This is a genomic window from Sphingomonas sp. ID0503 (assembly GCF_048565625.1).
Lineage (GTDB): Bacteria > Pseudomonadota > Alphaproteobacteria > Sphingomonadales > Sphingomonadaceae > JBLZUR01.
Window position 1 is genome coordinate 1,863,598 of record NZ_JBLZUR010000002.1, and the last position, 54,638, is coordinate 1,918,235.

General features: G+C 65.0%; 59 protein-coding genes, 1 other RNA gene and 1 pseudogene (2 of these 61 only partly in view). 26 read left to right on the forward strand and 35 right to left on the reverse strand.

The genetic code is table 11. The annotated features are described in order from the left end of the window. The 10 genes from ACM608_RS10070 to ffh all read right to left on the reverse strand — a co-directional run. A protein-coding gene (locus tag ACM608_RS10070; protein WP_419683095.1) for a DPP IV N-terminal domain-containing protein crosses the window boundary here: on the reverse strand, window positions 1-2,097 show its 5' portion. 108 nt of this gene lie to the left of the window's left edge; the window shows 2,097 of its 2,205 coding nt (coding positions 1-2,097); its start codon is at window positions 2,095-2,097; the stop codon falls past the left edge of the window. Between the two features lie 69 nt (window positions 2,098-2,166). Next, window positions 2,167-3,768, reverse strand: coding sequence for a hypothetical protein (locus ACM608_RS10075; protein ID WP_419683096.1), 1,602 nt, complete (start codon window positions 3,766-3,768; stop codon window positions 2,167-2,169). A 115-nt stretch (window positions 3,769-3,883) separates the two neighbouring features. After that, complete coding sequence (rplS, locus tag ACM608_RS10080) at window positions 3,884-4,264, reverse strand: 50S ribosomal protein L19 (RefSeq protein WP_419683097.1); 381 nt, start codon at window positions 4,262-4,264, stop codon at window positions 3,884-3,886. After that, window positions 4,261-5,004 carry a tRNA (guanosine(37)-N1)-methyltransferase TrmD gene (trmD, locus tag ACM608_RS10085; protein WP_419683098.1) on the reverse strand — a complete coding sequence of 248 codons (744 nt, stop codon included), beginning with the start codon at window positions 5,002-5,004 and terminating at the stop codon, window positions 4,261-4,263. The genes rplS and trmD overlap by 4 nt, the downstream gene beginning before the upstream one ends. Then, entirely contained in the window at window positions 5,001-5,366 is a 366-nt protein-coding gene (locus tag ACM608_RS10090; RefSeq protein WP_419683099.1) for a type II toxin-antitoxin system VapC family toxin, read from the reverse strand. Before ACM608_RS10090 ends, trmD begins: the two co-directional genes overlap by 4 nt. 15 nt (window positions 5,367-5,381) lie before the next feature. After that, the gene (locus ACM608_RS10095; RefSeq protein WP_419683100.1) at window positions 5,382-5,717 is read right to left on the reverse strand and encodes a hypothetical protein; all 336 of its coding nucleotides are present in this window, start codon (window positions 5,715-5,717) and stop codon (window positions 5,382-5,384) included. Between the two features lie 49 nt (window positions 5,718-5,766). Then, window positions 5,767-6,936 (reverse strand): acyltransferase family protein, encoded by a 1,170-nt coding sequence (locus tag ACM608_RS10100; RefSeq protein WP_419683101.1) that lies wholly within the window; start codon window positions 6,934-6,936, stop codon window positions 5,767-5,769. Between the two features lie 57 nt (window positions 6,937-6,993). Beyond that, window positions 6,994-7,479: a ribosome maturation factor RimM gene (gene rimM / locus ACM608_RS10105; protein WP_419683102.1), complete on the reverse strand. Its 486-nt coding sequence runs from the start codon at window positions 7,477-7,479 to the stop codon at window positions 6,994-6,996. Window positions 7,480-7,529: 50 nt separating this feature from the next. Then, window positions 7,530-7,946, reverse strand: coding sequence for a 30S ribosomal protein S16 (gene rpsP, locus ACM608_RS10110; protein ID WP_419683103.1), 417 nt, complete (start codon window positions 7,944-7,946; stop codon window positions 7,530-7,532). A gap of 29 nt (window positions 7,947-7,975) precedes the next feature. Beyond that, the gene (ffh, locus tag ACM608_RS10115; protein WP_419683104.1) at window positions 7,976-9,454 is read right to left on the reverse strand and encodes a signal recognition particle protein; all 1,479 of its coding nucleotides are present in this window, start codon (window positions 9,452-9,454) and stop codon (window positions 7,976-7,978) included. A 240-nt stretch (window positions 9,455-9,694) separates the two neighbouring features. Here ffh and ACM608_RS10120 point away from each other — a divergent pair, with 240 nt between their 5' ends. After that, window positions 9,695-11,314 (forward strand): putative bifunctional diguanylate cyclase/phosphodiesterase, encoded by a 1,620-nt coding sequence (locus tag ACM608_RS10120; protein WP_419683105.1) that lies wholly within the window; start codon window positions 9,695-9,697, stop codon window positions 11,312-11,314. A 133-nt stretch (window positions 11,315-11,447) separates the two neighbouring features. Here the strand turns inward: ACM608_RS10120 and ACM608_RS10125 are convergent, their stop codons facing one another. Then, window positions 11,448-12,023 (reverse strand): DUF924 family protein, encoded by a 576-nt coding sequence (locus ACM608_RS10125; RefSeq protein WP_419683106.1) that lies wholly within the window; start codon window positions 12,021-12,023, stop codon window positions 11,448-11,450. Here ACM608_RS10125 and dapF point away from each other — a divergent pair. The 4 genes from dapF to ACM608_RS10145 all read left to right on the forward strand — a co-directional run bounded on the left by dapF (window position 12,022) and on the right by ACM608_RS10145 (window position 15,791). Further along, a complete protein-coding gene (gene dapF, locus ACM608_RS10130) occupies window positions 12,022-12,831 on the forward strand; it encodes a diaminopimelate epimerase (RefSeq protein ID WP_419683107.1) in 810 nt (269 codons plus the stop codon). The two genes, ACM608_RS10125 and dapF, sit on opposite strands and share 2 nt — an antisense overlap. Next, on the forward strand, window positions 12,828-14,141 hold the full coding sequence (gene mtaB / locus ACM608_RS10135) for a tRNA (N(6)-L-threonylcarbamoyladenosine(37)-C(2))-methylthiotransferase MtaB (RefSeq protein ID WP_419683108.1): 1,314 nt from the start codon (window positions 12,828-12,830) through the stop codon (window positions 14,139-14,141). The genes dapF and mtaB overlap by 4 nt, the downstream gene beginning before the upstream one ends. Then, window positions 14,138-15,058, forward strand: a complete 921-nt coding sequence (ftsY, locus tag ACM608_RS10140; protein WP_419683109.1) for a signal recognition particle-docking protein FtsY — start codon at window positions 14,138-14,140, stop codon at window positions 15,056-15,058. The genes mtaB and ftsY overlap by 4 nt, the downstream gene beginning before the upstream one ends. Before the next feature lie 109 nt (window positions 15,059-15,167). Beyond that, window positions 15,168-15,791 carry a septation protein A gene (locus ACM608_RS10145; protein ID WP_419683110.1) on the forward strand — a complete coding sequence of 208 codons (624 nt, stop codon included), beginning with the start codon at window positions 15,168-15,170 and terminating at the stop codon, window positions 15,789-15,791. Window positions 15,792-15,859: 68 nt separating this feature from the next. Here ACM608_RS10145 and ACM608_RS10150 read toward each other — a convergent pair whose 3' ends face one another. Together ACM608_RS10150 and pspF are read right to left on the reverse strand one after the other, a co-directional pair. Further along, window positions 15,860-16,483: a superoxide dismutase gene (locus ACM608_RS10150; RefSeq protein ID WP_419683111.1), complete on the reverse strand. Its 624-nt coding sequence runs from the start codon at window positions 16,481-16,483 to the stop codon at window positions 15,860-15,862. 150 nt (window positions 16,484-16,633) lie between these two features. Further along, window positions 16,634-17,744 (reverse strand): annotated as a pseudogene (gene pspF / locus ACM608_RS10155) (phage shock protein operon transcriptional activator). Between the two features lie 172 nt (window positions 17,745-17,916). On the opposite strand from pspF, the gene ACM608_RS10160 reads away from it, so the two are divergent. The 9 genes from ACM608_RS10160 (at window position 17,917) to ACM608_RS10200 (ending at window position 21,585) form a co-directional block, all read left to right on the forward strand. Further along, window positions 17,917-18,405 carry an energy transducer TonB gene (locus tag ACM608_RS10160; protein ID WP_419683112.1) on the forward strand — a complete coding sequence of 163 codons (489 nt, stop codon included), beginning with the start codon at window positions 17,917-17,919 and terminating at the stop codon, window positions 18,403-18,405. A 73-nt stretch (window positions 18,406-18,478) separates the two neighbouring features. Continuing rightward, complete coding sequence (gene pspA, locus ACM608_RS10165) at window positions 18,479-19,159, forward strand: phage shock protein PspA (protein WP_419683113.1); 681 nt, start codon at window positions 18,479-18,481, stop codon at window positions 19,157-19,159. A 4-nt stretch (window positions 19,160-19,163) separates the two neighbouring features. Beyond that, window positions 19,164-19,394, forward strand: a complete 231-nt coding sequence (gene pspB / locus ACM608_RS10170; RefSeq protein WP_419683114.1) for an envelope stress response membrane protein PspB — start codon at window positions 19,164-19,166, stop codon at window positions 19,392-19,394. Window positions 19,395-19,430: 36 nt separating this feature from the next. Beyond that, a complete protein-coding gene (gene pspC, locus ACM608_RS10175) occupies window positions 19,431-19,814 on the forward strand; it encodes an envelope stress response membrane protein PspC (protein ID WP_419683115.1) in 384 nt (127 codons plus the stop codon). Between the two features lie 26 nt (window positions 19,815-19,840). After that, the gene (locus tag ACM608_RS10180; protein WP_419683116.1) at window positions 19,841-20,137 is read left to right on the forward strand and encodes a hypothetical protein; all 297 of its coding nucleotides are present in this window, start codon (window positions 19,841-19,843) and stop codon (window positions 20,135-20,137) included. A gap of 27 nt (window positions 20,138-20,164) precedes the next feature. Next, window positions 20,165-20,491 (forward strand): hypothetical protein, encoded by a 327-nt coding sequence (locus ACM608_RS10185; RefSeq protein ID WP_419683117.1) that lies wholly within the window; start codon window positions 20,165-20,167, stop codon window positions 20,489-20,491. A gap of 26 nt (window positions 20,492-20,517) precedes the next feature. Further along, window positions 20,518-20,766, forward strand: a complete 249-nt coding sequence (locus ACM608_RS10190; protein WP_419683118.1) for a hypothetical protein — start codon at window positions 20,518-20,520, stop codon at window positions 20,764-20,766. A 15-nt stretch (window positions 20,767-20,781) separates the two neighbouring features. Next, window positions 20,782-21,018: a hypothetical protein gene (locus ACM608_RS10195; protein ID WP_419683119.1), complete on the forward strand. Its 237-nt coding sequence runs from the start codon at window positions 20,782-20,784 to the stop codon at window positions 21,016-21,018. Between the two features lie 156 nt (window positions 21,019-21,174). Further along, window positions 21,175-21,585, forward strand: coding sequence for a SufE family protein (locus tag ACM608_RS10200; RefSeq protein WP_419683120.1), 411 nt, complete (start codon window positions 21,175-21,177; stop codon window positions 21,583-21,585). A gap of 74 nt (window positions 21,586-21,659) precedes the next feature. On the opposite strand, the gene ACM608_RS10205 is transcribed toward ACM608_RS10200, so the two are convergent. From ACM608_RS10205 to ACM608_RS10260, 12 genes are all read right to left on the reverse strand, one after another. Next, window positions 21,660-21,953 (reverse strand): hypothetical protein, encoded by a 294-nt coding sequence (locus ACM608_RS10205; RefSeq protein WP_419683121.1) that lies wholly within the window; start codon window positions 21,951-21,953, stop codon window positions 21,660-21,662. Continuing rightward, the gene (locus ACM608_RS10210) at window positions 21,950-22,480 is read right to left on the reverse strand and encodes a J domain-containing protein (protein ID WP_419683122.1); all 531 of its coding nucleotides are present in this window, start codon (window positions 22,478-22,480) and stop codon (window positions 21,950-21,952) included. The genes ACM608_RS10205 and ACM608_RS10210 overlap by 4 nt, the downstream gene beginning before the upstream one ends. 42 nt (window positions 22,481-22,522) lie before the next feature. Beyond that, window positions 22,523-22,889, reverse strand: an RNA gene (gene rnpB, locus ACM608_RS10215) — RNase P RNA component class A. Window positions 22,890-22,920: 31 nt separating this feature from the next. Next, a complete protein-coding gene (locus ACM608_RS10220; protein WP_419683123.1) occupies window positions 22,921-23,631 on the reverse strand; it encodes an N-acetylmuramoyl-L-alanine amidase in 711 nt (236 codons plus the stop codon). Window positions 23,632-23,674: 43 nt separating this feature from the next. Next, window positions 23,675-24,520, reverse strand: a complete 846-nt coding sequence (locus tag ACM608_RS10225; RefSeq protein WP_419683124.1) for a CheR family methyltransferase — start codon at window positions 24,518-24,520, stop codon at window positions 23,675-23,677. Further along, window positions 24,520-25,632, reverse strand: a complete 1,113-nt coding sequence (gene cheB, locus ACM608_RS10230; protein WP_419683125.1) for a chemotaxis-specific protein-glutamate methyltransferase CheB — start codon at window positions 25,630-25,632, stop codon at window positions 24,520-24,522. Before cheB ends, ACM608_RS10225 begins: the two co-directional genes overlap by 1 nt. A 4-nt stretch (window positions 25,633-25,636) precedes the next feature. Continuing rightward, window positions 25,637-26,002, reverse strand: coding sequence for a response regulator (locus tag ACM608_RS10235; RefSeq protein ID WP_419683126.1), 366 nt, complete (start codon window positions 26,000-26,002; stop codon window positions 25,637-25,639). Window positions 26,003-26,076: 74 nt separating this feature from the next. Continuing rightward, complete coding sequence (locus ACM608_RS10240; RefSeq protein ID WP_419683127.1) at window positions 26,077-26,511, reverse strand: chemotaxis protein CheW; 435 nt, start codon at window positions 26,509-26,511, stop codon at window positions 26,077-26,079. 1 nt (window position 26,512) lies between these two features. Continuing rightward, window positions 26,513-28,831 (reverse strand): chemotaxis protein CheA, encoded by a 2,319-nt coding sequence (locus ACM608_RS10245; protein ID WP_419683128.1) that lies wholly within the window; start codon window positions 28,829-28,831, stop codon window positions 26,513-26,515. A gap of 76 nt (window positions 28,832-28,907) precedes the next feature. Continuing rightward, a protein-coding gene (locus tag ACM608_RS10250; RefSeq protein WP_419683129.1) for an IS5 family transposase occupies window positions 28,908-29,668 on the reverse strand; the annotation gives its coding sequence in 2 pieces (ribosomal slippage) (window positions 28,908-29,335 and window positions 29,335-29,668; 762 coding nt in all). A gap of 58 nt (window positions 29,669-29,726) precedes the next feature. Beyond that, window positions 29,727-30,359, reverse strand: coding sequence for a histidine phosphotransferase family protein (locus tag ACM608_RS10255; protein WP_419683130.1), 633 nt, complete (start codon window positions 30,357-30,359; stop codon window positions 29,727-29,729). A gap of 50 nt (window positions 30,360-30,409) precedes the next feature. After that, the gene (locus tag ACM608_RS10260) at window positions 30,410-30,805 is read right to left on the reverse strand and encodes a Mov34/MPN/PAD-1 family protein (RefSeq protein ID WP_419683131.1); all 396 of its coding nucleotides are present in this window, start codon (window positions 30,803-30,805) and stop codon (window positions 30,410-30,412) included. A gap of 14 nt (window positions 30,806-30,819) precedes the next feature. Here ACM608_RS10260 and ACM608_RS10265 point away from each other — a divergent pair, with 14 nt between their 5' ends. The 3 genes from ACM608_RS10265 to ACM608_RS10275 all read left to right on the forward strand — a co-directional run bounded on the left by ACM608_RS10265 (window position 30,820) and on the right by ACM608_RS10275 (window position 33,452). Continuing rightward, complete coding sequence (locus ACM608_RS10265) at window positions 30,820-31,773, forward strand: RluA family pseudouridine synthase (RefSeq protein WP_419683132.1); 954 nt, start codon at window positions 30,820-30,822, stop codon at window positions 31,771-31,773. Window positions 31,774-31,829: 56 nt separating this feature from the next. Continuing rightward, window positions 31,830-32,738, forward strand: a complete 909-nt coding sequence (rpoH, locus tag ACM608_RS10270; protein ID WP_419683133.1) for an RNA polymerase sigma factor RpoH — start codon at window positions 31,830-31,832, stop codon at window positions 32,736-32,738. A 78-nt stretch (window positions 32,739-32,816) separates the two neighbouring features. Beyond that, the gene (locus tag ACM608_RS10275; RefSeq protein ID WP_419685162.1) at window positions 32,817-33,452 is read left to right on the forward strand and encodes an NAD(P)H-dependent oxidoreductase; all 636 of its coding nucleotides are present in this window, start codon (window positions 32,817-32,819) and stop codon (window positions 33,450-33,452) included. Here ACM608_RS10275 and ACM608_RS10280 read toward each other — a convergent pair. Next, complete coding sequence (locus ACM608_RS10280; protein ID WP_419683134.1) at window positions 33,449-34,240, reverse strand: transporter; 792 nt, start codon at window positions 34,238-34,240, stop codon at window positions 33,449-33,451. The two genes, ACM608_RS10275 and ACM608_RS10280, sit on opposite strands and share 4 nt — an antisense overlap. Window positions 34,241-34,360: 120 nt before the next feature. Here ACM608_RS10280 and ACM608_RS10285 point away from each other — a divergent pair, with 120 nt between their 5' ends. The 3 genes from ACM608_RS10285 (at window position 34,361) to ACM608_RS10295 (ending at window position 36,655) form a co-directional block, all read left to right on the forward strand. Continuing rightward, window positions 34,361-34,777 (forward strand): hypothetical protein, encoded by a 417-nt coding sequence (locus tag ACM608_RS10285; RefSeq protein WP_419683135.1) that lies wholly within the window; start codon window positions 34,361-34,363, stop codon window positions 34,775-34,777. A 28-nt stretch (window positions 34,778-34,805) separates the two neighbouring features. After that, window positions 34,806-35,801, forward strand: a complete 996-nt coding sequence (locus tag ACM608_RS10290; RefSeq protein WP_419683136.1) for a S8 family peptidase — start codon at window positions 34,806-34,808, stop codon at window positions 35,799-35,801. Between the two features lie 77 nt (window positions 35,802-35,878). Next, window positions 35,879-36,655, forward strand: a complete 777-nt coding sequence (locus tag ACM608_RS10295; protein WP_419683137.1) for an alpha/beta hydrolase — start codon at window positions 35,879-35,881, stop codon at window positions 36,653-36,655. Here ACM608_RS10295 and ACM608_RS10300 read toward each other — a convergent pair whose 3' ends face one another. Continuing rightward, window positions 36,656-37,498, reverse strand: a complete 843-nt coding sequence (locus ACM608_RS10300) for an alpha/beta fold hydrolase (protein ID WP_419683138.1) — start codon at window positions 37,496-37,498, stop codon at window positions 36,656-36,658. A gap of 85 nt (window positions 37,499-37,583) precedes the next feature. Continuing rightward, the gene (locus ACM608_RS10305) at window positions 37,584-38,624 is read right to left on the reverse strand and encodes a TIGR03857 family LLM class F420-dependent oxidoreductase (protein ID WP_419683139.1); all 1,041 of its coding nucleotides are present in this window, start codon (window positions 38,622-38,624) and stop codon (window positions 37,584-37,586) included. Window positions 38,625-38,790: 166 nt separating this feature from the next. Here ACM608_RS10305 and ACM608_RS10310 point away from each other — a divergent pair, with 166 nt between their 5' ends. From ACM608_RS10310 to ACM608_RS10320, 3 genes are read left to right on the forward strand one after another with little or no spacing between them, the layout of a single operon-like run. Beyond that, window positions 38,791-39,657: an NmrA family NAD(P)-binding protein gene (locus ACM608_RS10310; protein WP_419683140.1), complete on the forward strand. Its 867-nt coding sequence runs from the start codon at window positions 38,791-38,793 to the stop codon at window positions 39,655-39,657. Window position 39,658: 1 nt separating this feature from the next. Then, entirely contained in the window at window positions 39,659-40,384 is a 726-nt protein-coding gene (locus tag ACM608_RS10315) for a glutathione S-transferase N-terminal domain-containing protein (protein WP_419683141.1), read from the forward strand. Between the two features lie 22 nt (window positions 40,385-40,406). Further along, window positions 40,407-41,408, forward strand: coding sequence for an NADP-dependent oxidoreductase (locus ACM608_RS10320; protein ID WP_419683142.1), 1,002 nt, complete (start codon window positions 40,407-40,409; stop codon window positions 41,406-41,408). A gap of 18 nt (window positions 41,409-41,426) precedes the next feature. On the opposite strand, the gene ACM608_RS10325 is transcribed toward ACM608_RS10320, so the two are convergent. The 5 genes from ACM608_RS10325 to ACM608_RS10345 all read right to left on the reverse strand — a co-directional run bounded on the left by ACM608_RS10325 (window position 41,427) and on the right by ACM608_RS10345 (window position 47,469). Further along, window positions 41,427-42,143, reverse strand: coding sequence for a glutathione S-transferase N-terminal domain-containing protein (locus ACM608_RS10325; protein ID WP_419683143.1), 717 nt, complete (start codon window positions 42,141-42,143; stop codon window positions 41,427-41,429). Between the two features lie 81 nt (window positions 42,144-42,224). After that, entirely contained in the window at window positions 42,225-44,759 is a 2,535-nt protein-coding gene (locus ACM608_RS10330; RefSeq protein ID WP_419683144.1) for a TonB-dependent receptor, read from the reverse strand. 211 nt (window positions 44,760-44,970) lie between these two features. Then, window positions 44,971-45,477 carry a hypothetical protein gene (locus ACM608_RS10335; RefSeq protein ID WP_419683145.1) on the reverse strand — a complete coding sequence of 169 codons (507 nt, stop codon included), beginning with the start codon at window positions 45,475-45,477 and terminating at the stop codon, window positions 44,971-44,973. Next, window positions 45,474-46,688, reverse strand: coding sequence for a phosphotransferase family protein (locus ACM608_RS10340; RefSeq protein WP_419683146.1), 1,215 nt, complete (start codon window positions 46,686-46,688; stop codon window positions 45,474-45,476). The genes ACM608_RS10335 and ACM608_RS10340 overlap by 4 nt, the downstream gene beginning before the upstream one ends. A 22-nt stretch (window positions 46,689-46,710) precedes the next feature. Next, window positions 46,711-47,469: an SDR family NAD(P)-dependent oxidoreductase gene (locus ACM608_RS10345; RefSeq protein WP_419683147.1), complete on the reverse strand. Its 759-nt coding sequence runs from the start codon at window positions 47,467-47,469 to the stop codon at window positions 46,711-46,713. Window positions 47,470-47,601: 132 nt separating this feature from the next. Here ACM608_RS10345 and ACM608_RS10350 point away from each other — a divergent pair, with 132 nt between their 5' ends. The 3 genes from ACM608_RS10350 (at window position 47,602) to ACM608_RS10360 (ending at window position 51,367) form a co-directional block, all read left to right on the forward strand. Then, window positions 47,602-48,459, forward strand: a complete 858-nt coding sequence (locus ACM608_RS10350) for a fumarylacetoacetate hydrolase family protein (protein WP_419683148.1) — start codon at window positions 47,602-47,604, stop codon at window positions 48,457-48,459. An 861-nt stretch (window positions 48,460-49,320) separates the two neighbouring features. After that, window positions 49,321-50,382 (forward strand): putative urea ABC transporter substrate-binding protein, encoded by a 1,062-nt coding sequence (locus ACM608_RS10355; RefSeq protein ID WP_419685163.1) that lies wholly within the window; start codon window positions 49,321-49,323, stop codon window positions 50,380-50,382. Between the two features lie 49 nt (window positions 50,383-50,431). Beyond that, on the forward strand, window positions 50,432-51,367 hold the full coding sequence (locus ACM608_RS10360) for a LysR family transcriptional regulator (protein ID WP_419685164.1): 936 nt from the start codon (window positions 50,432-50,434) through the stop codon (window positions 51,365-51,367). 38 nt (window positions 51,368-51,405) lie between these two features. Here ACM608_RS10360 and ACM608_RS10365 read toward each other — a convergent pair whose 3' ends face one another. Together ACM608_RS10365 and ACM608_RS10370 are read right to left on the reverse strand one after the other, a co-directional pair. Beyond that, complete coding sequence (locus ACM608_RS10365; protein ID WP_419683149.1) at window positions 51,406-53,853, reverse strand: TonB-dependent receptor; 2,448 nt, start codon at window positions 53,851-53,853, stop codon at window positions 51,406-51,408. Between the two features lie 226 nt (window positions 53,854-54,079). Beyond that, window positions 54,080-54,638, reverse strand: partial view of a sterol desaturase family protein gene (locus tag ACM608_RS10370; RefSeq protein ID WP_419683150.1) — the 3' portion only. The gene runs 407 nt beyond the window's last position; only the last 559 of its 966 coding nucleotides appear in the window; its start codon lies off the right edge, out of view; its stop codon occupies window positions 54,080-54,082.

Genomic DNA, 54,638 nt, shown 5'->3' on the forward strand with positions numbered 1-54,638 from the left:
CATCATCTCGAACGGCACGGCATGGTCCTGTAGCCGGGAGATGAAGGCGGTGGTGTTGTCGAAGGTGACGTTGTCGTCCGCCATGCCATGCAGGATCAGCAGAGGATCGGCGATCTTCTCCGCCTCCGGCAGGGCATCGGCCGATGCGTACGATTGCGGGTCCGTCTTCGGATTGCCCATGTACCGTTCGGTGTAATGCGTGTCGTACAGCTCCCAGCGGGTGACCGGCGCGCCGGAAATCCCGGCGGCATACTGGCCGGGCAATTTCTCCAGCAGCTTCAGCGTCATGTAGCCGCCATAGGACCAGCCATAGACCGCGATCTTCGCCGGATCGACGAAGGGCTGCGCCTTTAGCCAGTCCAAGCCCACCTTCTGATCCGCGATCTCGACAGTGCCGCCCGCCTTGAAGATCTGATCCTCGAAGGCGTTGCCGCGCCGGGGGGTGCCGCGATTGTCGATGGAGAAGACGATCCAGCCCTTGTCCACCAGGTACTGCTGTAGCGGCGTGCCCTTGCCCCATTGGCGGCTCACCTGCTGGCCGGCGGGGCCGCCATAGACCTGCACGAAGACGGGGTAGCGCCGCCCCGCCACGCGCTTGGGCGAGAGCAGCTTGTAGTGGAGGGTGGAGCCGTCGGCGGCGGTCAGCGTGCCGAACTGCGTCTCGGCATGGCTGGCGAGATAGGGCGTGTAGGGGTGCCTGGCGTCGAGGCGGTTCTCCTCGATCCACGTCACGCGGCGGCCGGTTGCGTCGGCGAGGTAGACCTGCGTCGGCTGGTCGGGGTTCGATCGGGTGATGAGTGCGCGGGTGGCACCCTTGTCCATCTTCGCCTCGTTCCACCAGCCTGCCTCGGTGACGCGCATGGGCTTTCCGGGCCTGGCGATGTCGACGGCGTAGAGGTGCTTTTCCAAGGGGCTGTCGAGCGTACCGAGGACATAAGCCTTGCCGCCCGCCTCGTCGACGCCGGCGACGTCGTCCACGATCCAGTCTCCGCTGGTCAGCTGCGTCAGGGTGCCGTCCTTCCAGCGGTAGAGATGGGCGTAGCCGCTCCGCTCCGACATCCACAGGAAGCCGCCGTCCTTCAGAGCATGGAAGCCGTTGTTGAGGTCGATCCAGGTCTTCGAGGTCTCCGTGAGAACGATGCCGGATTTGCCCGTGGAGGGATCGACCTGGAAGAGGTCGAGGCGCTGCTGATCGCGGCTCTCGCGCTGGACGTAAAGGACGCTGCCGTCCTTCGACCAGTCGACCCGCGCGAGGTAGACGTCGGGATTGGCGCCGAGATCAACCTTCACCCGCTTGCCCGTGGCGGGATCGATTACCCAGAGTTCGACCGCCGCATTGGCCGTCCCGGCGAGCGGGTAGCGTTGATCGAACACCTTCGTGCCATCCGCGCCGATCGCGGTGCGGGTGACGACCGCGACCTTGCTCTCATCGGTGCGCTGGACGGCGACATACGTGTCGTCCGGCGACCACCAGTGGCCCTCATGCCGGTCCATCTCCTCCTGAGCGACGAACTCGGCCGTGCCCCAAGCAAGGGTGCCGCCGCCATCGGTAGTCAGCGCCGTCTCGCGCCCGCTCGCCAGATCGATGACGAACAGGTTCTGATCGCGGACGAAGGAGACGTATTTGCCCGCGTCCGACACATGGGCATCGACCTCGGTCGCCTCCGTAGTGGTCAGGCGGCGGACCCGGCCGGCGAGGTCGGCGACGTAGAGGTCGCCGTCGATCGGCACGAGCAGCGACTTGCCGTCCGGTGCCCAATCGTAATCGACGATGCCTTTCTGATTGCCGATGCGCAGTCGCTCGCGCCGCATCTTCTCTTCTTCGGAAAGCGCCGCGCCGGTGCCGATCTTCGCGGAATCGACCAGCATCCGCGCCTTGCCGGTGGTCGTATCGATCGCCCACAGATCGTAGCGATCGGCATCCTCCGCCCGGTTGCGCAGCAGCGTCGCGAGCTTCCCGTCGGGCGAGAGCTTGGCAAGACGCGGGCTGGGCCCGGAGAGCGAGGGGCTGGCGAACACCCGTTCGAGGGTGAGGTCGGCGGCTGGTGCGGTGGTGCTGGTCATAAGGGCTGCGAGCATCAGGATCGAGAGCTTCATGCCCTCTTCTTAGGACCGCGCTTGCGGAACGGCCAGATGGTCATGGACCACTCCGCCTGCAGGGCCCAGTTACTCGGGCGCCATAGCCTCGCGCCGTCTCGTGCCACCCTTCTCGACAAGCGTCTGCGCCCAGCTTGCAGCCTCATCATGCGCATTCCACCACAGCGTCGTCAGCCAGTCCGCCTCCGCCCGTTCTACCTGCCACGGCTTCACATGCTGATTGTAGTGAACAATTCGAACTTCCGGCCGCAGCTTGGCGAAATGATTCGGTCCCATCTTGCGGAGCGGGTATTCAGTGACATTGAACCACATCGGTAGACGGCCAAAACGTAGACCGGGCATGTCCGACAAGGTGCGGCGCGTGATGTCCTGTTCGTACTCGTAAGCCTCCCGGCTGCCGGTCTCCACAAGCCGATCCACCATCTCCTGCCCGATGACCTTGCGCCCGCCGAACCATACGCCGGAGTTGATGCCGAGTTTGAGCGGGTGGGGGCGATCCGCCAGTTCGCGAAAGCGTTCAGCGATTTTTGCGCGCCGAACCTTACCGCTTTCGCCCGCCATCTTGGCGACCTGCAATCGCTTCGGCCCGACCCCGATGCTTGCGGCATAATCTGCATCCTGGATCAGCTGGTTGAAGCGGAAGCACGGATCGAGGCAGAGCATGTCCACATCCATGAAGATATGGTGATCGTAGCCGAAGTCGTTGAATGCCATCAGCTTTAGAAACGTATATTTGCCCAGTTCACTGTGCAGGTGTTTCGATCGAACGCGCTCCCGCCGTACCGACTTCACGCGCTCGATCTGCTCGTCGTCGATCAGGATGACCCGATCAGCGAGCATCCGCACGAACGGCTCCTCGGCCAAGGCCGGATCGTTGGTCATCACGACGATGTCGTGCGTGCCCGCTTCGATGGCGTTGCGGAGCGTGTAGGCGAAGGTCTTGAGTGCGGTAAGATAGTTGGAGTCGAGCAGGAAGATGACCGCGCCTCGGCCGGCGGAGAGCACGGCCGCATCGTTTGCTGTCGACGGCGCGCCCGCGTTCGCCGATGTGATCTCCGGCACAGACACCGACCAGAGCATCAGGCCCTCGGCATCACGCTTGCCGAGGCGTCGGATCCGCGGGACGCGCAACAACCACGGACTGCGCAGGCGGAAGAAGCGGTCGGTATAAGCCTCTTCCAGTGGACGCTCCGCGTCGTCGATGAAGACGTGGGTGCGCGGACCCGCGATCAGAGACGACCAGTAGATTGACAGGCTGCGGCCCGGCAGATCGGGTTTGAATCCGGCCGGAGCATCGACCAAAATGACGTCCCACTCGCGGCTACGCAGAACCTCCGGCACAGGATGGCGCGCAAGCTCGGCCTCATCGATCGGCAGGCTGCTGGATACGGTGCGGCCCGGATAGTCGATCGCCTCGATCCAGAGGTCAGGATGCGATCGGCGCACCTTGTCCAGCCAGCCAGCGTGGTTCTCGACGAACAGCGTCTCCCCATCCGCATTCATCGCCTGCCACATCGGGCTGTCGTTACCGCACCCGAAGACGAGGAACCTGGCACCAGATCCGACGCCCCTCAGGGCTGCGCCAATGACCGCCGCTTGGCCGGCAGAGATCTGCGATCCACGATCGTAATGCGTCTCGATGACGTCCCAGACCGGCTTGTTTTTCTCCATGCCGACGACCTTAGTGACCGGTCGATGACAATCCGGTGACAGGTCCCCAAACAGCAAAGGCCGGCGGCGATCGTCTCGCCACCGGCCCTGCCGTGTCCTGAATGACCCGAAAGCGTCAGGCTTCCTTGGTCTCGCGGTTGTCGCGGCGCTCGGCGATGCGGGCCGACTTGCCGCGGCGGCCGCGGAGGTAATAGAGCTTGGCGCGACGGACGACGCCCTTGCGGACGACCTCAATCGAATCGACGTTGGGCGAATAGAGCGGGAAGACGCGCTCGACGCCCTCACCGAACGAGATTTTGCGGACGGTGAACGACGAACCCATGCCGCGGTTCGCCCGCGCGATGCACACGCCCTCGTAGTTCTGGACGCGGGTGCGCTCGCCCTCGACCACCTTCACGCCGACCTTCAGCGTGTCGCCCGGACGGAACTCCGGAATCTTCTTCGTCGCCGTAAGTTTGGCGATCTGCTCGGCTTCGAGCGTCTGGATGAGGTTCATGTCCTCTGGTCCCTTTTCTTCGCATGCGCGCCAGAGGGCGACTGGACCCGAGCGCCCTCATGACGCTCCCAAAGATCCGGCCGCCTTAGCCGTGTATCGATCTCGGCCTGGTTCTTACGCCATGCCGCGATCTTCGCATGATCCCCCGATCGCAGCACCTCAGGGATCGTGCGCCCTTCCCATTCTACAGGTCGGGTATAATGCGGATATTCGAGAAGCCCCGTTTCGAAGCTCTCGTCCTCACCGCTATCGGGCGCGCCCATTACGCCGGGAAGCAGGCGGATGCAAGCGTCGAGGAGGACGATCGCGGCGGTCTCTCCACCGGACAGGATGTAGTCGCCGATCGAGACGGGTTCGATCTGCGGACGCCCTTCGTAGAGGCGTTCGTCGATCCCCTCGAACCGGCCGCAGAGGATGGTGACGCCAGGGCCGCTGGCGATCACGCGCACCCGTTCCTGGGTCAGCGGCTTGCCGCGCGGCGTCATGGCGAGAACCGGCGCGCCCGGCACGGCGGAGGCGTCCAGCGCGGCGGCGAGCACGTCCGCCCGCATCACCATTCCCACCCCACCGCCCGCCGGCGTATCGTCGACGGAGCGGTGCTTATCTGTCGCGAACTCCCGGATCTGGACGGGACGACAAGACCACTTGCCGTCCGAGAGCGCACGACCGGCCAGGCTGACGCCAAGCGGGCCAGGGAACATCTCCGGGTAGAGGGTCAGGATGGTGGCGGCGAACGTCATTGCGTCCAGTTCTCGACCTTGAGGCCGGGGACGTCGGCGAAATGCCGCTCGTTGTCGGTCACGACGACGAGTCCTTGTGAAAGCGCGTGCGCGGCGATCAGGCGATCGTAGCTCGCCCGGCGGAATGGCAATGTCGTATAGGCGAGCGCGGCCTTGTAGTCGAAAGCGAGTACGGGCACCTCCTCCACGAATGCCCGCAACTGCTCGATCGCCGGCGGGTCGCCGCGATGGGAGCCGAACGCCACCTCCGCGAAGGCGACCGCCGAGGTCACCATGTCGTCCTCGTCGCAGTCGGCCGCGCGACGAAGCACACCTTCGCTCCGGCTCATCGTCAATGCGATGATGATGTTACTGTCGAGCATGTACTTCACCCGGCGCTATGCCTCCCACCGGAGCGGGCGATCCTCAAACACGCGGTCCTCATCCCGGATAAAGTCGAGACTGGTCGCCGAACCGGCTACCTTGGCGATGTTGAACTTCCGCTTGGGCCGTTCGATCGGTTCCACAGAGAGGAACTCGCCGTCCTCGATCGTAAGGTCGACCTCCATTCCCGCAGACAGCTTCGTGCCGGCCGGAATGCGGAGTGCCAGTGAATTGCCTGATCTGAACAGCTTAGCCCGAACGCGACGAATATCCTTCGCCTTAAACCAGGGCATCGAGCCCCAGAGGCGATCCACATTGACTTTCCTCGCTTCAGATTCGCTCTCGGCCATCGCACTCTCCGTATATACGCCGCGTATATACGTCAGTGCGGCGCGATCCTCAAGCCGGCTGCTCGCGCGTCTCCGCCGCGTTGACCCGCCCGTCCGGCGCCCAGCTTTCGGTCTTCTTGCCGTGGTGCAGGCGTCCGCCGCTCAGTACCGCGACGAAATCGGGGAAGATCGCGCCGAGGCCGCGTCCGATCACAATGGCGAAGGCGAAGGCGACGATCGGCTGGAGCACGAAGAAGACTGCGTACCAGGCCGACGATCCGAGCGGACCGGTCAGCTGGCCCATCGCCGGGCCGAGCAACCAGAGCAGGATCAGGTGCGAGCAGAAGGTGAGGAAGACATAGGGTTCCAGCCTGCGCACCCTCTGCCCGAACCAGCGGTCCGCCAAGACCCAGCACAGCCGCCAGAAGAACACGGCGGCGGCGATGCGCAGGACCAGGTCGAACGCGGTCGCGGCCATCTGGTACGGCTTGGCCCAGCCGAAGATCTCGGCGGGGATGCGGAGCGAGACGAGCACCAGATACGGCAGCATGGCTGAGACCGCGTTCCACCCGCCGATCCGCGTCGCCAGCCCGTGACGACGGGCGAGGATGCCGATCGAGAAGAACACCATGATCTGCGGGCGCAGGAACAGCGGAAACTTGACGCCGTAGATGGCCCAGCCGGAGAAGAAGAGAGCGAGGAGGAGCAGCCAGCGATCCTTCCAGCGAACCAGCAACGGGGCCAGCGCCATGCACAGGAAGAGATCGCGCAGAAAATAGGTCTGCACGTTGATGTCGTTCGGCGTGACGAAGCAGAGCAGCTCGTCCAGAAACCACCAGGGATTGGTCGGGATCGGCGCCTGGATCCAGCCAAGATAGGCGGCACCCGACACGAACACGATCGAGAACAGGTTCCACAACAACATGGGGAGCAGGATCGTGCGCGCCTTGCCGTAGAGGAAAGCCCCGTACCCACGTTTCTCGGCCGAGGAGCCGACCAGCCAGCCGGAGATCATGCCGAGCAGCGGCACCGCGCTGCGTCCTACCCCTTCCATTAGGATGATGCGGAGGATGCCCTCCGGCGAGGTGGCCAGCCGTTCCAGCGCGCCCCCGTACTGCCCGGTCCAGGCGTGGACATAGACGATGCCGAAGACGCAGATCACGCGCGCCAGGGAGATGGTGTGCGAGGTATGGGTCGCCTTGGGCCGGCCAGCGGCGGGTGCGCCGGTCTCGGATGTCAACGGGCGCACTCCTCGAAACGAAAGCAGGCCGGACTTAGGGGGTGAAATGCCGCCGGTTCAAGCCATGAACGCGGGATCGGCGCGGATTATTCCATTCGCCAGTTCCGCGATGCCGGGGCGGAAGGCGATCATCACGGTCTTGCCGTCGGGCTTGCGGATGTCGAGCACGTCACCCGCGCCGAAGTTCTCGACGGCGGCGACAGTGCCGAGCGGGATGCCCGCCGCATCCTCCACGGGCAGGCCGATCAAATCGGCGTGATAATACTCGCCCTCGTCCAGCGCGGGCAGCTCATCGCGCGAGACGGTGAGTTCGGTGCCGCGCAGTGCCTCCGCAGCGGTGCGGTCGGCGATCTCGGCGAAGCGCGCGACCGCCCCGTTCGGACCGGGGCGTACCTTCTTAAGGGTCAGCGTGCGGCCGCCCGCGTCGAGCGTCTTGTAGGGCGAAAGGTCGTCGGTGAAGAGCTTCAGGCGCACTTCGCCCGCTATGCCATGCGCACCGATGACGGCGGCGAGAGTGACGCGCGTATTTAGGTCTTCAGCCACACACACCCCGTTGTGATGAGGCGCGTCCAGTCACGGACGCGCCCCGACGATCACGCCTCGGTGGTCTCTTCGGCGGCGGCCTCCTCGGCGGGTGCCTCCTCGACCGGCGGGTTGGCGGCGGCTTCGGCCTCGGCCAGCTTGGCGGCACGCTCCTCGGCGCGCTCCTTGGCCTTCTCGCCCGGCTCGCCCTTCTTCGGGTTGCTGCGGGCCGAACGCTCCTTCACGCCGGCCGCGTCGAGGAAGCGGGCGACGCGATCGGTCGGCTGCGCACCGACGGACAGCCAGTGCTTGGCGCGCTCGCCGTCGAGGATCACGCGCTTCTCGTCGTCCTTGGCGAGCAGCGGGTTGTAGGTGCCGATCTTCTCGATGAAGGCACCATCACGCGGGCTCCGCGAATTGGCGACGACAATGCGGTAATACGGGCGCTTCTTGGAGCCGCCACGCGACAGACGGATGGAAACGGACATGCGGTCTTCCTTCTACTTGATCTAAATATTCAACGCTTCTTCATGAACTTGTCGAAAGCGGGCGGGAGCCCGCCGGGGCCACCGCCGAGACCGGGCAGCGAGGGCATGCCCCCTGCCCCGCCGCCGAGACCGCCCGCACCGCCAAGGCCGCCTAGCATCTGATCCATGCCGCCCTTGCCGAACATGGCGGCGAGGCCCTTCATGCCGCCCATCTTCTTGATGCGCTTCATCGCGGTGGCCATGTCGGCGTGCATCTTCAGGATCTTGTTGACCTCCTGCACGGTGGTGCCGGAACCCTTGGCGACGCGGATCTTGCGCTTGGCGTTGATCAGCTCGGGCTTGCCCCGCTCCTTCGGCGTCATCGAGGAGATGATCGCATCCATGCGGATCAGGATCTTGTCGTCCATGCCGCCCTGCTGCATCGCGGCCTGCGCCTTCTTGAGGCCCGGCAGCATCGAGGCGAGCGCACCGAGACCGCCCATGCGGCGCATCTGGGCGAGCTGCGCGCGCATGTCGTTCAGGTCGAACTTGCCCTGATCCATGCGCTTGGCGAGCTTCTCGGCCTCCTCGACCTGGATGCTCTCCGCCGCGCGCTCGACGAGGCTGACCACGTCGCCCATGCCGAGTATGCGTCCAGCGACGCGGCTCGGGTGAAACGGCTCCAGCCCGTCCAGCTTCTCGCCGGTGCCGACGAACTTGATCGGCTTCTGCGTGACGGCGCGCATCGACAGCGCCGCACCGCCGCGCGCATCGCCGTCCATGCGGGTCAGCACCACGCCGGTCAGCGGCACCTGCTCGCTGAAATTGGTCGCGACGTTGACGGCATCCTGGCCGGTCAGCGAGTCGACGACGAGGAGGATTTCGTTCGGACGGGAAGCGTCGGCGACCGCCTTCATCTCCTCCATCAGCGCCTGATCGACGTGGAGGCGGCCGGCGGTGTCGAGGATGACGACGTCGAAGCCCTGCAGCTTCGCCGACTGCAGCGCGCGCCGGGCGATCTCGACGGGCTGCTGCCCCGCGACGATCGGCAGGGTCGCGACGTTCGTCTGCGTGCCGAGCACCGCCAGCTGCTCCTGCGCGGCGGGACGCTGCACGTCGAGCGACGCCATCAGGACCTTCTTGCGATCCTTCTCCGTCAGCCGCTTGGCGATCTTGGCGGAGGTGGTGGTCTTGCCCGAACCCTGCAGGCCGACCATCATCACGACGGCGGGAGGGGAGACGTTCAGTTCGAGATCGGCGGTTTCCGACCCCAGCATCTCGACCAGTGCATCGTTGACGATCTTGACGATCTGCTGGCCGGGCGTGACCGACTTGAGCACGGTCTGGCCGACCGCCTGTTCGGTGACCTTGTCGACGAAGGCGCGGGCGACGGGCAGCGCCACGTCCGCCTCAAGCAGGGCGACGCGCACCTCGCGCATCGCGGCGCGGACGTCATCCTCGTTGAGCGCACCGCGGCCGCGCAGACGGTCGAACACGCCGCCAAGCCGATCGCTGAGACTCTCGAACATCCACCAAACTCCAACCGCGAAGGCCCAAAACGCAAAGTACGCCGGCGGGCGAAACCTCGCCGGCCAGCGTGCATCCTCGGACGCGTATCGAACCATCGCTCATGCGAAAGCGGGGTGGCCATAGCCGGGTGCGACAGGAAAGACAAGGGAACCCTAAGCCTGCTCGGAGAGCGCACGGTTCACGCCGCGATAACCAATCCCGTTACGGCACCATAGAACATTCGCCGGCAAAGCGGCCTGATGGGATTGAGCATCATCGAGCGCGCGTCGAACTGGCAGCGTCGGCTTGGCGCGTCGCTAGCGTCCGCCGATGGCGACAAGCCTGCGGCGATCGTCGCGCTGGCGGCTCTCGTGCTGCTCGCGGTCAACCTAGGACAGATGGTGCGCGGTCTGGCAGGGAGCGGGCTGGTTCTGGACCAGCTCTTCGGCGTCGCGATCATCCTCAACGTCGCCCTGCTGCTGCTCGCCCGCATCCATCTGCGCGACATGCGTGCCGATCTTTACGACACGCGGCGCGAGGTGGTCCGCGCGACCGCCCTCGCCCATCAGGATTCGGTGACCGGCCTCCTCAACCGGCGCGGCCTCTTCGCCGCAGGTCAGAGCATGTTGGCGAACGCGACCCGTGACGGTGGGGCGATCGCGATGATCGCGATCGATCTCGACGGGTTCAAGGCCGTGAACGACACGCAGGGGCACGCCGCCGGCGATCGCCTCCTCCAACTTGTCGGCAAAGCGCTGCGCGAGGAGCTGCCGTCGCGTGGCGTCGCCGCGCGGATCGGCGGCGACGAGTTCACCTGCATTGTCCCTTGCGAGAAGGGCGAGGCCGCGGCGCTTGCCGAGAGGATCGTGCACCGGCTCGGCCACGGCTTTGCGGAGGCGGGTCCGGACGCCGCGATCTCGGCCTCCGTCGGCTATGTCTGCCGCATCGCGGAGCCAGCGGCGTCGATCGACCTCCTCCTCCGCCAGGCCGACCGTGCGCTCTACGCCGCCAAACGTGCCGGAGGGGATCGCGCGACCGCCCATGATGCGACGATGGAGCTTGCAGCCGCGATGGAGGCGGCGTTCGAAACCGACATGCGCGCCGGCCTCACCCGCGGCGAGTTCGTGCCCTTCTTCGAACAGCAGATCGATTTCGAGAACGGCACGCTCCTCGGCTTCGAGGTGCTGGCGCGCTGGTGCCATCCCGATCGTGGCGTCTTGTCACCGGACGCCTTCCTCCCGGCTGCCGAGAAGAGCGGCCTGATCGGCCCGATCTCCCTCGCCGTGATGCGCACTGCCTTCGAAGAGGCGCGGTACTGGAACTCGCTCCTCACGCTGACCGTCAACATCAGCCCGCGCCAGTTCCGCGATCCCTGGTTCGCGCAGAAGCTGCTGCACCTTCTGCACGAGGCCGGGTTCCCGCCGGAGCGGCTGGAGGTCGACATTCCCGAGGATGCGATCACCGGCAATCTGCAGCTCGCCCGATCGCTGGCCGAGGGCCTCCGCAAGGAGGGCGTCCGCCTCGCCTTCGACCGCTTCGGCACCGGCGCGTCCAGCCTTTCCAGCATCCGCGCGCTGCCCTTCCACCGCATCAAGCTGGACCGCAGCATCGTCGGTCGCATGCATGAGGACAGCGAATGCGCTGCGATCGTCGAGGCTGTGGCCGCGCTTGCCCCTAGCCTTGGCCTGCAGGTCGTCGTCGGCGGCATTTCCGATGCGGCGATCCAGCAGCGCGTGTCTCGACACGGCTTCCGCAAGGGTCAGGGCTTCCACCTCGGCAAGCCGATGACGGAGGAGCACGCCCGCGAGTTCCTGGCGAACCGCAGCCTGTTGACGGCGGGTCCTGCGGCACCGCTCGGCGGCCTCAGGCTGGCGGGATAGCTTCATCCTCCCTGAGCTTGCTCGGGGAGGTGGCACGCCGCAGGCGTGACGGAGGGGCCTTCTACGCAATAGCGCGCGTCCTCCCCTCCACCGCCTTCGGCGGTCCCCCTCCCCATCTTCAATGGGGAGGATGTTAGAAGTGGGAGCCGGGTTCTCTCAGGAACGCCTCTTCTTCCGCCGTACTCTGCCGCCCGAGCGCCTCGTTCCGCTGGGGGAAGCGGCCGAAGCGGGCGACCTGCGCGGCATGACGGCGTGCGAAATCGAGCGGATCGCCGGGTAAGCCGGCGAAGAGCACGAGCGCACGCGCCTGGGTCTGCATCGATTCCGCGTGCATATAGGGCATGTAGAGGAACTGACGTTCGGCGGCCGTCATCGCTTGATCCCAGCCCTTGAGCACCGCTTCTCCAGTCAGGGCGCGGGCCAGCGCATCGCCGGCAAAGGCTCGGGCCGAGCCGCGATGGATGTTGCGCGAGAACTGGTCGATCGCGATCACCGCCGCCAGCAGGCTCCTCGCATTCGCCCGCCAGAGCGCCGCGTGGTGGGCGATGATTTCGTCCACCGCGCGTCCGAAGCGCGCCGCGCATTCGGCATCCAGCGCATCGTCACGGGCGAAGCGCTTCTCCGGCGGCACCTCCTCCAGCCAGAAGCGAAGGATGTCCGCTGCCGTCGCATGGACTTCGGAGAGGTCCGGGCCTAGATCGCGCGCCATGTCCATCCGCTTCCACAAGATGCACGGCCTTGGCAACGACTTCGTCGTCATCGACGCGCGCGTTGCGGCGGTTGCTGTGGACAGCGCGGCAGCCCGTGCGATCGCGGACCGGCATACCGGCGTCGGGTGCGACCAGCTGATCCTGATCGGTGCGAGCGATGCCGCCGACGTGTCGATGCGGATCTGGAACGCGGACGGGTCGGAGGTCGATGCCTGCGGCAACGCAACGCGCTGCGTCGGCGCGCTGGTCGGGCGGGACTGCACGATCGAGACCAAGGCTGGCATCCTCCGCGCTTCGCCGGACGGTAACGGCGCGACCGTGGACATGGGTGCGCCGCGCTTCGACTGGGACGCGATCCCGCTGGCACAGCCGATGGACACGATGGCGCTGCCGGTCGGGTGGGAGGAGCTTGAGGCGCCCGCCGCCGCGAACATGGGCAATCCCCACGTCGTGTTCTTCGTGGAGAACGTGGACGCTATCGACCTCGAACGGCTCGGCCCGCTGATCGAGAACGATCCGCTGTTCCCGGAACGGACCAACGTCAACATCGCCACCATCCTCGCCCCCGACCACATCCGGATGCGGACCTGGGAGCGTGGCGCGGGGCTGACCCGCGCCTGCGGCACCGGCGCCTGTGCGGTCTTCGCGACGGCACGGCGGACGCGGCGCATCCCTGGCGGACGCACCCGGATTGACCTTCCCGGTGGACGGCTGGACATGGCGATGAGTGCCGAGGGTCATGTCATGATGAGCGGCCCCGCCACCCATGTCTTCACGGGCGAACTGGACGAGAGCCTGCTGACGTGAAGGGGCCGGAACTGATCACCCTCGGTTGTCGTCTCAACATCGCCGAAAGCGAGGCGATGGCGGCTGCGGCGGCGGGTGAGGACGACCTCGTCATCGTCAACAGCTGCGCGGTGACGGCCGAGGCCGTGCGACAGACCCGCGCTGCAATCCGCAAGGCCGCGCGCGAGCGGCCGGGAGCGCGGATCCTGGTGACCGGCTGCGCCTCGGAGATCGAGCCGGAGAGCTTCCGCGCCATGCCGGAGGTCGCTGGGGTGCTGCCGAACCAGCACAAGCTATCCGCACTTACCACGTTCGTGTTGAGCGAAGTCGAAGTACGAGCCGCGAATGAGCCACTTGTTCCCCGTGCTTCGACTACGCTCAGCACGAACGAGGGGTATTCAAGGGCCTTCGTCCCCGTGCAGAACGGCTGCGATCACGACTGCACCTTCTGCATCATCCCCAAGGGTCGGGGGGCCAGCCGCTCGGTTCCCGCCGGGCAGGTGATCGCCGACATCCAGCGCCTGGTCGATCGCGGCCATAACGAGGTGGTGCTGACCGGCGTCGACCTCACCTCCTACGGCGCGGACCTTCCCGGCACCCCGACGCTCGGCTCGTTGGTCGAGCGTATTCTGCGCCACGTTCCCGCCCTCCCCCGCCTGCGCCTCTCTTCGCTGGACTCGATCGAGATCGACGAGCGGCTGTTCGAGATCGTTACCGGCGAGCCTCGCGTCATGCCCCATCTCCACCTCTCGCTTCAGGCTGGCGACGACATGGTGCTGAAGCGGATGAAGCGCCGCCATCTCCGCCGCGACGCGACCGCGATGGTCGAACGGCTGAAGGGGAAGCGGCCGGAGATCGCCATCGGCGCGGACCTGATCGCGGGCTTCCCGACCGAGACCGAGGACATGGCCGCCAACACCCTGCGCCTGATCGAGGATTGCGACATCGTGCACCCCCATATCTTCCCCTTCTCCCCCCGGCCCGGCACCCCCGCCGCGCGGATGCCGCAGGTGGCGCCGGATCGCGTGAAGGCGCGCGCAAGGGCGCTGCGGGAGGCTGGTGAGGCAAGGCGCGCGGCGTGGCTCCACGGACTTGTCGGCACGGAGCAGCGGGTGCTGGTTGAGCGCGGCGGCAAAGGTCACACGGAGGGGTTCGCCGCCGTCACCCTCACGCCCCTCTCCAACCCCGTTCGCGCTGAGCTTGTCGAAGCGCCAGCGCAACCGCCTTCCCTGGCCCTTCGACAAGCTCAGGGCGAACGGCGGGTGGGCGAAATCCACTCTGTGAAGGTCACCGCCCTCTCCGGCTCCACCCTTCTGGCGGAGGCGGCATGAGCGAGTCCTGGCTCGATCGCCTGCGCGGCGGCTTCGCGAAGACCTCCGCCAAGATCGGGGACAACCTCTCCGGCCTGTTCGGGCAGGAGCAGCTGTCCGAATCCACGTTGGAAGAGATTGAGGAGGCGCTGATCGCCTCCGACCTTGGCCCCGAGACCGCCCGCCGCGTACGCGCGCGGATTGCGGAGGAAAGCTTCGACCGCCGCATCGACGAGGCGGGCGTCCGCCGCGTCATCGCGCAGGAGGTGGGCGCCATCCTCGGACCAGTGGCCAAGCCGCTGGAGATCGACGCCTTCCCGCGCCCGCAGGTGATCCTCGTCATCGGCGTCAACGGTTCGGGCAAGACCACCACCATCGCCAAGCTGACCCGCCTGCTGCAGGATCAGGATTACGAGGTGATGCTCGTCGCCGGCGACACCTTCCGCGCGGCCGCGATCGGCCAGCTCAAGGTCTGGGCCGAGCGGCTGAACGTGCCAATCATCTCGGGCGAAGAGGGTGCCGACGCCGCCGGCCTCGTCTGGGAGGGGGTGAAGCAGGGCACAGCGCGCGGCACGGACGTGCTGATCGTCGACACCGCCGGCCGCCTCCAGAACAAGGCGGGGTTGATGGACGAACTCGCCAAGATCCGCCGCGTTCTCGGCCGCCTGAACCCCGCCGCACCGCATGACGTGGTGCTGGTGCTGGACGCGACGACCGGCCAGAACGCGCTCAACCAGATCGAGGTGTTCCGCGAGGTGGCGGGCGTCACCGGCCTCGTCATGACCAAGCTGGACGGCACCGCGCGCGGCGGCGTGCTGGTCGCGGCGGCGGAGAAATACGGCCTCCCGATCCACGCGATTGGCGTGGGCGAGAAGATGGACGACCTGCGGCCGTTCGAGCCGGAGGAATTGGCGAAGTCGATCGCGGGGGTGCGCTGAAGACTGCCCTCGCCGTTCGCCCTGAGCCTGTCGAAGGGCCAGCGACAACCGGCCCACTGGGGCTTCGACAGGCTCAGCCCGAACGGCGTAGCATTCAATGAGGAAGAGGATGACCGAACCCACCCCCATACCCCGTGAACTCGGCCCCGTCACCCGCCTGGCGATCGACTTCGGCCCGCTGATCGTCTTCTTCGTGACCAACGCCTTCGCGCCGGTGCCGAAGATCACCAAGATCTTCGCCGCGACCGCCGCGTTCATGGTCGCGACCGCGATCGCGATGGGGGTGTCGCTGGCGAAGAGCGGCAAGATCTCGCCCATGCTGCTGTTTTCCGGCGCGATGGTGCTGGTGATGGGCGGCATCACCCTTTGGCTGCACGACGACACCTTCATCAAGATCAAGCCGACGATCTACTACGTCTTCGTCGCCGGCATCCTGTTCTTCGGCCTGTTCACCGGTCGTCCGACGCTGGAGCTGGTGCTGGGCAGCGCCTATCCGGGCCTGTCCGCCCCAGGCTGGCGGCTGCTCACCCGCAACTGGGCGTTCTTCTTCGTCGCGATGGCGATCGCCAACGAGGCCGTGTGGCGAAACACGAGCACCGACTTCTGGGTCGGCTACAAGCTATGGGGTGCGATCCCGGCCACGCTGATCTTCGCGGCCGCGAACATGCCTATGCTGACCCGCTACGGCCTCGGCGCTGAGAAGGTCCAGGAAACGCTACCGCCGCAGGGCTGACCTGGCCTCCAAACGAAAAGGGGCCCGGCGGTCGCCCGCCAGCCCCCTTCTCTGCGACGCAGACGTGCTTACTGCTGCTCGTCGGCGCGCGCGATGCCGTTGCCGTCGAGATTCTCCGAGATGAAGTCCCAGTTGATCACGTTGGCAAGCACCGTCTCCGCGAACTTCGGGCGGGCGTTGCGGTAGTCGATGTAATAGGCGTGCTCCCACACATCGAGGGTGAAGAGCGGGGTCAGGCCTGCCGCCACCGGCGAGTCACCGTCGTGGAGCGAGGTGACCTTGATCGCGTCGCCTTCCAGCACCAGCCAGGCCCAGCCGCTGGCGAAATGGCCGACCGCCTCGTCCGCCAGCTTCTTCAGGAGCGCCTCGGTCGAACCGAAGCCGCTGTCGATCGCTGCCTGCAGCTTGGCGGAAGGCTTGGTCGAGCCGGCCGGCGCGAGGCCCTTCCAGAAGAAGTTGTGGTTCCAGATCTGGCCGGAATTGTTGAACAGGCCGCGGTCGTTGGTGTCCTTCGCCTTCTTGATGACTTCGCTCAGCGCAAGGCCGGCGAGACCCTTCTCGTCGATCCAGCCATTGACCTTGTCGACATAGGCCTTGTGATGCTTTCCGTGATGATACTCGAAGGTCTCCGCCGACATCACCGGGTCAAGCGCGTCGGGGGCGAACGGAAGCGGGGGCAGCGAAAAGGCCATGCTCAATCTCCATCAATGGCTCGGTGAATTGGGCACCGAACGAAGGCGGCAAGCGGTTCGATCCTCCTGCGAACAGTTCGCAAAAACCGTGGAAAATCGTACCGTTACGCCGACGCTTTGGCGCTACCCGGCATCCAAGACAAGATCGTTTCACTTGAGGAGCGGATAGCCCGCGCCCACTCCGCCGCCCCGACGCGTCGGGACGGCGGTGCTACTCGGTAGAGACTTCGCAGTCTCCAGCCGGTTCTCCAGCAGACTATGCCGCCGCATCGCATGGCGCAGCTGGTCATAGGTCAGCGCCAGCGCCTTGGCGGTCGCCCGCTGGTTGAACCGGCATCGGGCGAGCGCCTCCTCCAGCACCTGCCGCTCATAGCGGTCGACCGCCGCGCGCAGGTCATCCACCGGCACCAGATCGGGCTGTCGGTTCACAGGCTCGACGGTAAGGGTCGGCGTCTCGGCGACGGCCCTCCCCTCCCCCTTCGGTGCCCAGGGCGAGGCAAAGGGATCGAAGATGATCTCGGCCACTGCCCGCTCCGGATCCTCCCAGCGATAGACCGCCCGCTCGATCACGTTGCGCAGCTCGCGGACATTGCCCGGCCAGTCATGGCCGATCAACTGATCCATCGCGCTCGCCGAAAAGCCCGGCCAATGCGTCCAGCCCAGCTCGCTTGCCATGCGCCGCCCAAAATGATCGGCCAGCACCTCGACATCACCCTCACGCGCCCGAAGCGGCGGCAGGGTGACGACCTCGAAGGACAAGCGGTCGAGCAAATCGGCGCGGAACTTCCCCCGTTCCGCCATCAGCGGCAGGTTTTCGTTGGTGGCGGCGACGATACGCACGTCCACCCGCATCGGCCGCGACGACCCGATCCGCGTCACCTCGCCATATTCCACCGCGCGCAACAGCCGTTCCTGCGCGCCCATCGACAAGGTTCCGAGTTCGTCGAGGAACAAGGTGCCGCCGTCCGCCTCCTCGAACCGCCCAGCCCGCGCCTTAGTCGCGCCGGTGAACGCGCCCTGCTCATGCCCGAACAGCTCGGCCTCGATCAGCGTCTCGGGCAAGGCCGCGCAGTTCATCGTGACGAGCGGCCCGTCCCAACGCTGGCTTAGACGATGCAGGCGCTCGGCCACCAGCTCCTTGCCGGTCCCCCGCTCGCCGATCACCAGCACCGGGCGGTTGAGCGACGCCGCACGGCTCGCCCGCTCGACGCTGTCGAGGAAGGCCATCGAACTGGCCGATGAACTGCGCCTCGCGCTCCATGCCAAGTGGTTAGTGTAATTTCCCAACACTTGGCAATGAAGAAGTTGGAGTGCAGACCGAACGCTACGCTAAGCTGTTCAGATCACACCATTTCACGATTTGGCACGGCGCTTGAAAAGAAGAGAGCAACAGCCGCTCAGGGGCGGCGAGGTTCAGATAGGGAGTAAGTGAGATGTTCAACTTCGACGTTATCGATTTCCAGCGTGTCGCGGCTTCCACTGTCGGTGCCCTGGTCGTGTCCACGGCCTGCCTTGCCGCCGCTGTCGCGCCGGCTCGCGCCGCCGAACTCAAGCCGGTCAGCGTCGCCGAATGGCAGGCGAATGTCAGCCACAAGATCGACGGCACCGTCCGCAGCTTCAATGTCGATCCGGAGAAGAAGGGCGTCGCCACGCTGCGCCTCTCCTTCGACAAGAGCGGCGAATTGGCGGATGCGAAGCTCGCCACCTCCACCGGCAACCGCGAGCTTGATCGTGTAGCGCTCCGCACCGCCCGTGCGATCGCCTATCCGGCGCTCCCGGCGACGGCGCAGGGTAAGCCGGTGCTGATGAAGGTCTTCTTCGGCTCCGAACCCTCGGTGGTCGAAAAGGCCAGCCGCGACGCCGCCGCCCAGGCGCTGGCGATGGATGCCAACGCCAACATGAACATCCGGCCGGGCGCTTGACCGGCAAACCACCGGAGCGGACAAGCGTATCTGATCCGCTCCGGCCCAACGGTATCTCAGGAGTATAGTAACGATGGGTATCTTCTCCCGCACCCGGGACATCATCGCCGCCAACGTGACCGACCTGCTCGACAAGGCGGAGGACCCGGCGAAGATGATCCGCATGATCATCCTCGAAATGGAGGAGACTCTGGTCGAGGTTCGCGCGTCCGCCGCGCGCACCATCGCCGATCAGAAGGAAATGCGCCGCTCGATCACCAAGCTCGAAGGGCTGAAGGACAGCTGGACCGAGAAGGCCGAGCTGGCTTTATCCAAGGGCCGCGAGGATCTCGCCAAGGCCGCGCTCGTGGAAAAGCAGAAGGCGGCGGACCTCGCTGACCAGCTGGCCCAGGAGATCGCGGTGCTGGACGAGGCGCTGCAGGCGTCGGAGGCCGACATCAACAAGCTGCAGGGCAAGCTCCGCGAGGCGCGCGCCCGTCAGAACTCGATCGTCGCCCGCATGGAGAGCGCGCACAACCGCGCCAAGATGCGCGAGATGTACGCCGGCACCAAGATCGACGAGGCGTTCAGCCGCTTCGATCTGATGGAACGCCGGGTCGATCTGGCCGAGGGCCGCGCGGAGGCAGCCGGCTTCGGCGCCGCGCCGAAGACTTTGGAGGAGGAGATCGCCGAGCTGCGCTCCTCCGACAAGATCGAGGCCGAGCTTGCCGCGCTGAAGGCCAAGGCCCAGGGCAATTCGGGTCAGGAGGGCTGATCCGATGGAGGACGTCTTCCTGCCGATCGTCATCGTCGGCATGCTCTTCATCGGCATGCCGTGGCTCATCTTCCACTACATCACCAAGTGGAAGCAGGGCGGCGGCGGCCTGACGCAGGAGGACGAGAACCTCCTGGACGAACTGCACGAGACCGCACGGCGGCTCGATGAGCGGCTCCACAGCATCGAGCGCATCATCGCCGCCGACCATCCGGGCTGGAAGCAGGGCCAGTAAGGCTCTCCCCGCCCGACAACAGGGAAGGATTTCAGAATGTCTGACCGTCGCACCAAATTCTACCTCGACAAGCGCAACGGCAAGGTCTTCGGCGTCTGCTCCGGCATCGCCGACTATAGCGGGCTCGACGTCACTCTGGTCCGCATCGGCGCGGTTCTTTTCACCGTACTCGGCGGATTCCCGTGGACCGTGATCGCCTATCTTGTCGCCGCCTGGGTGGCGAACGACAAGCCCTACCAGTTCCAGGACGAGACCCGCGAGGACGCCAAGTTCTGGCAGAAGGTCCGCGTGAAGCCGAGCACCAGCGTCCGTGACGTGCGCAGCCGCTTCCGCGACATCGACCGCCGCCTCGCCGACGTGGAACTCCACGTCACCTCGCACAATCGCCGCCTGGCGGACGAGATCGAGGCGCTGCGCTAAGCCGCCGATCGTAAGGGAGCAGACCGATGGACCATCAGATCTTCATCCTCATGATCATCGCGCTCAGCGTCGGCGGCTGGGTCGTCACCACCGCGATCCGCGCCAAGCATGGTTATCCGATCGATGGCTTTGGCTTCGGCTGCAAGTCGGACATGGTCTCCAAGGAAGCGCCGGACGCCGTTCGTCAGGTCGGCCTCCTTGCCGAGGAAAACGGCAAGCTGAAGGACATGATCCTGCGTCTGGAGGAGCGGATTTCCGTCCTCGAACGCATCACCACGGACAAGAGTAACCGCCTCTCCGCCGAAATCGACGCGCTACGCTGATCGGCTGGCAGGACAGGGAACAAGACTATGAACTCTCAGGATTTCCAGGCGCTGGTGCCGATCTTGGGGCTCGCCCTTCTGGTCGGACTGGCCGGGGTGTTCGGGTGGATCTTCACCACCTGGCTCCGCATCAAGAACGGCTATCCGCTGGAAAACAGCTGGGGCAAGGCGATGCACCCGCAGGTCGATCGCCAGTCGCAGGAACGGATCACCCTCCTGACGCAGGAGAACGCCCAGCTTCGCGCCGAACTCGGCTCGATCAAGGACCGGCTGGTCACCGTCGAGCGGATCGTCACCGACGGGGCCTTCCGCCTCGACCAGGAATTCGCCCGGCTCGACCGGCCGGCCAACTGAACAAGAATACTTAGGGAGCAGTTTCGATGAACCCGTTCGAGATGGTGGTGCTGATCGTCGCGATCGTCGCGATCGCCAACGTCTTCCGCGCCAAATACGGCGTCATCCGCCGTGGCAAGGGCGAGGAGTTCCGCAACCCCAGCACCGATGCCGAGAACCGGCAGCTGCGCGAGGAGCTTCGCACCCTCAAGGAGCGCGTCGCCACCCTCGAACGCATCGCCACCGACGACAGCACAGCGCTCGACCGCGAGATCGAGCGGCTGCGCGACCGCTAATCCGGAGAAGGACAGATGACCGATCCGACCCTCATCCTCGCCGCCGCCGGCTCCAGCCTCGCCGGGATCGGCATCCTCGCCGCCGCCACGCTGAAGGGCTGGCGCGGCTGGCTGGACCTGCAGCGCCTCGCTCTGGAGCGGCAGGGTGGCCCGAACGAAGGCGTGCCGCAGGCCGGTGCCCGCATCGAGATCGCCGACCTGAAGGAACGCATTCGAAAGCTGGAGGCGATCGCGGCGGGGGTGGATCTTTAAACCCATCCATTTCCGCACACCCAAGCCCGTTCGCGCTGAGCCTGTCGAAGCGCCAGCACCACCGTCTCACCGGCACTTCGACAAGCTCAGTGCGAACGGCGTGGGAAGAGTTCGGAGTGTGGTGACGGGACGCCGCGAAAGCGCTAGCAGCCGCCAATGACCGCCCCCGCCCTCACCGATATCCTCGAAGAATACGAGTTCCTCGACGCCGACGACCGCTACCGCCTGCTGATCGATCTCGGCCGCAAGCTGGAGGACATGCCGGACGCGCTGAAGACCGACGCCACTCTCGTCCGCGGCTGCTCCGCCTCGGTGTGGGTCTATCCGACCGTTCGCGACAACGGCACGCTCCACTTCCTTGCAGACTCGAACGCCGCAATCACCAAGGGCATCATCGCGCTGGTCCTGCTCACCGTGCAGGACAAAAGCGGGACCGAGATCGGCACGACGGACATCGAAGGCGCGTTGGCTCCCTTCGATCTGAAGAACCAGCTAAGCTCGAACCGCACGCAGGGCATCCCGAACATGATCGCGCTGATCCGGCAGACGGCAAGCCGGTACGCCTGACCCACTGTGCTCCTGCGAAAGCAGGAGCCTCAGCGCTACGGCTCTTGCTTTCGCAGGAGCACAGCCGAGGTAAGTCAAAGGCTCAGACGCTCTGCCACCTCACCCGCGCTCAGGCCCGTCTCCAGCACGATCCACGCGCCCGGCCGCCGCGTGTCCACCACGGTCACCGCGCGCTTCGGACAAATGTCGAGGCAACCCACCTCAACCACCCCGATCCGCGACTTGCGCTTGCGTCCGAGACCCATCGCCTTTTTCAGAAGCTTGGCGAGCGACAGCCCGCCGCCCTCGCCATAGCCGCCACCGACCTTCTTGGAGCATTTTCGGCAGACGAGGATCGCAGACTGCCAATCCGCACGAACCGCCTTCATTTCGCCTGCCGCCGCTCCTCGGCCGCCCGCAGCACCTCAAACGCCGCCTGAACCGACCGGAACCGCTCGGCAGCGTCCTTGTCGTTGGGTTTCACATCGGGATGATTGGCCTTCGCGAGACGCCGCCAACTCGCCTTGATCTCCTCGAAGCTCGCGTCGCTTTCCAGATCGAGCACCTCCAGCGCGCGCATCTCGTCGCGCGACCGGGTGCCGTCCCCCGGCCCGCCCCAGGCGTGATGCGCCGAGCTGGTGAACCCAGATGCCGTCCGCCGCTCGGATTGCTCGCGCGCCGCCGCCTCCTCGGCCGACAGACCTTCGAAGTAGTTCCAGCCCCGGTTGTACTCGGCGGCATGGGTCTCGCAGAAGTACCAGCGATCGGGGCTGTTCGGCGACTTGGGTGCGGGCCGATCGCCTGGCTCGTTGCACCCCTCCCGGTCGCAGAGGCGCACGGCCTTCGCCTCCCGCGTGGCACCATATTCGCGCCAGCGGGGAAAGCCCCAGTCGTTCGATCTCGTCTGCCGCGCCATGCCTTGCTTCTAACGCCTGCGGGTCCGGATGGACCCGATGAAAATGCCAGAGGGCCTGTAAGCCGGGTTCTGTCCACCGCCGAGGCGGATGGGCGACCATTCCTCTAGGCGGCGGATCGCTCCGCCGCTCCAGCAACCAACCCGGGCGACGGGCCGGAACCAGGCCCATGCGCCGCCCCTATTCGATCTTGCTCCCGGTGGGGTTTACCATGCCGTCCCGGTTACCCGCGACGCGGTGCGCTCTTACCGCACCCTTTCGCCCTGGCCCGGCCGAAGCGCGGGTGGTTTGCTTTCTGTGGCACTGTCCCTGGGGTCACCCCCGCCGGGCGTTACCCGGCACCGTGTTTCCGTGGAGCCCGGACTTTCCTCCCCTCCCCTTTTGAGAAGCGGCGGCCGCCCGGCCCTCTGGCAAAGCGGAGATAGCGCGGGTGACGCGAAAATCAAAGACCGGAGCGCCGCGCCTCCGCCCCCTTGTCGCCGCCGGTCAGCAGCGAGAGGAGAATCGCCCGCGTCTCTCCATCGATGACCCCGTCGATCGTCTCGGGCCGGAAGCGCCGCTGAAAGGCGCGCACCGCAGCCTCCGCATCGCTGACGTCATAACCGAAGCGCTCCAGCGCCAGCAGGAACCCGCCGTCCGTCCAATGCGGATCGGCCAAATGCTTGCGCGGCCGGGGCAGCGCCAGGCGAACGGCGGCAAGCCGCTCCCAGTCGAACAGCTCGCCCGGATCCTGTTTCCGCGCCGGCGCGATGTCCGAATGACCGACGATGTTCCCGCGGGTGACGTGATGCCGGTCGACGATCTCCGCCATCAGCGGCATCAGCGCCGCCATCTGCTCCTCCGGGAACGGGCGATATCCCCATTCATGTCCCGGATTGACGATCTCGATGCCGATGCTCGCGGAGTTCACGTCCTCGATGCCACGCCAGTAAGACTTGCCCGCATGCCATGCGCGCTTCGCCTCATCGACAAGCCGCACGACCTGCCCGTCCTCGGCGATGAGGTAATGCGCGGAGACCTTCGCCTCCGGATCGCACAGCCGGTGCAGGGCGGAGGCGGCGTCCTGCATCCCGGTGTAGTGCAGGACGATCATCGAGACAGGCAGCGCGCGCTCGTTGAAATTGGGCGACGGCGTCTCGATGAAGTCGATCATGCCAGATCAGGCATAGGTCGGATCGGGCACAGAAGGAAGGCCGTCAGCCGCGTGCGGCCCTGCCCCCGCCGTCAGACGCGTCGGGCACCGCCCGGTACAGTCCACGATAGCCGCGATCTGCGGCGAAGCGCTCGGTTGCGCCGATGACGGTTTCCCCGGCGCCGAGGAGCAGAAAGCCGTCTTCGCGCATCCCGTGGAAGAGCTGCTCGAACATCTGCCTGCGAACTTCATTCGAGAAGTAGAGCATGACGTTCCGGCACAGGATCACGTCGAAAGGACCGCCTGACGGCGGGCCTGCCGCGAGGGCCCGACGCTCGAACCGAACCATCCCGCGCAGGGCGGCCGAGGCTTCCCATGCCTCGCCGGAGTTCGCGAACCATTTGGCGAGTGCGCGGATCGGCAGGCCACGCTGTATCTCGAAGTGATTATACGCGCCCGCCTGCGCGCGTCGGATCGCTGCCGCGGAGATGTCGGTGGCGATGATCTCGGCGCGCGGATGACGGGTGTTCTCCCGCAGGTCGGCCAGCGTGATGGCGAGCGAATAGGCCTCCTGCCCGGTCGAACAGCCCGCGCACCAGATGCGCAGCGGCCGGCCCATATCGCCCGCTCGATCCGCGATCACCCGGCGCAGCACATCGAACACGGCCGGGTCGCGAAAGAAAGACGTCTCGTTGTTCAGCAGATGCTCGACGATCTCGTCGGCGATGCCGGGATCGCGGCCGGACAGCAGCAGCGCCGCCAGCGCATCGAGGTCGGGCAGGCCGCGGGCGCGGAGGAGCGGTTGCAATGCCGTATCGATTCGCCAATGCCGCGCGCTACCGATCTGCTGCCCGGTCCGGCTTTCCAGAAGGCCGCTCAGGATGCGGCCAAGGGCGCTGTTCAGTTCCATTATCGCCCCCCGCTTGCGGCGATGCGCGCTGCCACGCGATCGGCAAGCCGGGCGGGCGGCGCGATCAAGGATGCGGCACCGGCACGCGCGGTAGCACCGGGCATGCCCCAGACGACCGAGCTCTCGGCATCCTGGACGATCACCTCGCCGCCGGCCATCGCCAGCTTCAGCGCACCGAGTGCGCCGTCACGGCCCATGCCACTCAGAACCACGGCCAGACCGCGAGCACCATAAAGCGCGGCAACGGACTCGAGCATCGGATCGACCGATGGCATGCATCCCGATCGAGAGGGGCTCCGGTCGAAGAGGATGCGCGGCACGCCCCAGCCTTCCGTCACGACCAGATGGGCGTCGCCGGGCGCGACGATCAGCATGCCGGGCGCCACACGCATCCCCTCTTCCGCCACCCGCGCCTCCCGGCCTGTCATGTCTCGCAGCTGGCCAGCGAAATAGGGCATGAAGCTGCCGGGCAGATGCTGCGTGACGAGGATCGGCACGGTCAAGCTGCGCGGAAGCTGTGCGAAGAAGGCGGCGAGCGCATGGATACCGCCGGTCGACGCCCCGATCGCCAGGCAACCGACCTCACCCTCGACCGGCGCCCGTAAGGACAAGGGAGCCTGAAGGGCAGGAGCCAAGGCAGACCGTGCACTCTTCGGTGATGACTCGCGTCGCGCGCGTCCGATGCGGAGGAGGCGCGATGTCAGGGCGGTGACGAACTGCCCGCCGAAACTACCCGCATCCGGCTTCAGGAGGGTATCGGCCGCCCCTGCCGTCATCGCGCGCACGCTGGCCGACGCGCCATCGTCGCAGAAGGCCGAGACCATCACGACATGCGCCCCGGTCGATGCGGCAAGGAGCTCCGGCAGAGCATCGATCCCGTCGCGACCGGGCATCTGAACGTCGAGCAGGATGATATCGACTTCACGCTCGGCCAAGATGCGCAGCGCCTCGTCGGCGCGAGCGGCCGTCGCGACAACCTCGAAGGCGCCATGTTCGGCGAGGGTACGGCTCAGAATGGTGCGAGCGACCAGCGAGTCGTCCACGATCAGCAGCCGGATAGATGGTACGCTCGCTCGCCCGGCCGCGATGCGAGGCAGGGACTCGTGACGCATGGCGTCAGGCCATGCCGACGATCTGAAGCTTGCTCTGAAGGGTCTCGCGATCGAATGGCTTCATCACATATTCGTCGGCACCCGCTTCGATCGCGGTGCGAATATGAGCCACGCCGTTCTCCGTCGTGCAGAACACGATCTTCGGACGATGCTCCAGGTCCGCCATGCCGAGCGCGCGGAGGAACTCGATCCCGCTCATCACCGGCATGTTCCAGTCGAGAAGGACGACGTCCGGGGCCTTGGCTTCGCAATGCACCAGCGCCTCATGGCCGTCCTGCGCCTCGGATACCTCGAAGTCGAGCGTTTCGAGGATGTGACGGGCGACCTTCCGGATCACCTTGGAATCGTCGACGACAAGACACTTACGCATCGCGGTTCACAATCCCCAACTCATCTTCACAACAACCATAATCACGGAAACGTAAGTGTCCGGTTAATCGGCGTTCAGGCCGCAGCGGCGACGGGCCCGGATATCAGCGCGGCCGCGTTCACCACCAGAAGCGGCTGACCATCGTATTCGACATAGCTGCTGGCGACATGCGACCAGCCCTGCCCCATGCTCCCGCGCAAACGCTGCGGCTCTCCCGAAATCTCGGCAACGTCGTGGACGTCTTCGACCGCAAGTCCGTACAGATGGCCGTCGATGATGACGACGACCACCTGGCGGATGCCGCCGGCCCAGCTGCTCTCTAAGCCGAGCGCCGCATAGGTGTCGATCACCGTCAGCACACGGCTGCGCAGCGCGGAAAGCCCCGCGATATGCCGCGGGGCGATCGGAACCGGAGTCAGGGCGTCGATCTCGACGACCGACTGTACTGCGTCCGCCGAAATCGCGATCCGCTCCCCTGCGACGCGCGCGATGAGATATAGCGAGTTCATGTCAACCCCTTGCTACGCGCAAACGATCATCGATCGCTGACAACAGGCCCGCGCGGTCGTAACGATAGACGCTGCTCGCATCGCCCTCCGGGCATGTGCGTAAACGGATCACCCGCTCGTCGGAATCGGACGATGCGTCGCTTTCGCCCTCCCCTTCGATGACCAGGTCGGGCGCGGCAGTCGCCGCATCGAAGGTGACGGTGTAGCCCGACTGCCTGAGCAGCGGCTGCAGGATCTCGCGCATCCAGGCCTGATCGCCCCGCAGCAGGCAGACCGGTCCGGTCCGGCTCGCGCCCTTGGCCGCCCCGGCGAAGATCCAGAAAGGATCGATGACCTCGACCGGCTCGCCGTCCGCCAGGGTCACTCCAGCGACCAGCCCCGGCTTCGCCGCAGGCTGAATGGCACCGGGCAGTGCCGCGATGTCGATCACGCTGTCGATGACATAGGCGGCCTCCGCCTGTCCGTCGCTCAGCCGCAGGACGTGCAGCGACGAGCGGTCGGGCAGCGCGCCGCAAGCGATCACCGGGATGACGCGCTCCTCGTGAGCGAGACACAGGCGACCGGCCGCCATCGACACACTCGCGGCCGGAACATCCTCGATCCGCTCGACGAGCGACAGCCGCACGGCGCGCCTTACGCCGTCGATGTCGCGGTAGAGCAGCATCTGGACGAGGTCCTCCTCCTCTTCCGCCTCAGCATGCGTCTCTTCGGCAATATCGCTTTGCTCACCGATTGCGCCGGCGCGCGCGAGCCCGCCGGGATCGAGGAGGAGCATGGGCTGGCCGTTGTCGGGCAAGGTGGTGCCCGCGTAGATGCCGGTCGCCATCACGGCGGGAGCGGCGGGCTTCACCACCAGCTCCTCATGGTCGTGGACAGCGTCGACAGCCAAGGCGAACATGCAGCATCCCGCCGCCTTCAGGATCACCAGGGTACGCCCGGCGACATCCCCCGTCTCTTCGCCCAGGATCTGCGCGAGCGACACCACCGGCAGGCGTCGCCCGCGGCTGTTCGCGACAGTCCCGCCGCCGATCGCTTCCAGTCTGACGAGTTCCCCATCCGCCCTCACGATCTCCTCGATGGCCGAACGGGGAAGCGCGAAGCGGTGCCCGCCCGCTTCCAGCGTCAGGGCCGGGATGATCGTCAACGTGAGCGGAACCCTCAGCACGACGCGCAACCCCTGCCCCGGCCGGCTGTCGAGATCGACTACGCCGCCGATCCGCTCGACATTGGCGCGCACCACATCCATGCCGACACCACGGCCGGAGATCGCCGAGACAGCCTTTGCGGTCGAGAGTCCCGGTTCGAAGACCAGCGCGCACTTGGCCGACTGAGACAATGTAGCGGCCTTCTCCGCTGTCAGCAGTCCGGCTGCCAAGGCCTTGGCAACCAGCCGGTCGCCATCGATGCCGCGGCCGTCGTCCGCAATCTCGATCAGGATCTGATTGCCCGACTGTCGCGCGGACACATGCAGCGTTCCGTGCCGGCTCTTCCCAGCCGCCTGTCGCTCTTCCGGCGTTTCGAGTCCGTGATCGACCGAATTGCGGACGATGTGCGTGAGAGGATCGCGGATCATCTCGATCATCTCGCGATCGAGCTCGACATCGCCGCCGTCGATATCCAGCGTCACCGTCTTGCCAAGTTCGGCCGCCAGATCGCGCACCATGCGCGGCAGAGCGGTGAAGAGATGCTCGATCCGCTGCATACGGGTTCGCGTGATCGCATCGCGCATTTCTGCGACACATGCGGAGAGGCGCTCGAAGGCCGTATCGACCGAGGTTCCTCCCTCGACTTCGCGCAGACGCCGGAACAGCTCGTTCCTCGACAGCACCATGTCCGACACGCCGCTCATCATCCGATCGAGCAGTTCCAAGGGCACGCGGATGGACCGGATCGCGGCACGCTGCGGCGCCTTGGCCTCGCTCGCCTGGACCGCCACGACCTCCTCGACCTCACGCACCTCCGCCAAGGCGGCGATCAGCTGATCGTCGTCGGCATCGGATATCTGCGCGCCGGTCTCGATCGCATCGACCAGCTCCGCGAGCCGGTCGATAATCGCGAGGACAGCGCTCACCAGGCGGGCGTCCGGCACGCGCAGATCGGCCCGCACCGCGGCGAGCGCGTCCTCCGCCGCATGGCTCAGCCGTTCGAGACGCGGCAGATCGAGGAAGCCGCAGCTTCCCTTCACGGTGTGGACGAAGCGGAAGATCGAATCGAGACGCGCACGATCCGAAGGCTCGGCCTCCCAGGCGACGATCTCGCCCCCGATCGCCTCCAAGGTCTCGCGCGTTTCAGCGACGAAATCGTCGAGCAGGTCTTCCATTCGCGGTGTCGCCCCAGATGAGAGACACCGTTACTGAACCGGAACTGGTTAAAAGCCGGTTAGCTAGGGTCAGGACTCATTGTGGTAGCCAGAAGATGATGGTGGCGGCGATGCAGATGGCCGAGAAGAAGGTGTGCGCGCATCGGTCATAGCGTGTGTGGATGCGTCGCCAGTCTTTGAGGCGGGCGAACATGTTTTCGACGCGATGACGCTGGCGGTAGAGGGTGGTGTCGTGCGGGATCGGCACCTTGCGCGAGCGGGTGGACGGGATGCAGGGCGCGATCCCGCGTTGAGCGAGTGCGGCGCGGAAGCGGTTGCTGTCGTAGCCGCGGTCGCCGAGCAGTTCGCGGGCAGGCGGCAAGACCGGCAACAGCAGGGCAGCACCTTTGTGGTCGCTCATCTGCCCTTCGGTCAGCAGCATCGCGACGGGGCGCCCCTGTCCGTCGCAAACGGCGTGGAGCTTCGAGTTCAGCCCGCCTCTGGTCCGGCCGATGCAGCGGGGAGCAGCCCCTTTTTGGCAAGGCTCGCCGCCGTGCGGTGCGCCTTCAGGTGGGTGGCGTCGATCATTAGCCGTTCGGGCGGGGCACCCTCGGCCGCGAGCCCTGCGAATATGCGCTCGAACACGCCGAGCCGGCTCCACCGCACGAAGCGATTATACAGCGTCTTGTGCGGTCCGTAGCCAGCCGGCGCATCCTTCCACTGGAGGCCGTGGCGGATGACGTCGACGATCCCGCTCACCACCCGTCGATCATCAACCCGCCGCAGCCCGCGCGAGCGCGGGAAGAACGGCTCGATGCGCGCCATCTGTGCGCGCGACAACAGCATCAGGTCGGACATGGCTCACCTCCGACCCGATTGGAATCACATGCTCACGCCGTCGTAAAGGGTCCTGAGCCTAGGCCGCAGGCAGGCTGACGCCGAAGACAAGCACCGTCGGCTCGGGTTCGGAAAGCTGGATGGTGGCACCACGGCCTCGCGCCAGCTCGGCCGCCATGCCGGCCACGACGGCCCGCGCGCTCAACTCGCCCAGCGGCACCTCGGTCGTGAGCGTGGTGCGCAACTCCTCGTCCAAGACCAACCTCGGCCCCTCCGCCCGCACCGCGATCTCATTCTCTTCGGCGCCAATGTCGAGCCGCCCGCCACGGACCAACGCGTCGCCGGCGATGAGCGCCAGATTGAGGAGAATCTTGAGCGCCGCCTTGTCCATCGTTGCCTGGGAGACCATCCAGCCGATCTGCAACCGGCTGTTCTGCCCGAACAATCCCTCGATCGCCTGCTTCGCCTCGACCGTGTCAACCTGATCGCCGAAGCCGCCCGCGGCGCCGAAGGCGAGACGGAAGAACTTCAGCTTCGCGGCCGACACCTTCGCGCTCTCGGCGAGCAACTCGACGATCCGGCTCCGCATGTCCGGATCGTCCTCATCCGCCAGCAGCTCGATCCCGTTGTTGAGCGCACCGACCGGGCTCAAGAGGTCGTGGCACAACCGCGAGCAAAGCAGGTTGGCGAACTCGATTTCCGGGCTGGTCATGCACTCTCTCCAAGGACGAGGCGGACTTGTGGCGATTGCCCGCCCGGCTTTCAAGCGATCTGGATCAGGCCGACCGGATCGAACCCGTTCGCCCGCGCGCGCCACAGCGCCGCTTCGCTGCCGGCCAGGATGAGCCACAAGCCGCCTGCCGGATCGGCAGCCGCCGCGTCCCGAGACGAGGGTGTTGTCGACCCGCTCGGATGCGAGTGAAAACAGCCGACCACCTGCGGCCCTCCGGTACGCGCGTTGCGGTGCGCGGCAATCAAGGCAGCGGGGTCGATCTCGAAGCTGTCTGAGGGATCATCGGCAACATTGGCGGTGACTTTGAAGCCTTCGATCGCCCCCTCCCGGCCGAAAAGCAGACCGCAGACTTCGACGCTGACATCAGCCTCGGCTAACGCTGTCAGCTCGGCGAGCAGCCGGCTTGATATTTTCGTCTGCGCCACCATCTCGCTATGCGATGAACCGGGGGGTTTCGACAATGCGCGCCGAGGTGCCGGCGGAGGCAGCCGGCTGGCGGCTCGACCGCGCGCTGGCTGTCGCGATCCCGACGCTTTCGCGCGAGCGGTTGAAGGCGCTGGTATCGTCCGGTCAGGTGACGGCGGAAGATGGCCGCGCGATCCGCGATCCCGCGACCAAGCTGTTGGGCGCGGCCACCTTCCTGGTCGCGGTTCCCGATCCCACACCGGCGCACAACGTCGCGCAAGACTTGAACCTGGTGGTCGCGTTCGAAGATGAACATCTGATCGTCGTCGACAAGCCTGCGGGCATGGTCGTCCACCCGGCGGCCGGCAATCTCGACGGCACGATGGTCAACGCGCTTCTCCATCACTGCGCGGGGCAGCTGTCGGGCATCGGCGGGGTGGCCCGCCCCGGCATCGTCCATCGCATCGACAAGGACACTTCGGGGCTGATCGTCGCCGCCAAGACCGATCGCGCCCATGAAGGGCTGGCCCGCCAGTTCGCCGATCACTCGATCCAGCGGCGCTATAGGGCGATCGTCGGCGGCCGCCCCATTCCTGCGGCCGGCAAGGTCGATGCACCCCTCGCCCGATCGACCACGAACCGTCAGAAGATGGCCATCGTGGCGGATGGGCGCGGCAAGCGGGCGGTGACGCATTACCGGACGGACACGGTGTTGCGCGATGCGGCCCTGGTCGAGTGCCGGCTTGAGACAGGCCGCACGCATCAGGTCCGCGTGCACATGGCGTCGCTCGGCCACGCTCTGCTCGGCGATCCGGTCTACGGGCGATCGAAGGCGCATCGGGATCTGCTCGCGCGGCTGGGTTTCGCCCGTCAGGCCCTGCACGCGGCGCATCTCGGCTTCGTTCACCCGATCACAAGCAACGCTTTGGCGCTGGATAGCGAAATGCCTGCAGACATGCAGGAACTGTTCAGCGAGCTTTCGGTATAGATATTTCTGGTTCTCCCGCAGTGCGGCGAGACCGGAGGGAAGGGAGTTTTCAGGTTATGGCCAGCGGTAAGAACGTCCCTGCGACGATCCCGGCGCTTGGTGGCGAACAGGGTCTCAACCGCTATCTGTCGGAGATCCGGAAGTTTCCCCTTCTGGCGCCCGAGGAAGAGTATATGCTCGCCAAGCGGTTTCAGGAGCATCAGGATCCTGAGGCGGCGGCGCGACTCGTCACCTCGCATCTGCGCCTCGTGGCGAAGATCGCGATGGGTTATCGCGGCTACGGCCTGCCGGTCAGCGAGCTGATCTCCGAGGGCAATATCGGCCTGATGCAGGGCGTTAAGAAGTTCGAGCCGGATCGCGGCTTCCGCCTCGCCACCTATGCGATGTGGTGGATTCGGGCCTCGATCCAGGAATTCATCCTGCGCAGCTGGTCGCTCGTGAAGATGGGCACCACTGCCGCGCAGAAGAAGCTGTTCTTCAACCTGCGCCGCATGAAGTCGCAGCTCGATGCCTTCGAGGATGGCGACCTGAAGCCGGAGGATCTCACCAAGATCGCCACCGATCTCGGCGTGACAGAGGCGGAAGTCACCTCGATGAACCGCCGCATGTCGATGGGCGGCGACACCTCGCTCAACGCTTCGATGCGTGAGGATGGCGAGGGCGAGTGGCAGGACTGGCTGGTCGATACCGACCCGCTCCAGGATGAGCGGATCGCCGAAGCCGAGGAGAAGACCGTCCGCCACGACCTGCTGGTCGAGGCAATGGACAGCCTCAATGATCGCGAGAAGCACATCCTCGCCGAGCGCCGTTTGGCCGAGGATCCGAAGACGCTGGAGGAACTCAGTCAGGTCTACGGCGTCAGCCGCGAGCGCGTCCGACAGATCGAGGTTCGTGCGTTCGACAAGCTTCAGAAGGCGATGATGAAGATCGCCGGCGAGAAGCGCCTGATACCGGCACTGGCGTGAACCCCGTCGCCTTGGTCTCCGTGACTTGCTAAGGCCGCACACCGGTCCTGAAGCGAGTTGGAGAACCCAGAAGTGACGATGGATCTGCGGTCGCTGCATCACGTCGTTGTCCTCTGCCACCCGGAGCGCGGCGAAAGTTTCAATCGCTCCGTCGCGGAGACATACTGCGACACCGTCGAACAATGCGGTCAGCGTGCGACGCTGCGCGACTTGTACGGGATGAACTTCGACCCCGTCCTTCGCGGCTATGAACAGCCGGTCGCGAACGACTCCCGCATTTCCCCTCATGTTGAGGCAGAAATGAACATCATACGGGACTGCGCTGCGCTGACACTGGTCTATCCTATCTGGTTCGGTACGCCTCCAGCGATGATGAAGGGATATATGGAGCGTGTGCTAGGCGCCGGCATTACGCCTCGTGCAGTCGAGAACCGCGAACAATCGGGTCTCTCCTCCGCAACCCTCGTTAGCATCACCACGTCAGCGAACCGGGGAGCTTGGCTTGCCGAACAAGGGCAGCAGAGCGCCCTGGAGCGTCTGGTCGATGCCTATATTGCCCATGCCTTCAGCATGCGCGGACACGAGCATCTGCACTTCGGATCTATCGTCCCCGATCTCGGAAAGCGGTTCGTGGACGAACATCTTGCGGAGGTGCGTGCCCGTACACGCAAGATCTGCGCAGGCTTGGCGAGCACCGCACGGACGACCGGCTAGAATTTGCGGACCAGCCCCAGGGCGAGTTCTACGTCTGCGCTGTTGTGATTGAGGCCACCGACAACACCCGCATCTAGTTGCCAATCGTTCGCCGGCTGCCACGCGACAGAGAATGCGGCGTAGACCTCCGTGACGTGATGGGCCGGGTCGCGGTCCCTCATCGCCTCGGCCTCGATCGTCGCCGTGACCGCATTTGTCAGGTCCAGGGCTACCCCAAGGATATTGGCGTAGGCCAGATGATGTCCGTTTCGGTGTTCATCCGCCGCGGCGTCGAGCTCAGGGCTAAGCGACAAGGTCATGCCTCTACCGATTTCGACGTCCACCGGCATGATCAGGCTCGCCTCCCAAGTTCCCGCGCCGATCGCCTTTCCGCCGACCGGCAACGTCACGGAAGGCTGGACGGCCAGCGAGAACCCCCTTCCATCCGGATTGCAAAGATTGCGTCTCAGCCCGAGTGTCAGCTCGCCTACCCCATCCTCACGCGCGATCGTGCGGTGCAAAGCGCGATCACGCTCCCGTACATCCCCATAGCCAGTCCACTCGATCCGCGCTTCGGTTCTTCCATCAAGGCCGATCCGGACGAGCGAGTCTCCGGCCAGCAGCGTATCGGTCCGCTCGGTTCCCTCGTCCTCACGCGTCCAGTCAGCGAGCCCAAGCTCAAGCTGAAACGTGCCGGGCTCGACCGTGCAGGCAGGCGTGCCGAGCCCCGGCCGATCGGCACAAAGCTCCCGATCGGCGGCTTGTGCGGAGCTTGCAACGAGGAGGAGCGGAAGGATCAGATAGCGCATATCGGGCGACAACCGTCACGCCACCACATGTTTCCGCACGACCTGCGACCTCTTGCAGGGCGACCTCTCGACATTATCTATTAGCTATTCAATTCAGCTACTTAACGGATGTTAGTCGATATGCTCACGCGTTCCCTCGCTGCGTTGGCTGCCGCTGGCGCGCTGCTCGCCTCTCCGGCCATCGCAGCCACGAATTCGCAGGTGATTGCAAAGGGCGAGGCGAAACTCGCGCACACGCTTGAAGGTTACACCGCCGGAGAGCCGGTCCGTTGCCTTCCCTTCTCCCGCATCTATTCCACCCAGATCATCGACGGCACGGCGATCCTCTACAAGAGCGGGCGCCGCATCTACGTCAATCGTCCGGAGATCGGTGCATCCTCGCTGCGCAACGATCAGATCCTGGTGACAAAGATGTTCGGATCCCAACTCTGTGACATCGACACAGTCAACTTGGTCGACCGGAACTCCCGCTTCTGGAATGGCTTCGTCGGATTGGGCGAGTTCGTGCCTTACACCAAAGCCGAAAAGCACGATTAAGTTTCTCGCGATTGTACGTAGGACGTAGATGAAGACGACACTGCTGAGGCTCAGCCTCGCCCTGCTGGCCTGTACCGCGTCTGCGCCCACGCTTGCTGCCGGTGAAGCACATTCTGCCGCTCCGAACGCACGGCTCGAACGGGCGTTGAGTTGGGGTCTAGATCGCATCGACGCTGATCGGGCCTACCGGCAGGTCGGCGCCGGGAGCGGTGTCACCGTGGCCTTGATCGATACGGGGATCGCGAGCGGCGCGCACGCCTTCTTCGCCAACATCTCGCCTGCTTCCATCGACCTGCTGCCGCACCGGGCGTTCGGCGACGCGGGTGCCGGACATGGTGGACAGACAGCCGGCCTGCTTGCGGCTGCAAGGGACGGTCGCGGGACCATGGGCGTTGCCTATGACGCGACACTCCTCATGGTGCGGGCAGACCTCGACGGGTCCTGCCAGACGATTTGCCGGATGCATGGTGGCGATGTCGCACGCGGGATCGACTATGCCGTCGCACAGGGCGCGCGTGTCATCGGCCTCCCGATCGCCTCGGTCAGGCCGTTGCGATCGATTGAGCCGGCGTTGGAGAGAGCGGTCGCTGCCGGCGTGCTTATCGTGGCGGCGGCGGGCAATGATGGTGCGGAAGAACCGGTATGGCCGGCGCGCTATGCGGCCGATCCCCGCTTTAAAGGATCGATCATCGTCGCCGGCGCGGGCACGCTGCGGGGCGATCTCGCCAGATGGTCGAACCGCGCCGGAAGCACGGCGTCCCACTTCATCGTCGCACCCGGCGAGTTCCTGCCGATCGACTGCGGACAGGAGACGTGCAGCCTTGGCTCAGGCACATCCTACTCCGTCAGTTTCGTGGAGGGGGCTGCTGCGCTCCTGCTCGGCCGCTATCCGGATCTGACCGGCAGCGAGGTGGCCGAGCTGCTTCTTGATGCAGCCTCCGAGCGGCGCGTGCGTGCGGATCGCGGGCGCGGTTTGCTGGACGTGCGCGCCGCCGTTCGACGCTTGGAGCAGGCGAAGGGCTAAGCGGCGCTGCTATGCTGAACCGCTGTTTACGTCACGGCCTCCTCGCGGCCTCCGGCCTGATCGCCGGGTGTTCCGCCATGATGCGGAGCAACCTCTACAAGGCGAGCACCGATCCGGTCGACTTGGCCGATTGGACGACAGCCCTGCCGGCGGAGGTTCACGCGCAGACGACGGATGGTCTCGCCCTCACCGGCTACTTCTGGCGCGGCGATCGCGAGGACCGTGACGTCATCATCTTCTTCCACGGACGCGGCGCCCATCAGGGCGTCGGCGCGAAATATGCGGAGTACATGACGGGCCATGGCGATCATGTGCTGGTCGCCTCCTATCGCGGCTTCGGCGGCAATCCCGGCGAACCGAACCAGGAAGCGCTGCTCCGGGACGGACAAGCCTTCGTCAGACTGGCCCGCCAGATCGTCGGCCGGAACGCCGCCATCTACCTGACCGGTCACTCGCTCGGCGGAGCCGTCGCCCTTCACGTCGCGGCGATCGAAGATGTCGCGGGCGTGATCAGCCTGTCGACGTTCGACAAACTGGAAGACGCCGCCCCCGCCTATCTCCGGCGGCTGTTACCTGACGCCTGGGACAATCTCGCCGCGATCCGCAAGGTGGACGAACCCGTGCTGGTCGTTCACGGCGGCGCCGACGAGCAGGTCGATGCAGGCCAAGCGGTCCGCCTGTTCGATCGCGCCAATACGCCGGCTGCCCTGCTGCTGATCGAACAGGCAGCGCACAAGCCGTCGATGGGCAAGCTCGCGCCCATCATCACCGAGGCTGTCGAGGCGATCGACGGCGCAGGCCTGAACACCTTCCCGGCCCACCTCCCTCCTGGCTGGTCGGTACGGACGAAGTAGTCAGCGCGGGTGGGACGCGCAGAGATGGCCTATGATCAGCCCGCTCACCCGCTCCGGTTCTTCAAGATGAAGCCAGTGAGTGGCGTCATCCAAGACATGCAACCGGCAGTCCTCGCATCTTTCGACACTCGCCTCCGCGACATGTTGTCCAAGCAAGCTATCCTTGCCGCCCCAGAGTACCAGGGTCGGCACCCTCACCACCGCTGACTTGCCGGGGCGACGCCTACGAAGCGCGCGATAGTAGTTCAGCATGGCCGTAAGGTGCCCGGGACGTCGCCAGGCTTCCACATACCTGTCGACCGCGCCCGTCTCGAATGCGTCCGGGCGCGCCGAACCTGTAAGCGTCCTCCGAAGGGCTTCATATCGGAAGGCGCCAAGAGCGATCTCCGGAAGCCAAGGAAGTTGAAAAAAGATCGCGTAGCTGCTGCGGATCGCCTGACGTGGATGCTTGACCGCCTGCACCGCCCAGACATCGGGATGCGGAGCGTCCAGGATGACCATCCGTCTCGACCGCTCGGGATAGCGTGCAGCGACCTGCCAGGCGATCACGCCACCCCAGTCGTGCCCGACAAGGTGGAAACGCTCCATGCCGAGAACGTCTGCCAGCCCGATAACGTCAGCCGCCAGAAGATCGATGTGGTAAGCGGCGAGGCCCCGCGGCGCGTCGCTGAGATTGTATCCTCGCAGGTCAGGCGCGATGACGCGAAAGCCGGCCTGCGCCAGGGGGGTCAGTTGGTGGCGCCAGGCCCACCAGAACTCGGGAAAGCCGTGGAGCAAGAACACCGGCACGCCGTCGCTCGGGCCTGCCTCCACGAGATGAAACGAGATCTCGTTCGCGGTCACCCGGCGGCTGCACCAACCCGGACGAAGAAGGTCTGCGTGGCCCATTCCGGCTAAGCACGCGTGATGGGACGCGGTTCCTTGAGGTTCAGGCCGCAGCCAGTTCGTCGAACAGCACCGCCTGCTGCGCCGGTGTGGAGCCATGCAGGATTATCGCGTGGGCACCCGCATCGCGATACGCTTCGAGCCGCGCGACGCAACTCTCGACCGTGCCGACCGCCGCGCCGTCCGTAATCCAATGCTCCGGCAAGAGGCTTGCCATGGCCGCCATCCGGCTCCGCTTGTCCGAGATCGCGCCCTTCTCGTACTCCAGCTTGGCGATATCCGCCTCGACAAGGCGGCGAACCGGCGCCTCATCCCAGCCATTTGCCTTGACCAGCGCGCCCCCGATACCGCCATGCATGAAGTAGGAGACGGCGCGTGCCTCCACCATGTCGATGCGCTGGCCTTGATCGATGGTGTTCTGCGCGACGATTACCGTGGAGTAGATGACGATACTCTCGGGGTCCCTCCCTGCTCCCCGCGCGGCTTCCTTGACGATCTCGATCGAGCGTGCGGTTCCTTCCACGGTCAGGAACGGGTGGAGCGCCACGCCGTCGAAATGCGCGCCCCCGAGCTTCAGGGACTCAGGGGTGATCGCGCCGATGATAATCGGCGGTGGACGATCATAGCTCATCGCGAGCTGCATTTCCGGATAGCTTCCCGCCGGGCCGTCGTAGCGCACGGTCTCGCCCGCCCATAGCTTCCGCATGATCGCGACGTGATCGGCCATGCCTTCGTAATCGAGGACCCTGATGCCGAGCTTGGGGAAGTGGGCCGGCACGCCTCGCCCGTAGCCGAGTATGAGGCGGTCGCCGCTCAGCATTTGAAGCGTCTGCGCCATACCGGCCTGAACGAGGGGGTGACGGGTGGTGTAGTGGGTCATACCCGCCATCAACATCACCCGCTCGGTCGTTGCCGCCAATGCGCCGAGTACCGACGCGGTCTCCTTGCTCTCCCAGCGTTCGGACAGGACGATACCGCGATGACCGATCCGCTCGGCATCGGCCGCCTGCCCGATTGCGTCACGCGGGCTAGCGACTTGGCCCGGAAGCACGAAGCTGAAAAGATTATCGCGGAGACCTTCCATTTCTCACCCTCGCCGTAAAGCTGACCGTTTGGTTTACAGATGCACGCCGAAGCCGCAACTACCGACCGATGACTGACACTACGGTCAGGATGGTTGACCGATGATCAGGAAGCTGCAACCCTGACTGTTCATCGGCAAGGCGTGTCCGATGAGGAGGATAATTTCGATGAGCAAGTCCGTGACCGTCTTCGGTGCAACCGGAACTTCGGGCGGCGGTGCGATGCGCCATCTGCTGAAAGCGGGTTGGAAAGTGCGCGCCGTTACGCGGGACCTGAACACGGACAAAGCACGAAGCGCAGCCGCCGCGGGCGCCGAGCCCGTCGCCGCAGACCTGGACGACCTTACCAGCGTACGCAAGGCCATCGAAGGTGCGGACGCGGTTTATCTCGCCACGCCCTCGCTCGGCAACCGCTGGGACACGGGCCAGGCGCGACAAGGCATCGGCGTAGTCGATGCCGCGGCCGAGGTGGGTGTCGGTCATCTCGTCTATCAGTCGGCCCTTGTCGAAGGTGCGCGCGGCGTGCTCAGCGTCGGCTCCAAGCGCGCGATCGAAGAGAGAATTGCCGAACTCGAACTCCCCTGGACAGTGACCCGCCCCGGCCTCTTCATGGACAATTTCCTCACCTACTTCCCGGTGCAGGAGCAGGACGGCAACCTCGTGATCGCGATGGCTCTCCCGCCCGAAAAGCCGCAAGGCCTTGTCTCGGCTGAGGATATCGGGCGGGCAGCGGTGGCCGTGCTCGCCGATCCGGCTGCCCATGCCGGTAAGGCTTACGACCTCGTCGCCGATCTTGTCAAATTTGGCGCCATGGCCGAAATCATCGGCGACGAGGTGGGCCGCCCCGTTACGGCGTCCCCTGTGCCGCTCGATGCGCTGAAGGAAGGCTGGCCGCAGGGCGTCGGCCTTTACACTTGGCTCAGCACGCGAACGGAGCAGGACAGCACCGACACGCTCACGCGGCTCGTCGGCGAACCGATCGATTTCAGGCGCTGGGTTCGCGAAAACCTCACCCCGACACTCCGCAAGAACTGACATGATCACGCTTCATTACGTCGCCACGGCGAACGGTATGAAGATCGCCATCGCGCTCGAGGAAATGGGCCTCGACTATGAGGTGATCGACTATCCCTTGTTCGAGGGACGTCACCTCACCGCCGAGTTCCGCCGACTGAACCCCAATTGCAAGCTGCCGGTCATTGTCGACAATGCACCGGCGGGCGGTGGAGAGCCGGTCACCGTGTTCGAAACCGGCGCCATCCTCCTCTACCTTGCCGAAAAGACCGGCCGCTTCCTGCCGGCAGGCGGATCTGCGCGGTGGCAAACGATCGAATGGCTGGTCTGGCAGGTCGCCGGCCATGGGCCGATGAACGGCCAGGCCCATCATTTCGTCCGATACGCGCCCGAGGGTCAGGACTATGGTGTCGAGCGCTATCGACGGGAGGTGGTGCGCCTGCTCAATGTGCTGGAATACCGGCTGAATGAAAGCGCGTGGCTTGGCGGCACCGAGTACACGATCGCCGATATGGCAACTTGGCACTGGACTTGGGCGAGTCCCCTCCTCGGCATCGACATGGCCGACTTCCCCGCCGTCGCGCGCTGGATCGAAGCGGTTGGCCGGCGTCCGGCCGTTATCCGCGCCACCACCAACCCCGCGACCGCTCTACCCGTCGGCAACACGCAGCTCCGAGCCAAGCTTTCCGTCGAGCAATGGTCCAACATGTTCGGCGACAACATGCATCGCGCCGCAACGCTCTCGTGATTCGGCAACAAGAAGGTCACCGATGTCGAACCGCCGTGTCCTGCTCCGTTCCCGTCCCACCGGCGTCGCCCAGGCCGAAGACTTCGAGATCGATGAACAGCCCGTTCCTGTACCGGGGGACGGCGAGATCCTGATCCGCAATCACGTCCTCTCGGTCGAGCCGGCGATGCGCGGATGGATCGCGGATGCTGGCAATTACGCGCAGCCGGTGCCGATCGGGTCGGTGATGCGCGCGCTTGCCACCGGAGAGGTCGTGTCCTCGAACGACCCGGTCTACGCGGTCGGCGATCTCGTGACCGGCTGGTTCGGCTGGCAGGACTACGCACTCGTCTCGGCGGGAGCGATCGTCCGCAAGATCGCGGAACGGGACCTGCCTTCCTCGCTCTCGCTCGGCGTTCTCGGCATCAACGGCGTCACGGCCTATCTGGCGCTCACTGGCATCGGCCAACCTCGCGCCGGTGAGACGGTGGTCGTCTCGACCGCCGCCGGCGCGGTGGGGTCGGCGGCTGGGCAGATCGCCCGCATCTTGGGCTGTCGCGCGATCGGCATCACCAAGGGGGAGGCGAAAAGACGCCTTTGCACCGAGACCTTCGGCTTCGAAGCGGCGATCGACTATGCCGAAGACGACATCGGCGGGCGCCTGGCAGAGCTTTGCCCGTCCGGCATCGACATCTATTACGACAACACCGCCGGCGCGATCAGCGACGCGGTCTACCGCCATCTCGCAAACCGCGCGCGGGTGGTGGTCTGCGGAACCGCCGCCATCCAGAGCTGGGCGGACTGGCCCACCGGCCCGCGCGTCGAACGCCACCTCCTGGTGAAGCGCGCGCGCATGGAAGGCTTCGTCATTTTCGATCACATGGATCGATACGAAGAGGCGGTGGCGCAATTGGCGACCTGGGTACGCGAGCGAAAGCTCAGCTATCGCGAGGAGATACTCGACGGCATCGAGGCGTGCCCGGACGCCCTGGCCGGCCTTTATCGCGGCGAGAATCTGGGCAAGCGCCTGATCCGTCTCGTCTGACCTGCAAGTTGCGGCGGATCAGGTTGCGATGACGTGCTGCATCAGCCCTTCCCAGGGGAAGAGCGACACACCTTTTTCGTTGCGCTCATATCCGGTGTCGATCGCCTCACCCTTCGCATAAGCGGCGCGCACTGCCGGCCGCGCGGCGATCGCATCTCGCCAGCGGCGCACGTTCGGATAAGCATCGATGCCGTCCTGCGGCTCGAGATAAGCCACCCAGGGGAACGTCGCCATGTCGGCGATCGAGTAATCACCGCAGAGATAAGCGCGATCGGCCAGACGATCGTCCATCGTCCGCCACAGCTTTGCGAACATCGTGTCGTATCGGCTCATCGCATAGCTGTTGTCGAAGTGCGGGGCGATCTTCGGCGCGAACATGCGGAAATGCCAGGTCTGCCCGCCGATCGGCCCGATGCCGCCAACTTGCCAGAACAGCCATTGCATTACGTCTGAGCGCTGTCGCATCGTGCTGGGCAGGAACCTCCCGGTTTTCTCGCCCAGATACTGCAGGATCGCACCGGATTCGACGACCGTATATGGTCCCTGACCGTCCGCTGGACTGTGGTCGACAATGACCGGCACCTTACCCGTCACGCCGCCGCCCAGCTTGGCGGGATCGTGGTGCTGGCCTTGGCTCAGGTCGACCGGAACAAGCCGATGAGGCAGTTCCATCTCTTCCAGAGCGATCGATACCTTGTAGACGTTGGGGCTGGTCGCGAAGAACAGGTCGATCATCTTCTACCTCATTGTTCGAAAACGATGCGGGCGCGGCAGCCCTCGCCACCGCGCCCGCATTTTCTTCTTTGGAGATCCGCCTTAGAACTGAAGGCCGAGGGTCACGCCGTATTCCGAAGGCCGGCCACTGTAGCGGACAACCGTGTCATACGCCTGGACTGCATTGGTCCAGTAGTACTTGTTGAAGATGTTCTTGCCCCACACAGAGACACGCCAGGACTCATCCGCCGCTCCGAAGCCGAGATTGGCGTTGACCAAGGCGCGCGCGTTGATCCGGAACAGGTCCGGATCCACCCCGAAGGTGGTCAGAACACCCGCGGACTTGGTCTGTCCGTTCACGCCGGCACCCACAAAACCCTTCAGGTCGTCGCTGAGCGGGAAGCCATAATCCGCACGCAGCGTGTACTGCAGCTTCGGCGAGAACGGCAGGCGAACGCCCTTGAACGATTCCGTGACCGCGACGCGGAGACCCGTAGCCGGGTCCACCGCGGCGCCCACGACGCCGTCATATTTGCTGACCTTGGCGTCGAGATAGGTCGCGGCACCCGTGAGCACCAGACCACGCACCGGACGCGCCGTGATCTCGATCTCGGCCCCCTTGATCTTCGACTTCGGCACATTGACCAGCCTGTCGAGCGCACCGAAGATCGGATCGACGAACTTCGCACGAAGCTGTTTGTCGCGATAGTCGTAGTAGAAAGCGGCACCGTTGATCGACAGCTTGCGGTCCATCAGCTGCAGCTTGAACCCGGCCTCGTAGTCGAGGATCGATTCCTGCGTCACCGCTTCATAGGCGTCGTAGATCGCGCCGGAGAGATGCGGGAAGCTCCCCGCCTTGTAGCCCTTGGAGACGTTGACGTAGAGCAATGCCTCTGGAACCGGCTCATAGTCGATGCCGACGCTCCACGACGTGCTGTCCTCGTTCAGCTTGCCGTTGAAAAGACCGGGCTTCAGGTAAGTGCTGGAGTCGACAGGTGTGCCGTCGGCGTTGACGCGGTTATCGATGATGATCGAACCGAACTGCGGAATGACCGGCACGTTGCCTGCGCCATAGATCGCCGGATAGGTCAGGTTGAAGAACTGAGCGTAGGTGAGGCTCTGCTGCCCGCCGAACGTGATCTGATCTGAGATATCGAAGCGCCGATTGTCGCCATTGAACGCCGTGAAATCGCGCTTCGCCTTCGTCTGGCGGATACCACCCTTGAGCTTGATCTGCTCGGTCACGTCATACTCGATATTGGCGAACGCGGCGTAGTTCCGCATCTTGCTGTCGGTCTCGTAAGCCGCTCCAGTGAAGCCGTTCACGTAGGTCGACGACGTGTCCGTGAAACGAAGGAAGGTAAGCTCGTTGACCGTCGTCCGCTCGTAATTGGCGCCGACAACCCAACGCAGCGGCTTCGACACGTCGCCGGCGATGCGAAGTTCCTGGGTGAACGACTTGATGTGACCCTCGTCCAACGGAAGATCGAGGTCGCGCAGAGCGGTGCCGCCGCCCTCGGTCGCATTCTCGAACTTCATGTCCGAATAGCCGGAGATCGACGTGATCGTCGCGAAATCGAGATCATAGTCGGCGCGCAGGCTCGCCTGCTTGAAGCGATTGTTGGAATAGGGCCGATCGCCCGGCGTCCAGTCCGCAGCGCGGGCATTGCTGGGCGCGTTGGGGTACGTCGCCTGCGGGAACGGAACCGGCGCGGTGCCACCGGCCGGGATGCCCGACACGTCGTTCTGTGGCGTATAGCCGATACGCTGCGGTGCCTGCGGGTCGTTCTGGTCACGCCAGGCATTGAGGTTCAGCTCGAAGCTCAGCCTGTCCGTCGGCTTCCAGTCGAGGAGGAAGCGGCCTGCGATATTGTCCTGCTTGCCCAGCTTGTCGTCGCGCGTGTAGCTCCGCTGCCATTCGTCGCCGTTCACCGCCTTCACGGCCAGACGCGCGCTCAGCGTATCGGTGATCGGCCCGCTGATGAAAGCCGCGACGTCAAAGGTGTTGAACCGGCCGTAGCTCAGCTCCGCGCCTGCCTTGAATTCCTTGGTCGGCTTGGCAGCAACAAAGTTGATGGCGCCGCCGGTGGCGTTGTTGCCGAACAGGGTGCCCTGCGGTCCCTTCAGCACCTCGACGCGCTCAAGATCGAACGCCGTCATGGCGGACATGATCGGCAGCGAGAGTGGCACCTGGTCCAAATAGAGGCTGACGTCAGGATAGGCGTTCAGCGAGCTTTCGTAGAAGCCGACGCCACGGATGGTGTAGACGGGGGTCGCGTTCGGCGTCGGCGCGAAGGTCATGCCCGGCGTCACCTGGGCGAGGTCCGCGACCGTCACGATGCGCTGCGTGGCGAGCTGCTCCGCGCCGACAGCGGTGATCGACAGGCCGACCTTGCTGAGATTCTGTTCGCGCTTGTTCGCGGTGACGACGATGTCGCCTTCGGAGAACGTGTCTGCCGCCGGCGCGCCGCTCGCGCCCGCCACTCCGGCGGACACGGCTTCGGGCTCACCGCCGCCTGCCGGGGTTCCGGCCGGTGCGCCGGTACCCGACCCGCCACTCGTCTGCGCACCCGCCGCAGACGCGATGAGCAGCGCCGCGAGCGAGGTTCCGAGCGTGAACGTAAGACGTGACGTCATCATGCAATCCCCTCCTGGTAAGACGGCGTGAAGCCGTTTCTTATCTCAGGAGCTACTTCAGACTGACCGGTTGGACAATAGCAGATCGGCTTCCTCTAGAAAGAAAAGCGCAGCACTCCATCGATTAGCTGATCGTGTGGCCAGTTTGCCACGTTGGACGACCCGATGATGATCGGGCGGGTGGCGGCTTCAACAGCGCCGCCGGATCGCTTCAAACAGCTGCACTCGCTGGTTTGGCGAGCAGACTCTCAAGCTCCGGCACTTCCGCCGGATCCGGCTCGAAGCCGGCCACCTTGCTCCACGCGCGCGCCAGATCGGTCGATGGCTTCGACTTCTCGATCACGATCCGCATCAACGCCTCGGCGCGATCGCCTTGAGCGTCGTTCACCTCCGCGCTCACCTCCGTCAGAATTGCCTGGCGAGCTGCAGTCAGCGCCCGCGGCTCCGGACAAACCTTGGCGAGCAGCGCCTCGCCGTGCGTGATCGATCTCGCCAGCCGGTCGGAAGCAACCGCCTTCGCAAGCGCCACGGCGTCGGAAAGATCCTGCCACTCTCGGGCAGCGGCGTAAGGCAGCCTCGCGCGCACCATTGCCAAGGTAGCAATGGACAGGCCGAGCTGTTCGACAGCCATGCGCTGCGCCGGCTCGATCGCTGGCATCACCGTGTCGCGCAAGGCCTTCAGGACCACCTGAAGCTGAAGGTCGAGGTCGGGGATCATCGTACCACCTCCGCCAGCGAGTCGCGCAGCTTGCCGGCGATCACATTGCCGATCATCGACAGCCAGCCGACGACCACGTCCTGATGCGTCTTGCCGCCGCGTGCCACGCGCGCGGCAGTGGCGAGCATGTGGACGCAGGACACGAAATCGTTGAAGATCCGGTAGTACCGCAGTCGCACCGGATCGACCGGCAGCCCCGATGCGGCCTCATACCGGCGATAGAACTCGTCCACGGGCACGAGACCCGAAGCGAGGAAGGTGCGGCCGTCCTCGTGGTAGTGACCGAAATGCGCGCCCGTTGTCCAGGTCAGGTCCTGATGCCGGTCGCCCAGTACCGCCAGTTCCCAGTCGAGCCACGCCGTGATCTTCTGGCTCGCCTCGTCGTACAGGAAATTGCCCGCGCGATAGTCTCCGTGGACCAGCGAGACATGGTCGAGCGGCGGCGCATTGGCGATCAGCCAGCGCGCGGCGACGTCCACCAACGGCACGTCCTCCGGCCGGTCCTCATCCCAGACGCGGCGCCACCATGCGATCTGCCGCAACACGCTTTCGTTCGATCCGACGACGGCGGGCGCGAAGCTCTTCAGTTCCGCCAAACGGTCCGCCGACACCGTATGGATCGCGGCAAGATCATCGATGAACTGGGTGGCGAGCACCTGCCGCAGCTCGGGACCGAAGTTGGTGCCGATGCCGGTCACCTGCGTCGACGGACGCGTCGAGGGCTTGGTCGTTCCCTGGGCGAAGCCGTAGACGAGTGCCGGATGCGGCAGATGTTTGCCTTCTTCATCCACCCAGTGACAGGGCGGCACCGGCACCACTCCGGTCATCAGCTGGATCGCCTCGAACTCGCGCAGGCGGCTTGTTTCCACAATCGCCTCGGGCGGTTCCATACGCAGGACCATCGGCTCGGTCCGCTCCGGGCCTGAACCGTCCGGCCCGCGCCAGTTGAGATCGAACGCCATCTGAAGCTTCGAAGCACCGCCGGAGAGCCATCGGGCATTGGCGATGGTGAAGTCCGCGCCGCTCTCCGCCGCGATAAGGCTCGATACACCGTCGACCAGACGCTCCAGCGGGACCGGCACGTATTCAGGTCCGGCGCGCCCCTTCAGCTTGCGGGTCAGGACGCGATCGATTTCCGGCTCGACCTGATAGGTGGATCGCACGCGTTCGATGAACGCTGCATCCGGTGCACCGCGTGGATCGGTGAGCATCGGCAGTACTCCGGTGAGAGGATCAGATCGCGTAGCCGCCGTCGACCAACAGGGGCGATCCCGTCACGAAGGACGAGTAGTCGGACAGCAGCCACATGACCGCATGGGCCACCTCGATCGTCTCGCCGAAGCGCCCGATGTGATGGCGTGAGAGGATGTAGTCGAGCGCCTTGGAGAAAACCGGATCGTTCATCAGCCGGTCCTTCGCCATGGGTGTCATGATCAGGCCGGGATTGACGGAATTGACGCGGATCTTGGTCGCGCCGCCTTCGCTCGCCGCCGCCTTGGTCAGGCCCTGCACGCCATGCTTTGCCGCAACGTAATCGGCGGCGTTCACCTGCCCGCGAATACCCGCCCCGGATGAGGTGTTGACGATCGATCCGCCGCCCGTCTCCTTCATAGCCAGCACTTCGTGCTTCATGCAGTAGAACACGCCGGTCAGGTCCACGTCGATGACGCGCTTCCATTCCTCGGCGGTGATCTCGTGGATGGGCTTGTTGACCATCTCGACACCCGCGTTGTTGTGCGCGCCGTCGAGGCGGCCGTAGGTATCGACCGCAAACTTCACCATCGCGGCGACGCTCGCCTCGTCGGTGACATCGACCTGTACGGGCGCCGCATCATGGCCGCCGGCCTTGATATCGTCTGCGACCTTGGTCGCATTGTCGCCGTTGATGTCGGCCACCACCACCTTGGCGCCGTTGGTCGCAAGCAATGCGGCCGTGGTCAGACCGATGCCGGACCCCGCGCCCGTTACGATGACGACTTTGCCCTCGACCATCCGACACTCTCCTGCTTACCGTCACCTTCGGCGGCTTATGCTGATTTAAGTTGAGGCTATGCGGAACTGACCGTTTGCGCAAGACGGCTGCACCACCTAGTATCGATTTCGACATGAACGGAGGAGAGGCCTGTGAAAATCGCATCGTTTTCGGTCAATGGCGGCGTACGCGCCATCGGGATCGTCGAAGGGGACGGGATCATCAACCTGTCCAGCCACCTTCCCGAAGCACCGACGGCCATGATCGCCCTGATCGAAGGCTGGGATGACCTGAAGCCGAAGGTCGAGGCGCTTCGCGGCACGACACCCGATCACAAGCTGGCCGACGTCACGCTCCATGCCCCGATCGAGCGGCCCGGCAAGATCCTCGCCATCGGCCTGAACTACGCCGACCATGCCGACGAGGCGAAGGGCCTGATGGAGATCCCGACCGAGCAGCTCTGGTTCTCCAAGCCGCAGACCAGCGTCAACGATCCCTACGCGCCGATCCAGCTGCCCAAGGTCTCCTCAGCCCTCGACTATGAGGCGGAGCTGGTCTTCGTGATCGGCAAGCGCGGCCGTCACGTCGGCAAGGAGGACGCGGCCGGGGTGATCTTCGGCTATTGTGTCGGCAACGACGTTTCCGTTCGCGACTGGCAGTTCAAGACCAGCCAGGTAATGATGGGCAAGTCGTTCGACACCCACGCACCCTTCGGCCCCTGGATCGTCACCGCCGACGAGGTCGACCCCCACACCCTCGACATCCGCTGCCTCGTCAACGGCGAGGAGCGCCAGCATTCCAACACTCGCCACTTCATCTTCGACTGCTACGACCAGATCGCCTTCCTGTCGCAGGCGATGACGCTGGAGCCGGGGGACATCTTCTTCACAGGCACGCCGGCCGGGGTCGCGGCGGTGATGAAGCCGCCCAAGTGGCTCAAGGAGGGCGACGTCGTCCGCGTCGAAGTCGAAGGGATCGGCGCGATCGAGAACATCGTTCAGGCGGAATGAACCGGTTTAAGTGCCGGGACGGGCGGATGGCGACCATCCTTCCGCCCGCCCGACCTGCCCGGCAGACTTCCCGCGCTTCGACCCAGCCGCCTCTACAACACCTATCCGCGTAATCGCGCGTCGGTGTGGCTGCGGCTGGAGAGCGCGATTGCGAGTCTCGAAGATTGCTGGCGGCATCAAAAGGCCGCCCCGCGTGATTCCGGAGTGCCCACGACACCAGCAAGCGTGGCGCGACTGGCGGAGCGGCTGTCAAATCAACTCTAATCCCAGCTCATCGAAAATAAGGCATCTGTTCTCTTCGCCACTGCAAGCCGGTCCCGCTGGGCACGCGTCCCCTCGCCTGTTCTTTGATGCGGCCGCAGCGATGATCATCCGTTCACCCTAACCCGGCCCCGACATGCGCCCTCTAGCGAAGAGCCATACGGCAGCTCCGAACTTCGCCTCGCCGCCGGAAGCCGATTGCTCACACGCTAGCGTGCAGTGCAGCAGGCGCAAGACCCTACCAGCTCAACCTTCTTCTGGACTCTCCTTCGGCTATCGACGGGCAGTTCAAACGCCGCGACGATCCCTTGCCAGACGTCGAATCCAGACCGTCCGCTCCCGAGGCGAAGGCTCGTTTAGCTGACAGCGGTGCCCGAGCGCTCCATATCAGCAGTGAAACGACTTCGAGCCGGTCCTGGAGCAACATGACGCGCGCTGGTCGCCGGCTCGGCTAACGCTATAATCCATAGATCAAGATTATGCCCTTCATTAAATTTGCGAAACTTCCATCATGGCCTCCATCTGGTACCGTGCGGTCATGATCGGAAATCGGGGCGTAAGGTGATCCAGAAAGACCTAGTAAGCCGTCGCGACGCTCTGATGCGGGCGGGGGCACTCCTCCTCATGCCTCTCACGGGTTGCGGAGAAGGCGGGAAGCAGAATGCTTCGGGCGGTAAGAAGACCCAATTCCTGATCGGCTGGTCCATCTACACCGGTTTCATGCCATGGTACTATGCCGAGAAATCCGGTCTTGTGAAGAAATGGTCTGAAAGATATGGAATCAAGGTTAGTCTTGTTCAGGTCAACGACTATGTTGAGTCAATAAACCAGTACACGGCCGGGAAACTCGACGGCGTTCTGGCAACCACGATGGACGCATTGACCATCCCCGCCGCAGGGGGACGAGATACAAGCGTCGTCATCATCGGGGATTACTCCAACGGGAACGACGGCGTCGTCTTGAAAAATGGACGGTCAGTGCGCGACATCGCAGGGCGAACCGTCAACCTGGTTGAACTGTCGGTCTCGCACTACCTGCTCGCGCGGGCGCTCGAGAAGGCAGGCATGAAGCTGACCGACGTTAAGACGATCAACACCGGCGATGCGGACATGATCTCCGCCTTCGCGACCCCCGAGGTGACCGCCGTCGCTGCCTGGAATCCGCAGCTTGCGCAGATCCGAAAGGAGCGCGGCGCGGTGGAGGTCTTCGACAGTTCGATGATCCCAAATGAGATTCTTGATGTGATGAACGTCAGCACCGATGTGCTGAACGCCAATCCCGATCTCGGCAAGGCGCTGGCGGGTATCTGGTACGAAACCATGGCGGTCATTGCCAAGGGAGACGCCAGCTCGGACTTCGCCCTTGCGCAAATGGCAAGGGGTGCGGGCACGACGGCCGACAGCCTGCAGGGGCAGATCAAGACAACCTACTTCTATACCAGTGCCCGGGAGGCGGCGACTTACGCGGAAAGCGCGGATTTGATGACCGTCACCGATCGCGTACGGCAGTTCAGCTTCTCGAAGGGGTTGTTCGGTCCCGCCGCCAGATCCGTGGATGCGATTGGCATCGAATTTCCCAGCGGAAAGGTTCTGGGCGATAAGGCGAACATCAAGCTACGCTTCGATCCCACCTACATGAAGCTTGCGGCGACCGGCCTTTGATGGCGTGGCGGGTGAGGTACAGGCTGTCCGTTGCCCCAGAAGATTGGAGATGACCCAACCCCTCCGATTCAACGCGAACTTCGCCGCACATGTCGACTGGAACCTACTGCGGCTGTTCGTCGACATAGTGAAGGCGGGCGGGATCGGCGCGGCGGCACGGCGGCTCAACCGGCAGCAGCCGACGATCAGCGCCGCGCTGAAGCGGCTGGAGGACCATGCCGGTGCCCGGCTGCTCAATCGTGGCGCCACGGGAATCGAACTGACTGCCGCCGGCCGAGCACTCCTGCTGATCTGCGAGGATATGTTCGAGGCCGCCCGCATGGCGCCTCACCAGATCGCGCAGGCCGTCAAGCAGGTCGAGGGGTTGGCGCGAATACAGGTCGTCTCGTCCGTTATCTCGGCTGAATTCGACGAGGCAATCGCCAGTCTGCATCGACGCCATCCTTCGATCCGGATCGAGATACGTGTCTCTCCCTGGCGGGAGGTGCTCGACGCGCTAGAACGTGGCGAGGCGGAACTCGGCGTGGGTTATGACAGCGCGGTGCGAAGTACTCTGACGTACGAGCCCCTCTTCGTCGAAACTCAGCAATTATACTGCGCACGATCCCACCCGCTTTTCCGGCACAAGATAGAGAAGATCGTCGACTTGGGGCAGGAGGGATTCATCCTGACGGGCGCGGATGAAGTCGAAACGATCACGCGTCTGCGTCAACGATACCGGCTGGGCACGGTGGTGAACGGCCTGGCCGAGGACATCCACGAGGCGATGCGCCTGATCACGCTTGGAGTAGGCATCGGGTTCCTGCCGACCATGGCGGCGATCGAGGGGGTCAGGAGCGGCCGACTGTGGCCGCTGCTCTCCGATGACATCGCACCGTCCTACGAGATGTACCTTCTCGCTCGCTTGTCACCGTCTCGGGACACGGCCGCGCAGCTTTTCCTGGACGAGATCATCCGGCGCCTGCGCGCGAACCCCCGACGTTAAGGGGTTCCGCGACCCGTCCGGTCGCGGAACCAAGCCGATCAATGATATTTGACGGCGAAACGTAAGCCAAAGGTGCGCGGCCGGGAAAGGCGATTGTTGATGCCGCGCACGTCGGTCGATTGCGTGCTGATCGCCGACAGGACGCCCCGGACGTCGCCCAGGTTCTCGCCATACAGGCTGACGCGCCAGGCCTCCTTGCTCAGGCCGATCGACGCACCGACCATGGTGAAGCCCGGCAGGTCGACATTCGCGCGCGGGGTGAGGGAGGTGGAGATCCCGCTGCGGTAGCTGACGTTCACCTGACCGTTCAGCACCAGATCGTCACCCAAGGGCTGGTCGTAGTTCGCGGACACGCTTGCGACATGATGCGGCGTGCCGGGCAGCTTCGCATCATCGCCGCCATAGCTGCGCCCCCCGACCGTGATCGGGCCGGTCAGCTTGGATTCGTTATAGCCGTAATTGGCGGTCAGGCTGATCTGGTCGGTGACGAGCAGATGCGCCTCGACATCGACGCCGATCGAGCGGGCGGTCGACCCGTTCACGCCGGCCGGGAACCCGCCGACGGGTGTGCTCACGTTGACCTGCGGATCCTTCCAGTCCACCCAATAAGCGGCCACCGAGTACTCAAAACGGCGCGCGACGCGTCCCTTCAGGCCGACCTCGTAATTGTCGACGGAATCCGGCTGGTAGAACTGGAAGGCCGGGTCTTCGCCGAATGGTCCGGTGGTCGGAATGCCGCTGGCCCCGCCGCGCCGCACACCCTGCGAAAACGTGAAGTACGCCAGCGTGTCGTTGGCGAAGGTATAGGACGTGTTGACCTTGAACAGGGCCTTGGTCTTCTTCTGCTGGTCAGATGCCAGGACGACACCCATCGGATCGACGCCGTCTGACGAGCAGTAGAAGCCGCAGATCGGGAGAGCGTTCATCGCCGTGATGTCCAGCTTCTGCTTGAAGACGCGGACGCCGCCGGTCAGCTGGAGAGCCGGGGTGATATGGTAGGTCAGCTCACCGAATGCGGCGAGATCGGTGAAGTCCATCTTCCGTTCGTAGATGTAGCCGACGTCCGTCCCAGTGTTCCAATCACCCCAGGCGTTCAAATAATCTGTGTAGCCGAGATTGTAGTCCGTGCTGACCAGATGGCTCTTCTGCTTCATGAAGAAAGCGCCGAGGCTCCAGGTCAGCGGCGCGTCGCCCGCCGAGACCAGCCGAACCTCCTGGATAAACGCCTTCTCGTTATAGTCGCGAACACTGGGCACGAAGATGCGCGGATAGCCGGCGTAGAAATATCCGAGTGTCTTCTGATAGCCGGCCGTGCTGTCGTTGGTGGCGGTGCTGTCGGTGCGATAGCCCGACGAAACGCTGGTCAGTGTGGCAAAGCCAAAGTCGTAGGACGACTCCAGCGAGCCGAGATCGACCTTCCGCTTCAGCGGCTGGAGCATGAAGCTGCCGGTCTCGTACTCATCGAATTCCGGGTTGAAGACGCTGTCGAAGTTGTCGTTCTGGAACGGATGGGTCGCGCCGTAGTCGACCGCGTTGGAGAACGCTGTCGGCGCCGCGCCGCCGGGATAGCTGTCCTGATCGGGACCATCTGAATGCTCGTACTGATGCTGATAGGTCGCGAGCAGCTTCAGCGGCCCGTCCTCGTACTTCAGCATGCCGCGCACATAGGCGAGTTCGCTGTCATCGACGTTTTTCTTCGACGTCCGCACCGGAAGACTGTGGATCACATCGGAGGGGTCGGCGAGGAGCGGCTTTCCGGCCCCGTCGAGGGCATAGAGCGCCGGCGCGTTGATGAAGCCGTGAACGAACGTGTACCCGCCCGCTACGCGGAGAGCGAGGTTCGGCGCCAACGGCTGGTTCACCACGCCGTCGATCGTATAGTTCGGTCCGCCCGCATGCTGCGTCCACCCGGCATCACCGGAGACGTCGGCGGTGAATTTCGTCGCGTCGGGTTCGTTGAACAGGACGCGCAGGGTGCCCGCGATGGACGCATTGCCGTACAGAGTCGCCTGTGGCCCGCGCAGAACCTCGATCCGCTTGATATCGGCCAGATGAACGTTGACGAAGGCCGGCGTCTCGCCAAGGTAGACCGATACGGGCGCGACCGTCGCCTGTGGCCGTTCACCGCCCGAGCTCACCGCGTCGAGGTTGAGACCGTGGATGATGAAGCTGCTGGCGCCGCCGTCCCGGATGCTGGCGCTGTTGTAGACGAGGCCCGCGACCGCGCGGCTCAGATCCTGGAAATCGGAAACGCCACGCTTCTCCAGGTCCTCGCCACCCAGCGCGGAGATGTTGATCGGCGTCGACAGCGTGGTCGTCTGACGGCGCGACGCCGTTACGACGATGTCGCCGAGGCCCTCGTCGGCCGGTGCGGCGGGGGCGGCGGCCTCCTCCGCACTCGCCTGTCCGGCACCGAGCAGGGCGGCAGAGGTGAGGATTGCGAGGGCGCTGGCGCGCGCCATCAAACGGAACTTGTTTGCAGCCATCGGTAGACCCCCTTTTCGAGTTATCTGATCTCCTCTCCTGATTTTCTTCCCGGTCGGGCTGTATCCGTTCTCTAATCGGAAATCAGACCGCCTGCGTTCTTGTGAGTTCTTGTCGGCACCTGCCTCGGTCGTGCCGGGACACTTCACCGCCGGGCAGCGGTGAGATCGGTCTTAATATTCCGGGCCCGGTGCATGCGATCCCGGGCATTCAGTTCACGGCTGCAGGTCAGCCCCAGCGTGCCCGTGCGCGCGCCATGTAGGGCAGGAAGGGCCAGATCGTCTGCTGCCAGATCGACAGCCGCCGCTGATTGTCCTGCCCGACATGCACGGCCTCCCCCTCGCGATACGTGCCGAACATGCGATCCAGCAGGATCAGTTCGTTCGCGTAGTTGCAGCGCGTCTCATCGTAATCCAGCGAATGATGAAGGCTGTGATGCTCGATGGTCGTGAAGAAGAACGAGTACCAGCGCGGCGGATCGAAGCGGATGTTGGAATGGGCGAAATAGGCGACCGCGCCACCAATATTTCCGGCGCAGAGGATCGCGGTCTTCGGCATCTCGAAGAATATCCCCAGCGTCAGGCCGAGGAAGATGATCTCGGCCCAGTTTCCGACCGCTGCATTCATTGTGTTCATCTGCGTGATGTAATGATGCGGGACATGAACCTCCCACAGGACGCCATTGTTGTGGAGCAGCCGGTGGAACCAGTACTGCACGAATTCGTGCATGAAGATCAGCATCAGGACCTGCACGGCCAATGGAAGTCCTTTGGCGAGCTCGGTGCTG

Excerpts from the sequence above, each read along its gene's own strand:
- ACM608_RS10305 (WP_419683139.1), bottom strand. The coding sequence starts at position 38,624 with ATGGAAGGTCTCCGCGATAATCTTTTCAGCTTCGTGCTTCCGGGCCAA.
- ACM608_RS10255 (WP_419683130.1), bottom strand. The coding sequence starts at position 30,359 with ATGACCAGCCCGGAAATCGAGTTCGCCAACCTGCTTTGCTCGCGGTTG.
- ACM608_RS10315 (WP_419683141.1), top strand. The coding sequence starts at position 39,659 with ATGATCACGCTTCATTACGTCGCCACGGCGAACGGTATGAAGATCGCC.
- ftsY (WP_419683109.1), top strand. The coding sequence starts at position 14,138 with ATGAGCGAGTCCTGGCTCGATCGCCTGCGCGGCGGCTTCGCGAAGACC.
- ACM608_RS10355 (WP_419685163.1), top strand. The coding sequence starts at position 49,321 with ATGCGGGCGGGGGCACTCCTCCTCATGCCTCTCACGGGTTGCGGAGAA.
- ACM608_RS10325 (WP_419683143.1), bottom strand. The coding sequence starts at position 42,143 with ATGATCGACCTGTTCTTCGCGACCAGCCCCAACGTCTACAAGGTATCG.
- ACM608_RS10095 (WP_419683100.1), bottom strand. The coding sequence starts at position 5,717 with ATGGCCGAGAGCGAATCTGAAGCGAGGAAAGTCAATGTGGATCGCCTC.
- pspB (WP_419683114.1), top strand. The coding sequence starts at position 19,164 with ATGGAGGACGTCTTCCTGCCGATCGTCATCGTCGGCATGCTCTTCATC.
- ACM608_RS10295 (WP_419683137.1), top strand. The coding sequence starts at position 35,879 with ATGATGCGGAGCAACCTCTACAAGGCGAGCACCGATCCGGTCGACTTG.
- ACM608_RS10240 (WP_419683127.1), bottom strand. The coding sequence starts at position 26,511 with ATGAACTCGCTATATCTCATCGCGCGCGTCGCAGGGGAGCGGATCGCG.
- ACM608_RS10150 (WP_419683111.1), bottom strand. The coding sequence starts at position 16,483 with ATGGCCTTTTCGCTGCCCCCGCTTCCGTTCGCCCCCGACGCGCTTGAC.
- ACM608_RS10195 (WP_419683119.1), top strand. The coding sequence starts at position 20,782 with ATGACCGATCCGACCCTCATCCTCGCCGCCGCCGGCTCCAGCCTCGCC.
- dapF (WP_419683107.1), top strand. The coding sequence starts at position 12,022 with ATGTCCATCCGCTTCCACAAGATGCACGGCCTTGGCAACGACTTCGTC.
- ACM608_RS10290 (WP_419683136.1), top strand. The coding sequence starts at position 34,806 with ATGAAGACGACACTGCTGAGGCTCAGCCTCGCCCTGCTGGCCTGTACC.
- ACM608_RS10340 (WP_419683146.1), bottom strand. The coding sequence starts at position 46,688 with ATGCTCACCGATCCACGCGGTGCACCGGATGCAGCGTTCATCGAACGC.
- ACM608_RS10285 (WP_419683135.1), top strand. The coding sequence starts at position 34,361 with ATGCTCACGCGTTCCCTCGCTGCGTTGGCTGCCGCTGGCGCGCTGCTC.
- ACM608_RS10245 (WP_419683128.1), bottom strand. The coding sequence starts at position 28,831 with ATGGAAGACCTGCTCGACGATTTCGTCGCTGAAACGCGCGAGACCTTG.
- ACM608_RS10120 (WP_419683105.1), top strand. The coding sequence starts at position 9,695 with ATGGGATTGAGCATCATCGAGCGCGCGTCGAACTGGCAGCGTCGGCTT.
- ACM608_RS10280 (WP_419683134.1), bottom strand. The coding sequence starts at position 34,240 with ATGCGCTATCTGATCCTTCCGCTCCTCCTCGTTGCAAGCTCCGCACAA.
- ACM608_RS10125 (WP_419683106.1), bottom strand. The coding sequence starts at position 12,023 with ATGGCGCGCGATCTAGGCCCGGACCTCTCCGAAGTCCATGCGACGGCA.
- ACM608_RS10205 (WP_419683121.1), bottom strand. The coding sequence starts at position 21,953 with ATGAAGGCGGTTCGTGCGGATTGGCAGTCTGCGATCCTCGTCTGCCGA.
- ACM608_RS10210 (WP_419683122.1), bottom strand. The coding sequence starts at position 22,480 with ATGGCGCGGCAGACGAGATCGAACGACTGGGGCTTTCCCCGCTGGCGC.
- ACM608_RS10180 (WP_419683116.1), top strand. The coding sequence starts at position 19,841 with ATGGACCATCAGATCTTCATCCTCATGATCATCGCGCTCAGCGTCGGC.
- ACM608_RS10310 (WP_419683140.1), top strand. The coding sequence starts at position 38,791 with ATGAGCAAGTCCGTGACCGTCTTCGGTGCAACCGGAACTTCGGGCGGC.
- ACM608_RS10185 (WP_419683117.1), top strand. The coding sequence starts at position 20,165 with ATGAACTCTCAGGATTTCCAGGCGCTGGTGCCGATCTTGGGGCTCGCC.
- ACM608_RS10330 (WP_419683144.1), bottom strand. The coding sequence starts at position 44,759 with ATGACGTCACGTCTTACGTTCACGCTCGGAACCTCGCTCGCGGCGCTG.
- ACM608_RS10320 (WP_419683142.1), top strand. The coding sequence starts at position 40,407 with ATGTCGAACCGCCGTGTCCTGCTCCGTTCCCGTCCCACCGGCGTCGCC.
- ACM608_RS10145 (WP_419683110.1), top strand. The coding sequence starts at position 15,168 with ATGACCGAACCCACCCCCATACCCCGTGAACTCGGCCCCGTCACCCGC.
- pspA (WP_419683113.1), top strand. The coding sequence starts at position 18,479 with ATGGGTATCTTCTCCCGCACCCGGGACATCATCGCCGCCAACGTGACC.
- ACM608_RS10190 (WP_419683118.1), top strand. The coding sequence starts at position 20,518 with ATGAACCCGTTCGAGATGGTGGTGCTGATCGTCGCGATCGTCGCGATC.
- trmD (WP_419683098.1), bottom strand. The coding sequence starts at position 5,004 with ATGACGTTCGCCGCCACCATCCTGACCCTCTACCCGGAGATGTTCCCT.
- ACM608_RS10275 (WP_419685162.1), top strand. The coding sequence starts at position 32,817 with ATGGATCTGCGGTCGCTGCATCACGTCGTTGTCCTCTGCCACCCGGAG.
- ffh (WP_419683104.1), bottom strand. The coding sequence starts at position 9,454 with ATGTTCGAGAGTCTCAGCGATCGGCTTGGCGGCGTGTTCGACCGTCTG.
- ACM608_RS10235 (WP_419683126.1), bottom strand. The coding sequence starts at position 26,002 with ATGCGTAAGTGTCTTGTCGTCGACGATTCCAAGGTGATCCGGAAGGTC.
- cheB (WP_419683125.1), bottom strand. The coding sequence starts at position 25,632 with ATGCGTCACGAGTCCCTGCCTCGCATCGCGGCCGGGCGAGCGAGCGTA.
- ACM608_RS10265 (WP_419683132.1), top strand. The coding sequence starts at position 30,820 with ATGAACCGGGGGGTTTCGACAATGCGCGCCGAGGTGCCGGCGGAGGCA.
- rpoH (WP_419683133.1), top strand. The coding sequence starts at position 31,830 with ATGGCCAGCGGTAAGAACGTCCCTGCGACGATCCCGGCGCTTGGTGGC.
- rplS (WP_419683097.1), bottom strand. The coding sequence starts at position 4,264 with ATGAACCTCATCCAGACGCTCGAAGCCGAGCAGATCGCCAAACTTACG.
- ACM608_RS10335 (WP_419683145.1), bottom strand. The coding sequence starts at position 45,477 with ATGATCCCCGACCTCGACCTTCAGCTTCAGGTGGTCCTGAAGGCCTTG.
- ACM608_RS10200 (WP_419683120.1), top strand. The coding sequence starts at position 21,175 with ATGACCGCCCCCGCCCTCACCGATATCCTCGAAGAATACGAGTTCCTC.
- pspC (WP_419683115.1), top strand. The coding sequence starts at position 19,431 with ATGTCTGACCGTCGCACCAAATTCTACCTCGACAAGCGCAACGGCAAG.
- ACM608_RS10345 (WP_419683147.1), bottom strand. The coding sequence starts at position 47,469 with ATGGTCGAGGGCAAAGTCGTCATCGTAACGGGCGCGGGGTCCGGCATC.
- ACM608_RS10365 (WP_419683149.1), bottom strand. The coding sequence starts at position 53,853 with ATGGCTGCAAACAAGTTCCGTTTGATGGCGCGCGCCAGCGCCCTCGCA.
- ACM608_RS10075 (WP_419683096.1), bottom strand. The coding sequence starts at position 3,768 with ATGGAGAAAAACAAGCCGGTCTGGGACGTCATCGAGACGCATTACGAT.
- ACM608_RS10220 (WP_419683123.1), bottom strand. The coding sequence starts at position 23,631 with ATGATCGACTTCATCGAGACGCCGTCGCCCAATTTCAACGAGCGCGCG.
- ACM608_RS10090 (WP_419683099.1), bottom strand. The coding sequence starts at position 5,366 with ATGCTCGACAGTAACATCATCATCGCATTGACGATGAGCCGGAGCGAA.
- ACM608_RS10160 (WP_419683112.1), top strand. The coding sequence starts at position 17,917 with ATGTTCAACTTCGACGTTATCGATTTCCAGCGTGTCGCGGCTTCCACT.
- ACM608_RS10360 (WP_419685164.1), top strand. The coding sequence starts at position 50,432 with ATGACCCAACCCCTCCGATTCAACGCGAACTTCGCCGCACATGTCGAC.
- ACM608_RS10225 (WP_419683124.1), bottom strand. The coding sequence starts at position 24,520 with ATGGAACTGAACAGCGCCCTTGGCCGCATCCTGAGCGGCCTTCTGGAA.
- rpsP (WP_419683103.1), bottom strand. The coding sequence starts at position 7,946 with ATGTCCGTTTCCATCCGTCTGTCGCGTGGCGGCTCCAAGAAGCGCCCG.